Here is a 57,181-nt window from a genome sequence, read left to right as displayed (position 1 = left end):
GCCCACGTCGCGGCCGTCCCGGCGGGCGAAGAGCACCCGCCACGGCTCCTTGTCGCGCAGCCACTCCGGGAACTGCTGGCACATCCGCTGGTAGTAGCCGAGCTCGCCCACGACGGAGCCGGTGTCGACCGCGGCGCGGTGGCAGTCGTGCATCCGCTGCGGGGTGCCGGCGTCGGGCATGGACGCCAGCTGGGTCGTGACGGCGCCGGCGGCCTCGTCCAAGCCCGGAGCGGTGAGGGTCGCGCCGCGTGACAGCGTGACCGGCAGCTCGAGGGAGGCGAGGCCGTAGCCGTACCGCCCGTAGATCGCGGGCTCGCTCGCGTGCAGCGCGGACAGGTGGGTGCCCGGCGTGTCCCGCACCTGCTCGAAGTGGTGCCGGAGCATCGCGGTCAGCACCCCCCTGCGCCGGTGGTCGGGGTGCACGCCGACCCAGGTCAGCCCGGCGCACGGCACCAGCCTCGGGTCGCCGTCGGCGCCGGGCACGGCGAGGTCGAGCGGGTAGACGCCGTAGATGCCGGGGTACGTCGAGCTGTCGGCCCCCTCGACCTCGGCCGCGAACCGCTGGTCGGCCGGCAGGCCGGTCAGCTGGACCTCGACCGGCGCCGCGAGCGCCTCCTGCGACCAGACCAGGACGTCGCTCGCGAGGAACCGCTCGGCGTCGGCGGCCACGTCCACCCGGATGTCGCTCATGGGGACAGCCAACCGTCGGACGCGTCCGGGCTCAACTCCATTCCGAGACGGCCGCGACGTGGCCGTCGGGCCGCACGACGCACGTGCCGCCACCGGTCGCGTGGGTGAGGAACTCGCCGCGGGCCCGCCGGGCCGCGGCTCGCAGGCGGTGGTCGGGGTGCAGGGCGCCGACGGCGGGGTGGCGGTCGGCGCCGTAGCGGAACGGCGCGTACAGCTTCCCGGAGTCGATCTCGGCGCGGGCGGCTGCATCGGTGACCGCGCGCTCGAGGACGTCGCGGCGGTGCGCCCACCCGGCCTCGGACTGCGGGACGAGGAAGTCCATGGTGCGGGTCGTGATCGCGAGGTTGTTCTCCGCGGCTGCCCGCCGCTCGGCGGCGTAGCCGTCCACGGTGCGGGGAGACGCCCAGCCGTGCAGCGCGTACGCGATCCGCCAGGCGGCGTTCTCGGCATCGGCGACGCCGGAGTTGAGGCCGCGCGCGCCGAACGGCGCCATCAGGTGGGCGCAGTCGCCCGCGAGCAGCACCCGGCCGCTGCCCATCGTGGTCGCGAGCCGCGAGTGGAACCGGTAGACCGTGCACCAGAGGACCTCGTGGTCGACGGACCCCACGATCCTGCGGATCCGCCTGTCGAGATCGCCGTTCGCGCGCTCCCGCTCGAGGTCGAAGCCGGGGTCGACCTGCCAGTCGATGCGGTAGGTCGAGTCCGGGCACGGGTGCATCAGCACCTGGCGGCCCGGGTTCCACTCCGGGTCGAAGTAGAAGCGTCGCTCGAGCTCCCGCTCGGGCAGGTCGCAGCGGATGTCGCAGATCAGGAACCGGTCCTCGAAGGTGCGCCCCTCGAAGCCCGCGCCGATCGCCGCCCGGACGATCTCGCCGCGGGCGCCGGCGCACCCCACGACGTACGACGTCTCGATCGTGCCGCGCGTCGTCCCAACCCGGACGGCGCGGTCGTCCTGGCTGATGCCGGTGACGGTCGTGCCCCAGCGGACGTCGACCAGCGGAGCGTCCGCGATCCGCTCGTCGAGGACCTGCTCGACCCGCGCCTGCCCGATGTTCACCCAGGGTGGGAAGGGGCTGTCGCCGCTGTCGGCGAAGGCGACGTGGAACAGCTCGTGCTCGCGGTAGTACGTCCGCGCCACCCGCCAGGTCACGCCCTCGTCCGCGATCGCCCTGCCCGCCCCGACGGTGTCCCAGATGTCCAGGGTCTCGCGCTGCTGGCAGATCGAGCGCGACCCGACCGCCTCGCGACGCTCGTGGGCGTCGAGGACCACGGTCGGGACCTCCCACCGGGCCAGCAGCAGTGCCGTGGTCTGCCCCACCGGACCGTTCCCGACGACCACCACGGGCGGGCCGTCGTACATGGGGGGCAGCGTAGACCTGCCGGCCTGTTGTGGGCGCCCGCGCGTCAGATCGCCGGCGGCTCACGGTCCGTCGGGGTTGCGATCGACAGGCAGCGAAGCGGGTGCGGCGGGCGGTTGGTTGCGGCCGCATCCCGGCTTTCCGGCCGGCGCCGCTCGTGCTGGCCGGAGCATCCGGAATTGCTCGAAGATATTTCGAAAGACTTTGGGAAAGTGTCTCACATGCCGGTCAAAACAAGGGTTCTGGGCCCTCGACTGTCGGTGGCCGGTGGTGGGGTGGAGCTGTGATCGTGACCGACAGCAGCCACCAGCCTCTCGTGGTCGAGGACCTCGACGACGACTGGCTGCTGGCGCTGTGCGAGGACGCCGAGGTCGAGTCCCGGCGTCTGGACCGCGCCAGGCTGCGGCTCGCTCTGGAGTGGGCGCACCGGCACCCCGCGGCCCCCGAGGACGTCGTCAAGGGCCACGTCGACCCGGTCAGCGATCCCGGGACCCCGGAGGTGGAGGAGTTCACCGCGGAGTCCCTCGGCGCCGCGTTCGGGATCACCACCCACGCCGCCCTCCAGCTGATGGCCGACGCCCTGGCCCTGCACCACCGTCTCCCGCGGACCTGGGCGCGGGTCGAGGCCCTCGAGGTGCCCGCCTGGCGGGGCCGCCGGATCGCCCAGGCCACCGGCCAGCTCACCGCCGAGCAGGCCGCGGCGGTCGACGCCGTCCTCGCGCCCCGGGCCGACAGGTGCGGGGTCCGGGCCATCGACCAGGCCGTGGCCGAGGCCACCGACACCGTCGTGCAGGAGCAGACCGAGCGGCTGGACCGGAGCAACTGGAACGTCGAGCTCTTCCACGGCCCGATGGCCGGTGCCGGCCGCTGGGCCGGCACCTCGGTGCTGGTGATCACCGGTGACACCGCCGACCTGACCCACCACTACGAGCAGATCAACGCCCACCTCGAGCCGGGACCGGAGCCGATCGAGGTACGCCGCGCGATCGCGTTCGGTGTCCTGGCCCGCAAGCTCGGCGGCGGGAGGCCGCCCCGGATCAGGCTCTACGTGCACGCCGACCTCACCGACCTCACCGACCTCGGCGACGAGACGATCGGCACCGGATCGGTCGAGCGCCTCGGTCCGCTGACGATGGGCCGGATCAAGGACTGGGTCGGCCACGCCCAGGTGACCGTCCTGCCCGTGCTGCGGATGGACCGGTCCGATTCCGTGGACCGGCACGACCCGCCGCCGTGGATGCGGGAGCTCGTCATCCTCCGCGACCAGCACTGCGTGTTCCCGCACTGCCAGACCGACGCCCGGTCCTGCGACCTCGACCACGTCATCGCCTACCGAGACGGCGGCCCGACCTGCCCGTCGAACCTCGCCCCGCTGTGCCGACGCCACCACCGCGCCAAGACCCGACGACGATGGCGCTACCGACGCGACCCCGACGGCAGCTACACCTGGACCGGACCCCACGACCGGCAGTACCGCGTCACCCACGACGGCACCACCGCGCTCAACTGAGCCGGCCCGAGCGACGGGGTCGCCACGATCGACAGCGGCGGGGACGTGGGCATGCGTGCATCCTCGGTGACCACGACGGGCCGACGGGGCCGTCCTCACGAAGCTCTCAGCCAGGGCCGGGACCATGGACCGGTGACCCACCCCCAGCTCTCCCCGCGCGCCCAGGCCCTCCTCGACCGGATCGACGCCTGGGCCGCTCGCGGACCCGTCCGCAAGGTCCTGGTCCGCGCCGGTGTGACGATCGGGGGACCGGTGGTGGTCGTGGCCGGCGTCGCGATGCTCGTGCTGCCGGGCCCGGGTCTGGTGGTCATCGCTCTCGGCATGGCGCTCCTGGCGCTCGAGTACGACTGGGCGCGCACCGTGCTGGCCGTGGCCGGGCGTGGTGCTGCGTGGGTGCGCCGGACGGTGCTGCCCCGCGACGGGAGCCAGACGCGGCGGCTGGTCGGTGTTGCCGGCGCAGGGGCGTTCCTGGTGGCCAGCACGCTGGCGACGGGCGCCGTCACGACGTACGTCGGGGCACAGACCTTCCTCTGACTCAGCCGCGCGCGGGCTCGACGACGCCGACGACCTCGCCCAGCGAGAGCCGGCCCCCCGCCGTTCCCGGCGCCGAGTAGCGCAGCGTGACCACGTCGCCGTCGGCCAGGAACGCCGACTCGTCGCCCCAGCCGATCTCGAGCAGGGACCCCCGCTGGTCCGGGTCGGGACCGCTGATCGTCCCGGAGGCGAACAGGTCGCCGGTGCGCAGCGACGCCCCGTTGACCGTCAGGTGCGCGAGCATCTGCGCGGGCGACCAGTACATCGTGCGGTACGGCGGCCGGCTGACGACCTCGCCGTTCACCTCGATCTCGACGTCGATGTCGAGCCCGCGGACCTCCCCGGGCCCGAGGTAGGGCAGCGGCTCCGGGTCCTGTCCGGGCAGGTCGACCCACGCGGCGTCGAGCGCCTCGATCGGGGTCACCCAGTGCGAGATCGAGGTCGCGAAAGACTTGCCGAGGAACGGGCCGAGCGGGACGTACTCCCATGCCTGGATGTCGCGCGCCGACCAGTCGTTGAGCCCGACCACGCCGAACACGTGGTCCGCGAACGCGTCGTACGGCACCGGCGTGCCGAGCTCCGAGCCGGTGCCGACCACGAAGCCCAGCTCGGCCTCGATGTCCAGCCGCTTGGAGGTGCCGAAGGTGCCACCGCGCTGCTGACCCCGGGGCCGCACGACGGGCGTGCCGGACGCGACGACGGTGCCGGCGCGGCCGTGGTAGCCGACCGGCAGGTGCTTCCAGTTCGGTAGCAGCGCCTCGCCGTCGGGACGGAAGATCCTGCCCACGTTCGAGGCGTGGTGCTCGGAGGCGTAGAAGTCGACGTAGTCGGCGACCTCGACCGGCAGGTGCATCGTGACCTCGTGGAGCGGCACCAGGTGCGGCTCGACCAGGTCCCGCTCGGGCTCCTCGGTCAGCAGCCCGCTCACCCAGCGGCGCACGGACTCCCGCACGGCCCGGCCCTCGGCCATCAGCGCGTTCAGCGAGCGCTCCTCGAAGACGTGGTGCACGTCGAGCATCTCGGCGGCCGCCACCGGCGCGAGGTCGAGCACGAGGTCACCGATCCGCACGCCGACCCGCGGCTCCTCGCCCGGCAGCGCGAACACGCCGTACGGCAGGTTGTCGACGTCGAAGAGGGAGCCGTCGGCCCCGGGGACCCAGGTCTTCATGGCTTCTCCAGCAGTCCGAGGGCGATCAGGTCGTCGAGCGGCTCGGTGACCGAGCATGAGCCGAACGACGTGAACCACCTGCGTGCCCGTTCGAGCTCGCCGGCATCCGCGACCAGCGCCTCGCCGTCGCGTTGCTCGAGTGTCGCGACCACGTCGTCGACGGCGGCGCCGTCGAAGGCGCGGAGGGTCGCGACCAGCACGTTCAGGAACCCGTGGTGCTCGAAGCGGTCGTCGCCCGTGTGGCGGACCGCGTGGTGCAGCCCGGCCGTGCACTTGAACGGCGTCTCGCGGTCGAGCGCAGCGTCGATCCAGCGCGCGAGCGCGTGGGCAGCGGGGTACGCCGCGGCATCGAGACCGCCGGTCCGGAACTTCAGTCGGTGCTCGGCGGCGGCCACCTCGTCGGCGGCGGCCAGCCAGGCCGGCTCGGGGCACGCGGCCGGGATCTCGACGTAGACCGGCACGTGGTCGTCGAGCAGACCTTCCGATCGGGCGGCATCCACCGCGGTGACCACCCGCCGAGCAGCACCGACGGGGTCGTCGGGGTCGCGCAGGGCGATCTCGATGCCCTCGACCGCGATGTGCAGCTTCCGGGCCAGCGTCGCCAGCCCGGTGACGTTGCCGGCGCCGCCGGTGACCACGACGGACAGCGCGAGCGGCGTCGCCTTCAGCTCGGGGAGGTCGGTGTCACGGACCACGAAGGTGCCGACCAGGTCGGCGTACGGCTCCGCTCGGCGGGCCTGGTGCTCCGCCGCCGCGGCCCCGAGTGGGACGTCGCCGGGCGGGAAGATGGCGGCGTCGTCGACGAGGCCTCGCCACGCGGCGGGGAGGGGTTCCGTGGACACGCTTCTCACTCTAACCTTGAATCACATAGCGGACGAGAACGTCCGACTATCGAACGGAGATGCGCGATGGCCCACTACCGACGCCTCGGCGAGGTCCCGCCGAAGCGGCACACCCAGTTCCGCGACGGCGACGGGAAGCTCTACTACGAGGAGCTGATGGGCGAGGAGGGCTTCTCCTCCGACTCGTCCCTGCTCTACCACCGCGGCGTCCCCTCGGCCATCGTCGCGAGCGAGGTCTGGGAGCTGCCCGACCAGACGCGCACGCCCAACCACCCGCTGAAGCCGCGGCACCTGAGGCTGCACGACCTCGAGACCGGCAGCGACGCGGTCACCGGCCGGCGCCTCGTGCTGGGCAACAACGACGTCCGGATCGGGTACGTCGTGACGGGCACCGACCCCTCGCCGTACTACCGCAACGCGATCGGCGACGAGTGCATGTTCGTCGAGACCGGGACCGGCGTGGTCGAGACGGTGTTCGGCGTCGTCGGCTATCGCGCCGGTGACTACGTCGTCATCCCGCGCGCGACCACCCACCGGTGGCTGCCTGCCGAGCCGAGCCGGCTGTACGCGATCGAGGCGAACAGCCACGTGGCGCCGCCGAAGCGCTACCTGTCCCGCTTCGGCCAGCTGCTCGAGCACGCGCCGTACTGCGAGCGCGACCTGTACGGGCCCGAGCAGCCGTTCACCCAGGAGGGCGCGGACGTCGAGGTGCTGGTCAAGCACCGGACGAGCGCCGGCGTCGTCGGCACCCGGATGACCTACGCGACGCATCCCTTCGACGTCGTCGGCTGGGACGGCTGCCTGTACCCGTACACGTTCAACCTCGAGGACTACATGCCGATCACCGGCAAGATCCACCAGCCGCCGCCGGTGCACCAGGTCTTCGAGGGCCACAACTTCGTCGTCTGCAACTTCCTGCCGCGCAAGGTCGACTACCACCCGCTGTCGGTCCCGGTGCCGTACTACCACTCGAACGTCGACAGCGACGAGGTGATGTTCTACGTCGGCGGCGACTACGAGGCGCGCAAGGGCTCCGGCATCGGCCTCGGCTCGATCTCGCTGCACCCCGGCGGGTACGCCCACGGCCCGCAGCCGTCCGCGATCGAGGCGTCGCTCGGCGCGGAGTACTTCGACGAGTCGGCGGTGATGGTCGACACCTTCGCCCCGCTCGACCTCGGCGAGGGCGGGCTGGCGGTCGAGGACCCGGCGTACGCCTGGACGTGGGCGGGCCGGGGCCCCGACGACCCCGCGGTGTTCTCGAACTCCTAGGCCGCGACCGGCTCGTTGTTGAGCGTCTTGTAGGTGTACGCCGTGCCGATCAGCACGACCGGGACGGCGACGACCAGCCCGATCCCGCAGAGCAGCGCGCCGACGAACCAGGCGGCCACACTCACGAGGAACCAGAGGATCACGTTGCCGGCGTTGTTCTTGGTGAAGTCGAAGCTCGCCCTGATCGCGTCGATGGCCCCGAGCTCGGGCCGGTCCATCAGGAAGTACAGCGTGTACGACGTGAAGAACATGACCAGGAGCCCGGGGATGATGCACAGGATGAATCCCACGAAGGTCAGGATGCCGATCAGCAACGAGGCGATCACGACCTCGCCCAGCTTGTTCGGCCGGAGCAGCGTGCTCGGCTCGAGCTGACGGCCCTCGGTGAGGTCCAGCGCGCCACGGACGATGCCCGCGCCGATGATCATCGAGATGATCCAGCTGACCAGGCTGAACAGCCAGCTCACGACGTTCTGCGCGGTGAAGAGGCCGCCGTTGCAGGTCTCGACCTCGCCGGTGTCCAGGTTGACCGACGGGTCGCACGCGACCGCTCGGCCGATGACGAAGCCGACGATCTGGATGGCGATCAGGACGGCCACCAGGACCACGACCGCGAGCAGGATCTGGCCGAGGTTCTGGGTGAACTTGTTCCAGCCGTAGGAGAACGCGTTGCCGACGCTGTAGCCGCTACCACCGGGCGGCGCGGGCGGCGGTGGCGGGGGCGGCGCGCCGCCGTACCCCGAGGGCGGCGGGACGTCTGAGGGCGGGGGAGGCGGGTCGTACGTGGACATCACAGCTCCTCTGCTGCCGGGTTGCTGCCGGGTTGCTGCCCGGAACCTAACGGCTGGTCGAGGGTGGGGACAGGGGCCGATCGGGCTATTGCGCCGCGGGCGAGAATGGGACCGTGAGCAACCTCGAGGACCGACCCGCGGAGCTGACGGCGGAGTGCGCGGTCACGGCGGGGATCGAGATCATGACGCCGCGCGACGTCCCGCTCGGAGGGCCGCGGGCGATGCGGGTACGCCGGACCCTGCCGCAGCGGCACCGATCGCTGATCGGGGCGTGGTGCTTCGTGGACCACTACGGGCCCGACGACGTCGCCGACTCCGGCGGGATGCGCGTCGCACCGCACCCGCACACCGGCCTGCAGACCGTGAGCTGGCTGTTCACCGGGGAGGTCGAGCACCGCGACAGTGCGGGGCACCACGCGATGGTGCGTCCCGGCGAGGTGAACCTGATGACCGCGGGCCGCGGCATCAGCCACTCCGAGGTCTCGACGCCGTCGACCACGAGCCTCCACGGAGCCCAGCTCTGGGTGGCGCTGCCCGACTCCGACCGCGGCACCGACCCGACGTTCGCCCACCACGCACCGCACCCGGTCGTCGGTGCGGGCTGGGAGGCGCGGGTCTTCCTCGGCTCGCTGCTCGGCGACACCTCGCCGGTCCCGACCTACACCCCCCTCCTCGGTGCGGAGCTGCTGCTCGAGCCCCGCACCAACCTCGGGCTCGACGTCGACGAGGCGTTCGAGCACGGCGTGCTGGTCGACACCGGGATTCTCGGCGTCCACGGCATCGAGGCGAAGCAGCACGACCTCGCCTACGTCCCGCCGGGACGCCGCACCCTGACGCTGACGTCGTACGACGAGCCGGTGCGGCTGCTGCTGCTCGGCGGACCGCCGTTCGGCGAGGCGATCGTCATGTGGTGGAACCTGGTCGCGCGCACCCATGAGGAGGTCGTCGCCTGGCGTGCGGAGTGGCAGGCGCAGATCACCGACGCCGGGCTGGTCGACGGCTGGTTCGGCATCCCCGTCGGGGACGAGTTGCCGCCGATCCCCGCCCCGCCCTTGCCGAACGCCCGGCTCAAGGAGCGGCACTGACCGCTGTCGGAGCCCTGCGACAGGATGGCGCGCATGGAACCGGTCATCGGCGAGGACGGCGTTCCGCGCTGCCCGTGGGCCGGTGGCCCCGGGGTGATGCGCGACTACCACGACACCGAGTGGGGCAACCGCCTCAGCGGGGAGTCGGCGTACCTCGAGCGGCTGACGCTCGAGGCGTTCCAGTCCGGGCTCTCATGGTCGACGATCCTCAACAAGCGGCCGGCGTTCCGCGAGGTCTTCCACGGCTTCGACGCCGAGGCGGTCGCGGCGTTCGGGCCCGGTGACGTCGAGCGGCTGATGCAGGAGCCGCGGATCGTCCGCAACCGGATGAAGATCGAGGCCGCGGTCACGAACGCGCGGGCCACGGTGGCCCTGCGCGAGGCGGGCGGCCTGGAGTCGTTCGTGCTGTCCTTCGCTCCCGACGACCCGCCCGCCTGGGCCGACACCGCCGAGATGACGACGACGTCGGCGGAGTCGGTCGCGCTGTCCAAGGGCCTGAAGAAGCGCGGCTTCGCGTTCGTCGGTCCGACCACGATGTTCGCGCTGATGGAGGCGATCGGGGTCTTCGACCCCCACCTCGTCGGCTGCTTCAGGCGAAGCTGAGGAGCGCCGCGAGTCCTCAGCGAACCAGAGCGGCGGCCTCCGCGGCGAGCATGCTGATCCGGTCCCAGTCCCCGGACGCGACCGCGTCCGCCGGCGTCAGCCAGGAGCCACCGACGCAGCCGACGTTCGGCAGCGCGAGGTAGGCCGGAGCGGTGGCCGCGGTGATCCCGCCGGTCGGGCAGAAGCGGGCGGTCGGCACCGGGCCGGCGACCGCCGTGAGGAATGCCGCGCCCCCGGACGCCTCGGCCGGGAAGAACTTGAGGTCGGTGACGCCCGCCTCGAGGGCGGCCAGCACCTCGGACACGGTGGCCACACCCGGCAGGAACGGCAGCCCGGAGTCCTGCAGCGCGTGCAGCAGCGAGCCGGTGGTGCCGGGGGAGACCAGGAACTGCGCGCCCGCGTCGGCCGCCAGCTTCGCGTGCCTGGGCCGGGTGATGGTGCCGGCGCCGACCAGGATCTCGGGCACCTCGTCGGCGATCGCGCGGATGGCGTCGAGCGCGGCCGGGGTGCGCAGCGTCAGCTCGATGGCGGGCAGGCCCCCGGCGACCAGGGCGCGCGCGATCGCGACGCCCTCCTCGGCCGTCCCGGCCACGACGACCGGCAGCACCGGCACGATCTCAAGCGGGCTGGACAACGGGTACCTCCTGGCCCGGGGCGCTCACGCCCGGGAAGACGCTGGCGCCGGTGTCGGCCGACCCGACGGTGGCGCGGAAGGCCGCGAAGAGCTCCCGGCCGGTGCCCGCCCACTCGGCGCCCTGGGGGGCGCGCCCGGTGGCGGGGCGGCGCTGCAGCTCGTGGTGGTCGACGTGCAGGTCGAGCAGGCCACCGGCGGCGTCGACGGTGACGACGTCGCCGTCCTGCACCCGCGCGAGGGGGCCCCCGAGAGCGGCCTCGGGGGTCACGTGGATCGCGGCCGGGACCTTGCCCGACGCACCGGACATCCGGCCGTCGGTGACGATCGCGACCCGCTGTCCGCGGTCCTGCAGGACACCCAGCGCGGGCGTGAGCTTGTGGAGCTCGGGCATGCCGTTGGCGGCAGGGCCCTGGTAGCGGATGACCGCGACGAAGTCCCGGCCGTCGAGCGAGCCCGTCGCGAATGCGTCGAGGAAGTCGTGCTGGTCGTCGAAGACCACGGCCGGTGCCGAGACGAAGCGGTGCTCGGGCTTCACGGCGGAGGTCTTGATGACGGCGCGCCCGAGCGGCCCGGAGAGCAGCTGGAGGCCGCCGTCGGGGGTGAACGGGTCGGACGCGGGGCGCAGCACCTCGTGGTCGAGCGACTCCTTCGGTCCCTCTTCCCACGTCAGGTCGTCGCCACGCAGGACCGGCTCGCGCGTGTAGAGCGACAGTCCGCGGCCGGCGACGGTCCGCACGTCCTCGTGGAGCAGGCCAGCACGCAGCAGCGTGTGCACCAGGAACGCGATGCCACCGGCGGCGTGGAAGTGGTTCACGTCCGCCTCGCCGTTGGGGTACATCCGGCTGATCAGCGGCACCACGGCCGAGAGGTCGGACAGGTCGTCCCAGGTGAGGGTGATGCCCGCCGCGCGGGCGATCGCCACCAGGTGCATGGTGTGGTTCGTCGAGCCACCGCTGGCGAGCAGCGCCACGCACGCGTTGACGATGGCCTTCTCGTCGACGATCTCGCCGATCGGTGTGGGCTCCATCGTCGAGGAGTGACCGCCCTGCCGGGTCAGTTCGACCACGCGCCGGCCGGCTGCCCGCGTCAGGGCGTCCCGCAGCGGAGTGCCCGGGTTCACGAAGGACGAGCCCGGCAGGTGCAGGCCGAGCACCTCCATCAGCAGCTGGTTCGAGTTCGCGGTGCCGTAGAACGTGCAGGTCCCGGCGGAGTGATACGACGCCGACTCGGCCTCGAGCAGCTCCTCGCGGCCGACCTTGCCCTCGGCGTACAGCTGGCGGATCCTCGCCTTCTCGGAGTTCGGCAGGCCCGAGGTCATCGGGCCGGCGGGCACGAAGACCGTCGGCAGGTGGCCGAACGACAGCGCGCCGATCAGCAGGCCGGGCGTGATCTTGTCGCAGACGCCGAGCATCAGCACGCCGTCGAACATGTCGTGCGAGAGCGCGATCGCCGCCGACATCGCGATCACGTCGCGGCTGTAGAGCGAGAGCTGCATGCCGTCGCGGCCCTGGGTGATGCCGTCGCACATGGCGGGCACGCCGCCGGCGAACTGCGCGATGCCGCCGGCCCGCACGACGGCCTTCTTCAGCGACTCCGGGTAGTCGCGGTAGGGCTGGTGGGCCGAGAGCATGTCGTTGTACGACGAGACGATGGCGACGTTCGGCTTCGCGCTGCCGCGCAGCGCGACCTTGCCCGCGGGCTCGGCGGCGGCGAAGCCGTGCGCGAGGTTGGCGCAGGCGAGGCGTCCGCGGGCCGGGCCGGCGTCCGCCGCCGCCCGGATCCGGGCGAGGTACTCGGTCCGTCCCGCGGTGCTCCGCTCGGCGATGCGGGCGGTCACCTCGGCGACGGTGCGGTGGAGTGCGTTCACTGGTCGGGCTCCTGCCAGGTCCGGCCGTCGCGCTCGAGGAGCGTGGCGGCGGCGGGGGGTCCGTCGGTGCCGGCGGCGTACCGCTTCGGCCGGTCGGGCGAGGTCGCCCAGCGCTGGAGGATCGGCTCGGTCCAGGACCACGCGGCCTCGACCTCGTCGCGGCGCATGAACAGCGTCGGGTTGCCCTTGATGACGTCCATGAGCAGCCGCTCGTAGGCGTCGGGCAGGCGCACGTCGAAGGCGGCCGCATAGCTGAGGTCGAGCGAGACCGGCCGCAGCCGGTAGCCGCCCGGGCCGGGTTCCTTGGCGGTCAGGTGCAGCCGCATGCCCTCGTCGGGCTGGACCAGGATGTGCAGCCGGTTCGGGGCGGTCGCGCCTTCGGCGCCGGGGAACATCGAGTGCGGCGGCTCCTTGAACACCACCACGATCTCCGAGGCGCGGTGGTCCATCCGCTTGCCGGTGCGCAGGTAGAAGGGGACGCCGGCCCAGCGCCAGTTCTGCACCTCGGTCTTCAGGGCGACGAAGGTCTCGGTCCGGGAGCCGCCGTGCCCCAGGTCGTCGGAGTACGACGGGACCGGGGCCCCGTCGACCAGCCCGGCGCCGTACCGGCCGCGGACGGTGTCGTGGTCGACGTCGGCCGGCGACATCGGCTTCAGGGCCTGGAGCACCTTGAGCTTCTCGTCGCGGACTGTCTCGCGCCCGACGTAGGTCGGCGGCTCCATCGCGACCAGGCAGAGCAGCTGGAGCAGGTGGTTCTGGACCATGTCGCGCAGCGCGCCGGCGTTGTCGTAGTACTCGCCGCGGCCGCCGACGCCGACGGTCTCGGAGACGGTGATCTGCACGTGGTCGACCCAGCGGGAGTTCCACAGCGGCTCGAGGAAGGCGTTGGCGAAGCGCGTCACCAGCAGGTTCTGGACGCTCTCCTTGCCGAGATAGTGGTCGATCCGGAAGATCTGCGCCTCGTCGAAGACCCCTCCGACGGCGGCGTTGACCTCGCGGGCCGACGCGAGGTCGTGGCCGATCGGCTTCTCGAGCACCACGCGGGCGCGCTCGTCGACCACCCCGATCTCGTCGAGGCGCCGGCAGATGGCACCGAAGAGCTTCGGGGCGACCGCGAGGTAGAACACCCGGACCGCGTCCTCGGGGTGCGGGCGGTCCTTGAGCAGGGCGTGGAAGCGGTGCCAGTCGTCAGGATTCTCGGCGTCCAGCATCAGGTGGTGCAGCCGGGCCAGGAAGCGGTCGAGCGCACCGTCGTAGAGGTCCGCGGCGTCGACGTACGTCGCGAGCGCGGTGCGCACCACCGAGCGCCAGGCGTCGTCGTCGAGGTCGGTCATGGACACGCCGAGGATCCGGTAGTCGGCGGGGAGCTGCCCCTCGAGGTCGCGGTGGTAGAGCGCCGGCAGCAGCTTGCGGAGGGCGAGGTCGCCGGTCCCGCCGAAGACGGTGAAGTCACACGTCTCGGGGAGCACGTTCGGGGCCGGAGCGGGTTCCATGAGCTCCACGGTAGGGACGAGTTAGGTCCATCGCAAGACGTACATAGGTTTTTTCAGGATCAAAGTAGGGACGTTTATGCTTCCCGCGTGACCCAGGTGGTGGAGACCCGCGAGACCGCGGCGCCGGCGACGGCCGGCGAGCTGCTCGAGCTCGTGCGCACCGGCCGCGCGGCGACCCGTTCCCAGCTCCGCGCCCTCACCGGGCTGTCCCGCACCGCCGTCACGGCGCGCGTGTCGGCCCTGACCAGCGCGGGGCTGCTGCAGATCGGCGAGGAGCTCGCGTCCACCGGGGGCCGCCCCCCGGGCGCGCTGGTCTTCAACCGGCACGCGGGCGTCGTGCTGGCCGTCGCGATCGGCCGGTCCCGGAGCCAGCTCGCGGTGCTCGACCTGGACGGGCAGGAGCTCGCCGCGGACTCCCGCGACCACGAGGTCGGCGTCGGCCCGGACGAGCTGCTGCCCGACGTCGCCGGACGGCTCACGGCGCTGCTCCAGGACGTCGCACCGCCGGTGCTCGGGATCGGCCTCAGCCTCCCCGGCACGCTCGACTCGGTCCGCGGCCTGTCCATCGGCTCCCCGGTGATGTCCGGCTGGGACGGCGTCCAGCTCGCGCCGTACTTCGGCGAGGTCGCGGACGCCCCGCTGTTCGTGGCCAACGACGCCGATGTGCTGGCGCGGTCCGAGCTGCTCGGGGGCGCCGGAGTCCTCGACGACGTGCTGGTGGTGAAGGCGTCCACCGGTCTCGGGCTCGGGATCGTCGCCGACGGCCGGGTGCTCAGCGGCCATCTCGGCGCCGCGGGCGAGATCGGGCACACGACCGTGGACGCCGCCGGCGACCTGCCGTGCCGGTGCGGCGCGACGGGCTGCCTGGAGACCATCGCCGGCGGCTGGGCCCTGGTCGCCCGGCTGGCCTCGGAGACCGATCACCACGAGCAGCCGGTCGATCATGTCCGCGACCTGGTCGCGCTCGCCCTGCAGGGCGACTCCTTCGCCCGGGGGCTCCTGCGCGACAGCGGGAGGGAGCTCGGCGAGGTGCTCGCGGTGGCGATCAACCTGCTCAACCCTGCTGCCGTGGTCATCGGGGGAGACATGGCCGCGGCGTTCGACTTCTACGTCGCGGGCGTGCGCGAGAGCGTCTACCGGCGCTCGGCCCCGCTGGCCACCCGCGACCTCCAGTTCCTCCCGGCCACGCACGGCGACCGCGCCGGCGTCGTGGGCTGCGGGGCGCTCGCGCTCGACCACGTGCTGTCGCCCGTGGCCGTCGACGCGCGACTGGCGACCGGGGGCTGAGGTTAGCCGACGTCGTGCGACAGCGAGTCGACGACCACGGCGATCGCGAGCACCAGCGCCGGGTTCTCGCCCGGGCCGATCTCGACGCCGTACGTGTCGGCGATCCGGAACCACCGCTTGGAGACCTCGGCCACCTTGTCGCGCCCACGGCTGATCTCGAACTCGTGGTCGACGATGTTGCCCTGGACGTCGAGCTCGTCGCCGCCGGCCAGCTTGACGTGGTAGCGCTCCCGCAGCGGCGAGATCATCGCCTTCTTGACCGTGGCGACGTCGTTGCCGTCGGCGTCCTCGATGGCCATCGTGTCGCGGATGCTGAGCTTGCGCTCCTGGATCTTCAGCAGCTCGCGCCCCGAAGCGTCCTCCAGCACGAGGGTCTGCCTGATGCGGAGCGCCTTCCCGTCGACCTTGAAGGCGCGGTCCCCGCCCTCGTCCTCGATCCAGTAGTCGTCGCCGATCGAGAACAGCTTCTCCCGCATCCGGTACGTCGTGCCACCCCCACCCCGGCGGTCCTCGCGGCGGTCCTGGCGTCGGTCCCTCAGTCCCATGCGGCCATCGTCGTCCCGTCCCCGCCCGGTGGCATCACCTGATCCGGGCGACCGCGCACTAGGGTCACGGCCGTGGACGCGAACACCTGGCTGTGGATCCTCGCCGCCTTCCTGGCCGCGATCTTCCTCGGCACCGGAGCCCTCAAGCTGACCCGCTCGCGCGAGGAGATCGTGGCGGCCGGTATGACGTGGGCCGGCGCGTACTCCGACCGGACCCTGCGCCGGCTCGGCTGGGCGGAGGTGATCGGCGCGGTCGGCGTCCTGATCCCGTACGTCGCGCCCTTCGCTGCGGTGTTCCTCGCAGTCGTGGCCCTGGTCGAGCTGGTGACGCACGTGCGGCGGCTCGAGCTCTTCCCCGACGCCCTGCGCACCCTCGCCCTCGTCGTCATGTGCGTCGTCCTGGCGGTCTACCGCTTCGGCCCCGAGGCGTTCTGACTGGGACTAGCCTCACCCCGTGACCCGAGTACACGCCTTCGGCGACGACGCCCTCGGCGACCGCGACGCGGTCGGCCTGGTGACCGCGATCCAGGAGGGCGAGGTGGCGATCCCCGAGGTGATCGAGGCCGCGATCGCCCGCACCGAGCGGCTCCAGCCCGAGCTCAACGGCGTCGCCTACGTCGCCTACGACCGGGCCCGCGCCGAGGCCCGCGACCCGCGCGGCGGCTTCTTCGCCGGTGTCCCGACGTTCCTCAAGGACAACGTCGACGTCGCCGGCATGCCGACCCAGCAGGGCTGCGACGCCTACCGCGCCCGCCCCGCAGCTCAGGACGGTGACTTTGCCCGGATGTTCCTCGCCACCGGTCTGGTCCCGATCGGGAAGACCCAGCTGTCCGAGTTCGGGTTCAGCCCGTCCGCCGAGCACCCGCGGATCGGCCCGGTCCGCTCGCCGTGGGACCCCGCCCACACCGCCGGCGCGTCGTCGGCAGGTACGGCGGCGCTCGTCGCCGCCGGCGCCGTACCCCTCGCGCACGGCAACGACGGCGGCGGCTCCATCCGCATCCCGGCGGCGGTCAACGGCCTGGTCGGGCTCAAGCCGACCCGCGACCGGCTCGCCCAGGACAAGGTCACCCGGCAGATGCCGATCCGGATCGTCTCCGACGGCGTGCTGACCCGCTCGGTGCGCGACACCGCGGCGTTCCTCCGCGAGGCCGAGCAGGTCTACCGTGCGCTGAAGCTGCCGCCGATCGGTGACGTGACCCGTCCCGGCCGCACCCGGCTCCGGGTCGCGGTGCACACCCGCGGCATCGGCCGGGACGCCGACCCGGAGGTGGTCGAGCTCACCCTCAAGACCGCGAAGCTGCTCGAGGAGCTCGGCCACGAGGTCGAGGTCGTCCCGCACCCGGCGCCCTCCTCGGTGCCCGACGACTTCCTGCTCTACTGGTCGATGCTCGCGATGATGATCGTGCGCACCGGGCGGCGCACCCTCGGCCCGTCGTTCGACCGGACCCGCCTGGACAACCTCACGCTGGGCCTCGACCGGCACTGCCGGGCCCGGCTGCACCGGCTGCCCGGCGCGATCGGCCGGCTGCGCCGGCTGCCGCGGCTCTCCGCGGACTTCCACCGGCGGTACGACGTCGCGCTGACGCCCACGCTGGCGCTCACCACCCCGCTGGTCGGCCACCTCGACCCGATGAACGACTTCGAGACCGTGATGGAGCGGATCCTCGAGTGGGTCGCGTTCACGCCGTGGCAGAACGCGACCGGCGATCCGGCGGTCTCGCTGCCGCTGGCGAGCTCGTCGGCGGGACTGCCGCAGGGGATGATGCTGTCGGCCGGTGCGGGCCGGGAATCCACCCTCCTGGAGCTGGCTCTCGAGCTCGAGGAAGCGGCTCCCTGGAGGCCGCTGACAGGCTGAAATCCAGGCTCCCGGCCTCGATTTCTCGTTACCGGAGAGCCTGTGTATCGTTCTCCGTCGTTGCCCCTTTAGCTCAGTCGGCAGAGCGTCTCCATGGTAAGGAGAAGGTCTACGGTTCGATTCCGTAAAGGGGCTCTGGGCAGGACCCTGGACGGACCGGTTAATCTGGTTCGGACAGCCGTGCCCGTGGCGGGGTAGCTCAGGTGGTTAGAGCACACGGCTCATAATCGTGGTGTCGCGGGTTCGAGTCCCGCCCCCGCTACTCACATCCTGCGACACCTGTACCGACAAGCAAGGACTTCCCGTGGCCAGCAAGAGCTCCGACGTTCGCCCCAAGATCACGCTCGCCTGTGTCGAGTGCAAGGAGCGGAACTACATCACCAAGAAGAACCGGCGCAACGACCCCGACCGGCTCGAGATGATGAAGTTCTGCCCGCGCGACCGCAGGCACACCCTGCACCGTGAGACCCGCTGATCGACCCGTCTTCCGACAGCCCGCCAGGTTCGCCCGGCGGGCTGTCCGCATTTCAGATCCGGCACCTCAGACCCGGCACTGCGGCCGGCGCCACGCCCGCAGGTCCGAGACGTCGAGCCGCAGCAGCTGCGGCACGACCGGCCGCCCGCCCAGGTCCTGGTAGTGCCGCGTCCCCGCCTCGCTGACCACCCACAGCGAGCGGCTTCCGACCAGGTCCATCCCCTCCGCGCCCGGCACGAACGCCCTCCGGCGGGTGCCCTCCGGTCCGCCGAGGACTCCGCAGCGGGTGACCGACTGCGCGAACCACGCACCCGCCGGCTGCCCGGCCAGCGCCGCCCACACCCCGCCCTGCGTCGAGCGTGGTGCGTCGGTGTGCCCCGACGACATCTCCGGCGTGATGTCCAGGGCCCCGGACGCCACGATCTCGTCGGTGTCGAACCAGTCGACCTGCGCCGGTCTCGTCGGGTACCACCGGCCGATCCCCAGCCGGCCGCGGTCGTCGGTCAGCGAGAACGACCCGCGCAGCGGCGGCCCCAGCGCCCACACGTGCTCCACGTCGAGGGTCTCCGGGTCGATCAGCCAGAGCCTGCTGGTCTCGACGAGCCACAGTCCGTGGCTGTCGCGCACCAGTCCGCCGCCGTGCCGGCACGTCAGCGGGTCCCGGTCACCGACCTGGCCGGCGACGGGGTCGAGTCGGTCCAGCAGCTCGCCGGTGCGGACGTCGTACCGCTCGACCAGGCAGTACCGCTCGTGCAGCGGTGCGTTGCCGTCGAAGCCGCTGACGAAGGCGGACCGGCCCGCCACCGCCACGCCCTGCGGGACGAAGCCGTGCCCGGTGCGCAGCCACACGCCGGCACAGACCGCGTGGTCGTTCGGGAACCGGTCGAGCTCCTCCTTCTCCAGGTACGTCGGGGGAGTGCCCCGGACGTCGTCGAACGTGATCGGCCCGCACCCGCTCCGGCGGTCCGGTCCTGGACCGGGGTCGGCCGAGGTGCAGCCCGCGACCAGCACGAGTGCGGCCAGCACCCACCCGATAGTTTGGGCGCATGCCAGTCGACCAGTCCCTCGTCGGCCGGGTCTTCCCACCCACCCGACCCTATGCGGTGACCGCGGAGCACATCGGCAGCTTCGTGGCCGCGATCGGCGGCGCGTACGACGGCGGCGCGGCGCCCGCGACGTACCCCATCGTGCTGGCCTTCGACGCGATGAACGCCTTCCTCGAGGCCGAGTCGATCGACCTGTTCCGGATCGTGCACGGCGACCAGAAGTTCGCCTACGAGCGGCCGGTCGTCCCCGGTGACGTCCTCACCGCGTCGCTCACGGTCGCGAGCCTGCGCCAGATCGCGGGCAACGACATCATCGGCACGACCAGCGAGATCACCGACTCCTCCGGCGCCCTGGTCTGCTCGACCAGCGCGACGCTCGTGCACCGGGGCGCGGCATGACGCTCGAGCCGCAGGCCTACACGATCACGCGCGCCGACCTGGTGGCGTACGCCGAGGCCAGCGGCGACCACAACCCGATCCACCAGGACGACGCGGTCGCCGAGAGCGTCGGGCTGCCGGGCGTGATCGCGCACGGGATGTACACGATGGCGCTGGCCGCCCGGGCGGTGTCCACCTGGTTCCCGGGCGGCGAGGTGGCCAGCTTGGGCTGCAAGTTCACCAACCCGGTCGTCGTACCGGCCGAGGGCGGTGTCGACATCGAGGTCGCGGGCGAGGCGTCCGAGGAGGACGGCCTGACGACCGTGCGGCTGACGGTCACCTGCGAGGGCCAGAAGGTGCTCGGCATGCCGAAGGCGGTCGTGCGTGCCCCCGCCCATGACTGAGCTGCTCGCCGACCACACCACCCTGCGGCTCGGCGGCCCGGCCGCGCGCTGGGTGCGCGCGACGACGGAGGCCGAGCTGACCGCCGCGGTGTCGGAGGCGGACGCGGCCGGCCACCCGGTGCTGGTGCTCGGCGGCGGCAGCAACCTGGTCGTCGCCGACGAGGGGTTCCCCGGCACGGTCGTCGAGGTCGCCACCAGCGGCATCAGCCCGGACGTCGAGGACGGGGTGAGCTGCGGCGGGGTGCTGGTCACCGTCGCCGCCGGTGAGAGCTGGGACGACCTGGTCGCGCTCGCGGTCGGGAAGGAGTGGGCCGGCATCGAGGCGCTCTCCGGCATCCCGGGCCGGGTCGGCGCGACGCCGATCCAGAACGTCGGCGCCTACGGCCAGGAGGTCAGCCAGACCGTCGCGTCGGTACGGGTCTGGGACCGTCGGTTGCGCGGCGTCCGCACGTTCGCCAACGCCGACTGCGGCTTCGGCTACCGCACGTCCCGCTTCAAGGCGGACCCGGGCCGGCACGTCGTCCTGTCGGTGACGTTCCAGCTCCGGCAGGGCTCGCTCGGCGGACCGGTGGCGTACGCCGAGCTCGCCCGCACGCTCGGGGTCGAGCCGGGGGAGCGGGCCGCGCTCGCCGACGTACGCCGCGCGGTGCTCGCGCTGCGTGGTGGCAAGGGCATGGTGCTCGACCCGGCCGACCACGACACGTGGAGCGCGGGGTCGTTCTTCACCAACCCGGTCGTCCCGGCGGACGCCGTGCCCGACGGTGCGCCCGCGTGGCCGCAGCCCGACGGCCTCGTGAAGACCAGCGCCGCCTGGCTGATCGAGCACGCCGGCTTCGCCAAGGGGCACGGCAACGGCCGGGTCGCGCTCTCCGGCAAGCACACGCTCGCGCTCACCAACCGCGGTGGTGCGTCCACCGCGGACCTCCTGGCGCTCGCGCTCGAGGTGCGCGACGGCGTGGAGCTGCGGTTCGGCATCCGGCTCGTCAACGAGCCGGTGCTGGTCGGCTGCTCGCTCTAGCTGTTGCTGTTGACCGTGCCGTGGATCGTCGTGGTGTCCGACGACGCCACGGCCAGCGCGATGAGACCGACGATCGCGACGATGCCGACGACGAGCAGGATCGTGCCGATGATGCCCATGATCTTCCCGGCCGAGGCGGATCCGCGGCCGCCGTACACCGCCGGGTTGGCGTCGATCTCGCGGACCGCCTTGGCCCCGGTCGCCCAGGCGAACGGCGAGAGCACCAGCGTGATGCCGCCGCAGGTGGCGATCCCGGCCAGCCCGATGATGCCCAGCACCATCGCGGTGTTCGCCGACGGGTGCGCGGGAGCCGGCGGCGCGTAGTTGTACGGCGCCTGCGCGTACTGCGGCTGTCCGTACGGCTGCTGGTAGGGCTGCTGGTACGGCTGGCCGTACGGCGGCTGCTGTGGCTGCTGGGGGTAGGGCTGCTGCGGCTGGCCCTCGGGGTAGTACGGGTTCTGCGGCGGCGGCGGGGGCTGCTGCGGCTGCTCGTACGGGTTCGGGCCCGGAGGCTCGTGCTCGCTCATGGATGCATCCTCCCAGTCCCTACCGGTTTTGGGGGGAGCCCACCCACCCCTCGATGTCGCCGAGGATCTCGGACTTCACGTCGTCCGGTGCCCGGGACGCCCGCACCGACATCCGCGCGAGCTCGGCGAGCTGGCTGTCGGTCAGTCCGTGTGCGGCGCGCATGGTGGCGTACTGACCGGCGAGGCGGGACCCGAACAGCAGCGGGTCGTCGGCCCCGAGCGCGACCGTGGCGCCGGCCGCCAGCAGGGTCGGGAGCGGCACCGACGTGAGGTCGGAGTAGACCCCGAGCGCGACGTTCGAGACCGGGCAGACCTCCAGGACCACGCCCGCCTCCACGATCCGGTCGAGAAGCGCCGGGTCCTCGGCCGCCCGGACACCGTGCCCGAGCCGCTGCGCGTGCAGCTCGTCGAGGCACAGCCGGATGTGCTCCGGCCCGCGCAGCTCGCCGCCGTGCGGCGCCAGCAGCAGACCGCCACGCTCGGCGATCCGGAACGCCGGCGCGAAGTCGCCCGTGCGCCCGCGCCGCTCGTCGTTCGAGAGGCCGAACCCGACCACGCCGCGCCCGCCGTACTGCACGGCGAGCCGGGCGAGGGTGCGCGCGTCCAGCGGGTGCCGGGTGCGGTTCGCCGCGACGACGACCGCCATCCCCAGGCCGGTGGTGGCCGAGGCGTCGCGGACCGCGTCGAGGACCAGGTCGGTGAACGCCGTGATCCCGCCGAAGCGCGCGCCGTACCCGCTGGGGTCGACCTGGATCTCCAGCCAGCGGCCGCCGTCGCGGACGTCGTCCTCGGCCGCCTCCAGCACCAGCCGGCGAACGTCGGCCTCGGTGCGCAGCACGGACCGAGCGACGTCGTAGAGGCGCTGGAAGCGGAACCAGCCCTTCTCGTCGGCCGCCGACAGCTTCGGCGGCCAGTCCTCGACGAGCTGGTCCGGCAGCGCGATGCCGTCTCGGGCGGCGAGCTCGAGCAGCGTCGAGTGCCGCATCGACCCCGTGAAGTGCAGGTGCAGGTGCGCCTTCGGGAGGTCGTGGAGGTCCCGGCTCTCGCTGCGCTCGCTGCTCGACCAGCGATGCGTCAAGAGAAGAGCTTCTGGAGGCGGGTCACGCCCTCGACCAGGTCGTCGTCACCCAGGGCGTAGGACAGCCGCAGGTAGCCGGGGGAGCCGAACGCCTCGCCCGGCACGACCGCCACCTCGGCCTGGTCGAGGATGTACTCGGAGAGCTCGGCGGACGTCTGGATCAGGCGGCCGTCGTACTCCCTGCCGAGCAGTCCCTTGACCGAGGGGTAGGCGTAGAACGCGCCGAGCGGCATCGGGCAGAGGACGCCGTCGATCTCGTTCAGCATCGCGACGATGGTCTTGCGCCGCCGGTCGAACGCCGACTTCATCTCCTCGACCGCGCTGAGGTCACCCTCCAGGGCGGCGAGCGCGGCGCGCTGGGCGACGTTGGCGACGTTGGACGTGGCGTGCGACTGCAGGTTGGTGGCGGCCTTGACCAGGTCGGCCGGCCCGATCATCCAGCCGACCCGCCAGCCGGTCATCGCGTAGGTCTTGGCGACCCCGTTGACGATCACGGTGTGGTCGGCGAGCGCGGGGCAGAGGACCGGGAGCGAGCCGGTGTCCGCGCCGTCGTAGACCAGGTGCTCGTAGATCTCGTCGGTCAGCACCCAGAGCTCGTGCTCCTCGACCCAGGCGCCGATCTCGCGGATCTCGTCCGAGCTGTAGACGGCGCCGGTGGGGTTCGACGGCGAGACGAACAGCAGCACCTTGGTGCGGTCGGTGCGCGCAGCCTCGAGCTGGGCGACGGTGACCTTGTAGTCCTGCGTCTCGTCGGCGAGCACCTCGACCGGCGTACCGCCGGCGAGCCGGATCGCCTCCGGATAGGTCGTCCAGTACGGCGCCGGCACGATGACCTCGTCACCCGGGTCGAGCATGGTGGCGAACGCCGCGTAGATCGCCTGCTTCCCACCGTTGGTCACCAGCACCTGGCTCGGCTCGACCTCCAGGCCGCTGTCCCGCAGCGTCTTGGCGGCGATCGCCTTCTTGAGCTCGGGGAGCCCTCCGGCCGGGGTGTAGCGGTGGTTCTTCGGGTCACGGGCGGCCTCGACCGCCGCCTCGACGACGTAGCCGGGCGTCGGGAAGTCCGGCTCGCCGGCACCGAAGCCGATCACCGGTCGGCCCTCCGCCTTGAGCGCCTTCGCCTTCGCATCCACCTTGAGCGTCGCGGACTCGGCGATGGCGCCGATCCGGCGGGAGACGCGACGGGAGCGAGGAGAGGTCTCGGGCGAGGTCATGGCTCCATCGTAGGGCGGGGACTCAGGCGGGCCGCCAGCCGGTTTGGACTCCGCATCACCTCACCCCGTAGACTCCACGTTCGGTGGATTCCCACAGGATCAGTCGTGCCCGCAGGCCGGGTGATCGGGGCCTACCGGCGAAGGGCACTAGCTCAACTGGCAGAGCATCGGTCTCCAAAACCGAAGGTTGGGGGTTCAAGTCCCTCGTGCCCTGCAAGGACGAACACAGTCGGTTCGACGACGAGGAGAGGTGAAGGACGTGCCGGACAGCAAGGCGGTCCGTGGTCCGCGCGGAGGGAGCACCCAGAAGCGCACCAGCCTCCCGGTGTTCTACCGGCAGGTGGTCGCGGAGCTCCGGAAGGTCGTCTACCCGACGCAGGAGCAGCTGGTCACGTACTTCATCGTGGTCATGGTGTTCGTCGTCTTCATGATGGTGCTCGTGTCCCTGCTCGACCTGGGCTTCGGCAAGCTCACGTTCGCCGTCTTCAGCGGCTAGCCGGACCGAGCCCACCCCCCGATTCCTTGCCCGATTCTTTGATGGAGCAGTACGTGTCTGAGCAGGAGAACGACTCGGTGCAGTCCGAGGAGACGACCCCCGAGGTCGAGCCGTCCCTCGAGGACCAGTACGGCGAGCCGAACGACGGGCCCGAGGTCGAGGACGACCCGCGCCTGGACGCCGAGGTCACCGACGAGGACAGCGACGCGGCCATGGGCCTCGACGACACCGAGGACGGCGGCGCGAGCAGCCGGGGGATGTCCGGGGCTGAGGGCGACGAGGAGCCCACCGCCGCCGAGGACGGTGACGAGCCCGACGAGAACGACCCGCTCGAGGCCTTCCGGCGCGAGCTCTGGGCGAAGCCGGGCGACTGGTTCGTCGTCCACACCTACTCCGGCATGGAGAACAGGGTGAAGTCGAACCTCGAGAACCGCATCATCTCCCTCAACATGGAGGACTACATCCACGAGATCGTGGTCCCCACCGAGGAGGTCGCCGAGATCAAGAACGGCCAGCGCAAGATGGTCAAGCGCACCGTTCTCCCGGGCTACGTCCTGGTCCGCATGGACCTCACCGACGAGTCCTGGGCGGCCGTCCGCCACACCCCGTCGGTGACGGGCTTCGTCGGCCACAGCCACCAGCCGGTCCCGCTGTCGATGTCCGAGGTCGAGAACATGCTCGCCCCCGCCGTCGTCGCCCGCGCGGAGGCGGAGGCAGTCGCTGCCGGTGCCCCGTCCGGGTCCGGTGGCGGCGCCGCGAAGAAGCCGATCGAGGTCGCCGACTTCGACGTGTCCGACTCGGTCATGGTGGTCGACGGCCCGTTCGCCACGCTGCACGCCACGATCACCGAGATCAACGCGGAGTCCCAGCGGGTCAAGGCACTCGTCGAGATCTTCGGCCGCGAGACCCCGGTCGAGCTCAGCTTCAGCCAGATCCAGAAGGTCTGAGGCTCCCCGAGCCCGTCCGACCGCGATTTCGGGTTCGGCCGGGATCGCAGCACAATGGTTCGGTTGCCCTCGGGCAGCAGCACGGTGGCAGAGGCGTACGACGTACTCCTCGTCATGACCACGAGACAGAAAGAGAAGCAACATGCCTCCGAAGAAGAAGATCGCCGCACTGGTCAAGGTGCAGCTCCAGGCGGGTGCCGCGACTCCCGCTCCGCCGGTCGGTACCGCCCTCGGTCCGCACGGCGTGAACATCATGGAGTTCTGCAAGGCGTACAACGCCCAGACCGAGTCCATGCGCGGCAACGTCATCCCGGTCGAGATCACGATCTACGAGGACCGGTCCTTCACCTTCATCACGAAGACCCCGCCGGCCGCCGAGCTGATCAAGAAGGCCGCCGGTCTCCAGAAGGGCTCCGGCGTCCCGCACAAGGAGAAGGTCGGCAAGCTGACCAAGGACCAGGTGCGCGAGATCGCCCAGACGAAGCTCCCCGACCTCAACGCCAACGACATCGACGCCGCGATGAAGATCGTCGAAGGCACTGCCCGCTCCATGGGCGTCACGACCGACTGACAAACGTGGAAGAGCCGCGCTGGCTCGCTGACCACATCTCCTGGAAGTAGGAACACATCATGCAGCGCAGCAAGACCTATCGCGCGGCGTCGGAGCAGTTCGACAAGGACGAGCTCTACGCCCCGCTGACCGCGATCAAGATCGCGAAGACCACCAGCAAGAAGAAGTTCGACGAGACCGTGGACGTCGTCATGCGCCTCGGCGTCGACCCGCGCAAGGCGGACCAGATGGTCCGCGGCACGGTGAACCTGCCGCACGGCACCGGCAAGACCGCTCGCGTCCTCGTGTTCGCGAACGCCGACAAGGCCGAGGCCGCTCGTGAGGCGGGCGCCGACGTCGTCGGTGGCGACGAGCTCGTCGACAAGGTCGCCGGCGGGTGGCTCGACTTCGACGCCGTCGTCGCGACCCCGGACATGATGGGCAAGGTCGGCCGCCTCGGCCGCGTGCTCGGCCCCCGCGGCCTGATGCCGAACCCGAAGACCGGCACCGTGACGCCGGACGTGGCGAAGGCCGTGTCCGACATCAAGGGCGGCAAGATCGAGTTCCGCGTCGACCGGCACGCGAACCTGCACTTCATCATCGGCAAGGCGTCCTTCTCCGAGGTCCAGCTCGCGGAGAACTACGCCGCCGCGCTGGAGGAGGTGCTCCGTCTGAAGCCGGCCAGCTCCAAGGGCCGCTACATCAAGAAGGTCACCGTCTCCACGACGATGGGCCCCGGTGTCCAGGTCGACCCGAACCGCACCAAGAACGTCGCGGTCGAGGACGAGGCCGCCTCGGCCTGACCCCCAGCAACGCCGAGTCGGCGCAGTCTCAGCTGAGACTGCGCCGACTCGCATTTGAGACTGCGCCGACTCGGCCGTTGCGCCCGATTTGGTGCGCGGCCCGGGAGCGCCGTACTGTTCCTCCTGAAACCAGAGACCGCCGGTTGTCAGGCTGCGCCAGCAGCACGACCGAAGGTTCCGCGGAGACGCGGACGGCCAGCGCAGGTGACAGAGCAGGACCGGCACCACGCCGGACCATCCGCCCTGAGCCTGCGCTCGGGGCGTTCGTCTTTCCTGGGGATCTCCGAGTGGCGGTCGACCACCGGAAGGAGACCCATGGCGCGGGCAGACAAGCAGGCGGCCGTCGCGGAGATCGTTGAGTCCTTCAACGACAGCGCCGGCGCCGTGCTGACCGAGTACCGCGGTCTCACCGTGAAGCAGCTGCAGGACCTGCGGCGCTCACTCGGCGAGAACGCCAACTACGCCGTGGTCAAGAACACGCTGGCCAAGATCGCCGCCACCGAGGTGGGCATCTCGGGCTTCGACGACCTGCTGACCGGTCCGACCGCCATCGCCTTCATCAACGGCGACGTGGTCGAGGCGGCCAAGGGTCTGCGTGACTTTGCCAAGGCGAACCCGTCCCTTGTCATCAAGGGCGGCGTCCTGGACGGCAAGCCCCTCGACGCGGCTGAGGTGGCCAAGCTGGCCGACCTCGAGTCCCGTGAGGTGCTCCTGGGCAAGCTGGCCGGCGCGATGCTCGCGTCGCTCAGCCAGGCCGTCTACCTGCTCAACGCCCCGCTCGCCCAGGCCGCCCGTCTCGCGGGTGCGCTGCAGGCGAAGGCCGAGCAGGACCCCTCGATCCTCGCAGGTGGTGCCGGTACCGCGCCGGTCGCCGCCGAGGAGGCACCGGCCGCCGAGGCGACCGAGGCCCCCGCTGACGAGGCTCCCGCGGCTGAGGAGGCTCCCGCCGAGGAGCCCCCCGCTGCCGAGGCCGAGACCTCCGATGAGGGCGACGCCACCGAGGCCTGAGCCACCGCTCGGACCGACGTAACCAACCACCTGAAACCCGGCTCCGGCGCAATGCGCCAGAGCCACCGAATGGAAGGAACCGCCACCATGGCGAAGCTCAGCACCGACGAGCTCCTCGACGCGTTCAAGGAGATGACGCTGATCGAGCTCAGCGAGTTCGTGAAGCAGTTCGAGGACACCTTCGGCGTCACCGCCGCCGCCCCGGTCGCCGTTGCCGCGGCCCCGGCCGCCGGTGGCGCTGCTGCCGGTGGCGCCGACGAGGCCGCCGCGCAGGACGAGTTCGACGTCGTCCTCGAGGCCGCTGGTGACAAGAAGATCAACGTCATCAAGGAGGTCCGCGCGCTGACCTCCCTCGGCCTGAAGGAGGCCAAGGAGCTCGTGGAGTCGGCCCCGAAGCCGATCCTCGAGAAGGTCGCCAAGGACGCCGCGGAGAAGGCGAAGGAGGCGCTCGAGGGCGCCGGCGCCACCGTCACCCTCAAGTGACCCGCGCCAGCTGATCCGCAGCTGAACCGCCACGAGGGGCGGTCCACCCGATCCGGGTGGACCGTCCCTCGTGTCGTCCCCGCTCCCGCCGAGCCGCAGACGGTCCAGACGGGCCCGCCGGACAGGTGTACGACGGCAGGAAGTGGGAAGGAAACCCGCGCGTAACTTCGCGGCGGTCGTCGCGTTGTTACCGGTCAGTGGGAGACGGGGGAGCGTGTCAGCCACGCCCGGGGAGCCGGTCCGGGCGCGCGCGCTTCACCGGAGAGCACAGGGGCAATGGAGGGACAGGGCGGACATGGGCGTTGAGATCAAGGTCGAACACCTCTCGAAGTCGTTCGGCAAGCAGCTGATCTGGGGTGACGTGACGCTGACCGTCCCCGCGGGTGAGATCTGCGTGATGCTCGGCCCGTCCGGCACCGGCAAGTCCGTCTTCCTCAAGACCCTGATCGGCCTGCTCAAGCCCGACCAGGGCTCGATCGTCATCGAGGGCACCGACATCGCCACCTGCTCCGAGAAGGAGCTCTCACGAGATCCGCAAGCTGTTCGGAGTGCTGTTCCAGGACGGCGCGATGTTCGGCTCGATGAACCTCTACGACAACGTCGCCTTCCCGCTGCGCGAGCACACCAGGAAGTCCGAGTCCGAGATCCGCGACATCGTCATGGAGAAGATGGACCTGGTCGGCCTGATCGGCGCCGAGGACAAGCTGCCGGGCGAGATCTCCGGCGGCATGCGCAAGCGCGCGGGCCTCGCCCGCGCCCTGGTGCTCGATCCCGAGATCGTCCTCTTCGACGAGCCGGACTCCGGTCTGGACCCGGTCCGGACCGCGTTCCTCAACCAGCTGATCGTCGACCTCAACGCCCAGATCGACGCGACCTTCCTGATCGTCACCCACGACATCAACACCGCCCGGACCGTCCCGGACAACATCGGCCTGCTCTACCACCGTCACCTCGCGATGTTCGGCCCCCGGGAGATGCTGCTCTCCTCCGAGGAGCCGGTCGTGCGCCAGTTCCTCAACGCCCAGCGGGTCGGCCCGATCGGCATGTCGGAGGAGAAGGACGCCGACGAGCTCGAGGCGGAGAAGGGCCAGGAGCTCCCCCCGCTCCCGCCCATCCCGCTCCAGATCGACCCGTCCAACGGCATCGCGCGCCGCAGCCAGCGCGAGCCCGGCGAGTGGTGCCGGCAGAACGGCGTCACGCCGCCTCCGGGCTCGTTCGAGGCCAACACGGCCGTGGCGGCGGGGGTCTGAGGCAACCCCATGTCCAACCTCACCGCGAGCCGGGTGCTCGCACCCGTCGGGACCGCGGGGAAGCTGTTCGCGTTCGGCCTCGACGTCGGCCGCGGGCTGTTCCGTCGGCCCTTCCAGCTGCGCGAGTTCCTCCAGCAGGCCTGGTTCATCGCCTCCGTCACGATCATCCCCACGGCGCTGGTCGCGATCCCGTTCGGCGCGGTCATCGCGCTCCAGGTCGGGGGCTTGGTCAAGCAGTTCGGAGCCCAGTCCTTCACCGGCTCCGCGGCCGTGCTCGCCGTGGTCCGCGAGGCCGGGCCGATCGCGACCTCGCTGCTGATCGCCGGCGCCGGCGGATCGGCCATCGCGGCCGACCTCGGCGCTCGGAAGATCCGCGAGGAGCTCGACGCGATGATGGTGCTCGGCATCGACCCGATCCAGCGCCTCGTCGTCCCGCGGGTGCTGGCCTGCATGCTGGTCGCGGTGTTCCTCAACGGCTTGGTCAGCGTCGTCGGCGTCGCCGGCGGCTACGTCTTCAACGTGGTCCTGCAGGACGGCACGCCAGGCGCCTACCTGTCGAGCTTCACAGCCCTCGCCCAGCTGCCCGACCTCTGGCAGGGCATGGTCAAGGCGCTGGTCTTCGGGCTGATCGCCGCGATCGTGGCCTGCTACAAGGGCATGAACGCCGCGGGCGGTCCGAAGGGTGTCGGCGACGCCGTGAACGAGTCCGTCGTCATCACCTTCATGCTCCTGTTCGTCGTCAACTTCGTGATGAGCGCGATCTACTTCCAGCTCGTCCCTCCAAAGACGGGTTAGCGACCATGGCGAACATCCGGGCCGTGTACGTCAGGCCCCTCCGGACCCTCGACAGCCTCGGTGAAGAGCTCGCGTTCTTCATCAAGGCGCTCGCGTGGACCCCGCGCACCCTGCGGCGCTACAAGAAGGAGATCCTCCGCATCCTCGCGGAGGTCACGCTCGGCTCCGGCGCACTCGCCGTCATCGGCGGCACGGTCGGCGTCATCACCGCGATGTGCTTCTTCACCGGCACCGAGGTCGGCCTCCAGGGGTACGCCGCCCTGAACCAGCTGGGCACCGCGGCGTTCTCGGGCTTCGTGTCGGCGTACTTCAACACCCGTGAGATCGCGCCCCTGGTCGCCGGCATCGCCCTGGCCGCGACCGTGGGCTGCGGCTTCACCGCCCAGCTCGGGGCGATGCGGATCTCCGAGGAGGTGGACGCGCTCGAGGTGATGGCGATCCCGTCGCTGCCGTTCCTCGTGACCACCCGCATCATCGGCGGCCTGATCGCGATCATCCCGCTCTACGTGGTCGGCCTGCTGTCGTCGTACTTCGCGACCCGGCTCACGGTCACCCAGTTCTTCGGGCAGAGCACGGGCACCTACGACCACTACTTCAACACGTTCCTGCCGCCCGGCGACGTGGTGTGGTCGTTCGGCAAGGTGCTCGTCTTCGCGGTCACGGTGATCCTGATCCACTGCTACCACGGCTACACGGCCTCCGGCGGTCCCGCGGGTGTCGGCGTCGCGGTCGGCCGGGCCGTGCGCACGAGCATCGTCGCGATCAACGTCATCGACCTGTTCCTGTCGATGGCGATCTGGGGCGCCTCGACGACCGTCCGGCTGGCCGGGTGACGCGGGTGGTGATCCAGTGCGGCTGACGGCCTCCCACAAGCTCCTCGGCATCGTCTTCATCCTGATCCTGCTCGCCGGGGTCTGGTTCACCTATGCCGTGTTCACGAAGAAGTTCACCGACTACGACGAGGTGAAGCTCCAGACGTCCACGATCGGGCTCCAGCTCCCCACCAGGGCGGACGTCAAGATCCGGGGCGTCATCGTCGGCGAGGTCCTCGACTTCCAGTCCGACGCCGAGGGCGCCGAGCTCACCCTCGGCATCTACCCGAGCCAGATCGACACGATCCCGGCCAACGTCACCGGCTCGATCGTGCCCAAGACCCTGTTCGGCGAGAAGTACGTCGCCCTGGACGTGCCCGCGGACCCGGCGCCGGGCCACCTGGAGGCCGGCGACGAGATCACCCGCACCCAGGTCTCGGTCGAGGTCGAGAAGGTCCTCTCCGACCTCTACCCGCTGCTGCGCACGGTCCAGCCCGCCGACCTCAACATGACCCTGAACGCGATGGCCACGGCGCTCGAGGGCCGCGGGGACCAGCTCGGCCAGAACCTCGAGACCGTCGACAGCTACCTGAAGCGGATCAACCCGCAGATCCCGGCGCTGGTCCAGGACCTGAAGATGACCGCACAGGTGTCCGACACCTACGCCCAGGTGATGCCGCAGATCGCCGACATCCTCGACAACACCGTGAAGACCGGCACCACCCTCGAGGGCCGCGAGGTCAAGCTGCACGCGCTGTTCGACAACGTGTCGGCGTTCGCCGACACGGCCAAGGGCTTCTTGGACGAGAACGGCGACAACATGATCCGGCTCAGCCACGTCGGCCAGGAGCAGTTCCGGGTGTTCGCGAAGTACGCCCCGGAGTACTCCTGCCTCACCCGTGGCATCGTCAACGCCGGCAAGCTGCAGGCCGAGGCGTTCCGCGGCTTCGTCCTGCACATCGTGCTCGAGACGCTGCCGAACCAGCCTCGCCCCTACGGTCCGCAGGACAAGCCGCACTACGGCGAGGACCGCGGCGAGAACTGCCTGCACCTGCCCAACCCGCCGTGGTCGCAGTCGAACCCGGTCCGGCACCAGCCCGACTTCAACGACGGCGTCGACGAGCCGACCGGCAAGGGCACCGACCGCGTCGTACCGAACCAGTACTTCCGCACCTCCGTCGGGACGACCCAGGAGGACGAGCTGCTGCGCTCCCTGCTCGGCCCCGCGCTCGGGATGAGCGCCGCCGACGTCCCTGACCTCGGGCTGCTGCTCGTCGGCCCGATGGCACGTGGAGCGGAGGTGTCGCTGCGATGAAGGGCCTGGACCGCCGGACCGCCGGCGACCTCACGAAGCTGCTGATCTTCATCGTGATCACGACGCTCGCGACCTCGGTGCTGGTGATGACGATCGGCAACATCTCGTTCGCGCCGAAGACCGACTACAAGGCGGAGTTCGTCGACGCCACCGGCGTCGTGAAGGGTGACGACGTCCGGATCGCCGGCGTGAAGGTGGGCACCGTCAAGGACGTCCAGATCGTCGACCGCACCCGCGCCCTGGTCACGTTCTCGGTCGAGAACTCGACGCAGCTGAGCCAGGCGACGCACGCCGCGATCCGCTACCGCAACCTGGTCGGGCAGCGCTACATCGCGCTGACCAACGAGATCGGCGACTCCTCGCCGATGGAGGCAGGCGACACGATCCCGGTCGCCCAGACCTCGCCGGCGCTCGACCTGACCGTGCTGTTCAACGGCTTCAAGCCGCTGTTCCAGGCCCTGTCGCCGGCCGACATCAACCAGCTCTCCTACGAGATCGTCCAGGTGTTCCAGGGCGAGGGCGGCAACCTCGAGCAGCTGCTCACCCACACGGCGTCGGTCACCAACACGTTGGCCAGCCGCGACCAGGTGATCGGCTCGCTCATCGACAACCTCAACGAGGTGCTCGACCACATCGGTGACCGCGACGTGCAGCTGAGCCGGCTGATCACGACCTTCCGCACCTTCGTGGGTGGCCTCAAGGACGACCGGGAGGCGATCCTGGGCTCCCTGGACAAGATCTCCCAGCTGTCGGTGCAGACCGCCGACCTGGTGTCCGGCATCCGCCGCCCGTTCGTCGACGACGTCAAGCAGCTGCGGCGCGTCGCCGGCAACCTCGACGCGGGCAAGTCCGAGCTCGACCGGGCCCTGCAGGTGCTCCCGATCAAGCTCAACAAGGTCGGCCGCACCGCGACGTACGGCTCGTGGTTCAACTTCTACCTCTGCCACTTCCAGGGCCGGATCCGCGTGCCCGGAGGCCAGTCCGTCCCGGTGGACTACACCACCGGCAGCCCCAGGTGTGATCTCGGATGACTCACCCCACGAAGTTCTTCTCCCCCGCTGCGTTCCTCCGAACAACTTCGAGGGGGCCCCGAAGATGAGCGTCCCCTTCCGCGAGCGCAACCCCGTCGTGATCGGGGCCGTCAGCCTCGCCGTGATCGCCCTGCTGATCCTGGGTGCCTTCCGCGCGCAGGACCTGCCGCTGATCGGCGGCGGCGACACCTACTACGCCGCGTTCTCCGAGTCCGGCGGCCTCAAGGCGAACGACGAGGTGCGCATCGCCGGCGTCCGGGTCGGGAAGGTCGAGAGCGTCGCGCTCGAGGGCGACCACGTGAAGGTCACGTTCCGCGTGGACACGCCGTCGGAGTTCGGCACCGACACCCGAGCGGCGATCAAGGTCAAGACCCTCCTCGGCGCGATGTACCTCTCGCTCGAGCCCGCCGGCGACGGCCAGCTCGCTGAGGGCGCGGAGATCCCGGTCGACCGCACCAGCTCGCCGTACGACGTGGTCGACGCGTTCTCCGGCCTGGCGCAGACCTCCGAGCGGATCGACACCGACCGGCTCGCGAAGTCGCTGACCACGCTGGCCGACCTGACCCGCAACACCCCCGAGGAGTTCCGCAGCGCGCTGCACGGCGTCTCGGCGCTCTCCTCGAACATCGCCGCGCGCGACGAGCAGATCAACTCGCTGCTGAAGAACCTGAAGCGGGTCTCCAGCGTCCTCGACGAGCGCGACGACGACATCGTCGGCCTGATGAAGGACTCCGACGTGCTCTTCCGCGCCCTGGTGGCCCGTCGGGAGGCCGTGCACAACCTGCTCGTCTCCACCAGCCAGCTGTCGAAGGAGCTGACCGCCCTGGTCCAGCAGAGCCGGGCCGACCTGAAGCCGGCGCTCGAGCACCTCGAGAACGTCGTCCTCGTGCTGAACAAGAACGAGGACAACCTCGACAACAGCCTGCGGCTGATGGCGCCCTTCTACCGGGTGTTCGCCAGCACGTTGGGCGGCGGCCCCTGGTTCGACACCTACATCCAGAACATGCCGCCCGTGCCGGACGTGCAGAACGGCGGTGGTGTGGGATGAGCATCCTGAAGAGGGCCGTGGTCCCCGCGATCATCGTGCTGGCGCTGGTCGCCGGCGCGTTCGCGATGTTCCGCGGCGGCGACACCAGGACCCTGACGGCGCACTTCCCCCGCACGATCTCGATCTACGAGGGCAGCGACGTCCGGGTCCTCGGGGTGCCCGTGGGGCAGGTCGACAAGGTGACGCCGTCCGGCACCGACGTGGTCGTGACCATGTCCTACGACGCGGACGTGAAGATCCCCGCCGACGCCAAGGCCGTGATCATCGCGCCGTCGATCGTCGGCGACCGGTTCGTCCAGCTCACGCCCGTCTACACCGGCGGCGACGTGATGTCCGACGGAGCGACGCTCTCGACGGACCGCACGGCGGTCCCGCTCGAGCTCGACCAGATCTACAGCAGCCTCGACGACCTGACCGTCGCACTCGGGCCGACCGGCGCGAACAAGGACGGTGCGCTGAGCGACCTCCTCGAGACGACGGCCGCGAACTTCGGCGGCGAGGGCGCGAAGTTCCACCAGACCATCCAGGACTTCGGCAAGCTCAGCCAGACCCTCGACGACAACAAGGACGAGCTGTTCGGCTCGGCCCGCGAGCTGGAGGGCTTCATCGGCACCCTCGCCCGGAACGACCAGACCGTGCGCAAGTTCAACCGGTCGCTCAGCGACGCGTCGGGCATGCTCGCCGGCGAGCGCCAGGAGCTGAGCGCGTCGCTCCGCAACCTCGCGACCGCGCTCGGCCAGGTCGGCACGTTCGTCCGGGAGAACCGCGACGTGCTGGGCCGCAACATCTCGGGCCTGAACCGGGTCTCGCAGGTTCTCGTGAAGCGCCGCGACCAGCTCGACGAGATCCTCGGCACCGCCCCGCTGGCGCTGAACAACCTCGCGCTGACGTACAACCCGCAGGCCGGGACGCTCGACACCAACGCCAACCTCGGTGAGCTGGCCAACCAGGTGCAGTCCGACCCGTCCTCGCTGATCTGCGGGTTCCTCAGCCAGGCCGACCACTCCGGCGCGTTGTGCGACCTGGTGCAGCAGGCGTTGAAGCGACCGGCTCCCGGTTCCGGCGGGGCACGCCCGGCGACGACCGGTGACCGGTACGACCCGTCGCTCGGTGGCTTCGTGGGGGTGGACCGATGAGGCCCCTCAGGATGGTCCGGGCACTGGTGGCCCTGCTCGCCGGCGCGCTGCTGCTGACCGGCTGCGACTTCGACGTCTACAAGCTGCCGCTCCCGGGCGGGACCAGCGTGGACGACCCGATCACGGTGAAGGCCGAGTTCGCCGACGTGCTCGACCTGGTGCCCAAGTCGACGGTCAAGGTGAACGACGTGAGCGTCGGCCAGATCACCGACGTCGAGCTGGTCGGCGGGCACGCCGAGGTCACCATGGAGATCCCGCGGGACACCGACCTCCCGGACAACTCGATCGCCGAGATCCGGCAGACCAGCCTCCTCGGCGAGAAGTTCGTGTCGCTCAGCCCGCCGTCGCAGAACCCGTCCGACAACCCGCTCGGCGACGGTGACGTCATCGACCTCGACCACACGGGCCGCAACCCGGAGGTGGAGGAGGTGCTCGGCGCTCTGAGCCTGCTGCTCAACGGCGGCGGCGTGGCCCAGCTCAAGACCATCTCCGACGAGCTGAACAAGGTCTTCGAGGGCCGGGAGGACACCGCCCGGTCGGTGCTCGACGAGATCCGCCAGTTCATGGGCCAGCTCGACGACAACAAGCAGAACATCGTCGACGCCATCGACTCCCTCAACAACCTCGCCGTCTCCGTGCGGCACCAGCAGAGCTCGATCGACGCCGCTCTCGACGAGCTGCCCGGCGCGCTCACCTCGATCGACCAGCAGCGCCAGGACCTGGTCAAGATGCTGACCTCGCTCAACCGGCTGGGCGGCGTCGGTGTCCGGGTGATCGAGGCGTCCAAGGCCGGGACCATCGAGACGCTCCGCCAGCTCAACCCGGTGCTCACCGAGCTCGGCAACGCCGGGTCGGCGTTCGTGAAGTCGTTCAACGTCTTCCTGACGTACCCCTTCGTCGACGAGGTCGTCGGTCGCGACCCCCAGGTGGCCCGCAACCTGCACATGGGCGACTACACGAACCTGTCGATCCAGCTGGATCTCGACGTGACCGGCGGTGCCACCGGGCTGCCGACGGAGCTGCCCACCGTGCTGCCCTCGGACCTCGACCCGACCGTCCTGCTGGACCGGGTCACCCGGTGCATCCGTAGCGGTGACCTCACCAGCAAGCCGTGCACGAAGCTGCTGAGCAGCGTCCAAGGGCTCGCCCAGCTCAAGCAGGCCTGCCTGAAGAAGAAGAACGAGAAGACCGCGGTCTGCCGCGCGCTCAACCAGATCCCGGGCCTGCCGGGCGCACCCGGCGGCGGGGCCGGCGGGCTCCCGAGCAGCCTGCCGTCGCTGCCCGGCATCCTCGGCCTGGGCCGGACCGGTGTCGGCCCGACCCAGCAGGCACACGGTCCGACCATGGGCCAGCTCAGCCGGATGTTCGACCCCGCGCTGGTGCGGCTCCTCGTCCCGGGGATGGTGACCCGTTGATCACTCGACGCACCCGCATCCAGCTGCTCGTGTTCGTCGCGATCACGCTGCTCGGCGTCAGTTACGTCGGCGCCCGGTACGCCCGGCTGGACCGCGTCTTCTTCGACGACCACTACACGGTGACCGCGCACTTCGCGGACTCCGGCGGCATCTTCGCCGGCGGCGAGGTGTCGTACCGCGGCGTGCAGGTCGGGCAGGTGGGCAAGCTGGTGCTCACCGACGCCGGCGTCGACGTGGTCATGGACATCGACAACGGCTACGACGACATCCCGGCCGACGCGCTGGCGGTGGTCGGCAACCGGTCGGCGGTCGGCGAGCAGTACGTCGAGCTGCAGCCGCAGACCGACAACGCGCCGTACCTCACCGACGGCTCCCAGATCGCGCAGGACGACACCCGGACCCCGATCCCGACCCAGAAGCTGCTCAGCGACATCGTGAACACCACCAGCTCGGTGGACCAGCAGGCGCTGGCGACCACGGTCGACGAGCTCGGCCAGGCGTTCGGCGGCACCGGCAAGGACCTGCAGCGGATCATCGACACCGGCAACGCCTTCATCAAGGAGGCGAACGCCAACTTCGACACCACGACGGCGCTGATCCGCGACAGCAACACCGTGCTCCAGGGCCAGCTCGACTCCACGCAGGCCATCAGGTCGTTCGCCCGCGACATGAGCCTGTTCAGCGGCAGCCTGGCCGGCAGTGACGCCGCGCTGCGCCAGGTCATCGACGACGGCTCGGCGACCGCGAACGAGCTGCGGACCTTCCTGGAGGAGAACCAGGTCGACCTCGGGCAGCTGATCAACAACGCGGTGACCACCGGTGACGTGATCGTCAAGCACCTCGACGGCATCGCGCAGATCCTGGTCATCTACCCCTACGTCGTGGAGGGCGGCTTCACGGTCGTCTCCAAGTCCCCGGAGACCGGCCTGTACGACGCGCACTTCGGGATGGTCCTCACCAACAGGCCGGTCTGCCACCACGGCTACGAGGGCACCGACACCCGGCCCCCGCAGGACGGGTCGAACCGGCCGATGAACACGGCGGCGGGCTGCCGGGAGCCGATCGCGATGAGCAACGCGCGCGGTCCGCAGAACCTGCCGCCGGGCGACTCGAAGTACCGCGCCCCGGTCGCGACGTACGACCCGGACACCGCGAAGCTGCACTGGGGGAGCCGGGTGGACCCGGCGTTGGCGCCGACCGGTACCTTGGCACCGCTTGCCTTCGGGAAGGAGTCGTGGAAGTGGCTGTTCCTCCAGCCCCTGCTGCCCTGAGCACCGGGACTGACGAGACGCCGCGTTCTGCCACCTTCCGACTCGTCCTGCTCGTCGTGCTCGTCGTGCTGCTGCTCGTGTCCGCCGGCCTGCTGGTCTGGCTGCTGGCCGACCGCCGTGGCGAGGCCGACGACCTCCAGTCGGAGCGCGAGGCGGTGATGTCCCAGACCGAGCAGTTCGTGCTCCGGCTCAACACCTACGGCCCCGACGACCTCGACGACCAGGGCCACCTCACGACGTACAAGGACAGCGTCGCCGAGGTGATCACCCCGAAGTTCTCCAGCGACTTCGAGCAGTCCGGGCTCCCGATCGCGGAGCAGACCGTCCAGCAGGCCGGCTATGCCCGCACCGCCGACGTGTTCGGCGTGGGCGTGCAGTCCCTCGACGCCGACTCGGCCGTCGCGATCGTGGCCGCCGGCCTCACCAGCACCTACCCCGATCCGAAGCACCCCGACGACGACTCCAAGCGGGTCTCCGGCGGGGAGGACGTGCTGCGCTGGGAGGTCGACCTGGTCAAGACCGACGGCACCTGGCTCGTCGACGACTACTCGCCGGTGACGGGGGAGACCCAGTGAGCGCCCCGACCTGGTACGACGTCCTCGACGTGAGCCCGGCCGCCTCCGCCGAGGAGATCCGGGCGGCGTGGCGCGCCGCGATCGCCGACCTGGACCCGACCGACCGGCGCTTCGGCGCGCTCAACCAGGCGGCCGAGGTGCTGCTCGACCCGGAGCGGCGTGCGGCGTACGACGCGGAGCTGGCACCTGCCGAGCCCGAGCCTGAGCCCGAAGTCGCCTCGCCCGGGGTGGTGCAACCCCTCGGCGAGCGGCGGCGGGTCGTCCCGGCCTGGCTGCTGATCGCGCTCGCGGCCGCGGTGCTGATCGTGGCCGGGGTCGCGACGTACGTCTATGTGACCGAGCCGTCCGACCACTCGGTCGAGGACGCCACCTCGGCCGCCCAGTCGGCCGCCGAGCGCGCGGTCGTGCCGATCCTGTCCTACGACGCGAAGCACCTCGACGAGTCCCGCGCGGCGGCGGAGCAGTACCTCACCGGTGACTACCGCAAGCAGTACGACCAGCTGTTCGACGGCATCATCAAGGAGAACGCGCCGTCCACCGGCACCGTGCTCAAGGCCGACCTGGTCCGCTCGAGCATCGTGCGCGCCGGCGAGGATCGGGTCCAGGTGTTCGCGCTGGTCAACCAGACCCGCACCAACGACAAGGTGAAGACGCCGCAGGTCTACAAGAACTGGGTCACGATCACCATGGAGAAGGTCGGCGGGGACTGGCTGGTCTCCGGCATGGACACCTGATCATCCAGCCGGGGTGCCGCGCAGGCCGGCCGCTGGAGGGCCGGCCGACACGCCCTCCTCCACACGCCCGGCCGCGCTGCTTGACCGGAACGGGATCGGCGTTCATGATCGTCGGCAGCGGATTTGTCGCCGTTTGTGAGGCGCGCCCGCGTGCGGTAGGGTGAGAACTTGCGTCTGCCCTCAAATGCTCGTCAGCCTGCCCGGTGGCTGATCTTGTGGTGGGTCGACGCTGTTCGAAGAGCGAATCGTCGAAGGACACCTCTTGGCCGCGCGCACCACCTCTGGTAACTCCCGCCGCATCTCTTTCGCAAAGATCACCGAGCCTCTCGAGCTCCCGCAGCTCCTCTCCCTCCAGACCGACAGCTTCGACTGGCTGATCGGCAACGAGAAGTGGCAGAGCGCCGTCGAGCGTCGCCGCGGCGAGGGCGAAGACGTCTCCAGCAAGTCCGGCCTCCAGGAGATCTTCGAGGAGATCTCCCCGATCGAGGACTTCTCCGAGACGATGTCGCTGTCGTTCGAGAACCCGGTCTTCTACGACCCGAAGTACACCGTGGACGAGTGCAAGGAGAAGGACTTCACCTACTCCGCTCCGCTCTACGTCTCCGCGGAGTTCACCAACAACGACACCGGTGAGATCAAGGGCCAGACGGTCTTCATGGGCGACTTCCCGCTCATGACCGACAAGGGCACCTTCATCATCAACGGCACCGAGCGTGTCGTCGTGTCCCAGCTGGTCCGGTCCCCGGGCGTGTACTTCGAGCGCACCGCCGACAAGACCTCCGACAAGGACATCTACACCGCCAAGCTGATCCCGAGCCGGGGCGCCTGGCTGGAGTTCGAGATCGACAAGCGCGACATGGTCGGTGTCCGCCTCGACCGCAAGCGCAAGCAGAACGTCACCGTGCTGCTCAAGGCCCTCGGCTGGACCAACGAGCAGATCCGCGAGGAGTTCGGCGAGTTCGAGTCGATGATGCTCACCCTGGAGAAGGACCACACCCAGAACCAGGACGAGGCGCTGCTCGACATCTACCGCAAGCTCCGCCCGGGCGAGCCGCCGACGCGTGAGGCCGCGCAGACGCTGCTGAACAACTACTACTTCAACCCGAAGCGGTACGACCTCGCCAAGGTCGGTCGCTACAAGATCAACAAGAAGCTCGGCCTGGTCGAGGCGTTCGACCAGCAGACGCTGACGATCGACGACATCGTCGCCGCGATCAAGTACATCGTCGCGCTGCACGACGGCCGCGAGCAGGTCGAGTCGCCGCAGGGTGCGCTCGACATCACCGCCGACGACATCGACCACTTCGGCAACCGCCGCATGCGCACCGTCGGGGAGCTGATCCAGAACCAGCTCCGCACCGGCCTGGCGCGCATGGAGCGCGTGGTCCGCGAGCGGATGACGACCCAGGACGTCGAGGCGATCACGCCGCAGTCCCTGATCAACATCCGCCCGGTCGTCGCGGCGCTGAAGGAGTTCTTCGGCACCTCGCAGCTGTCGCAGTTCATGGACCAGACCAACCCGATCGCCGGCCTGACGCACAAGCGTCGCCTCTCGGCGCTCGGCCCCGGTGGTCTGTCCCGCGACCGCGCCGGCATGGAGGTCCGTGACGTCCACCCGTCGCACTACGGCCGGATGTGCCCGATCGAGACCCCGGAAGGCCCGAACATCGGCCTGATCGGCTCGCTCGCGTCGTTCGGGCGGATCAACCCGTTCGGCTTCGTCGAGACGCCGTACCGACGCGTCCAGAAGGGCCGGGTCACCGATCAGGTCGACTACCTCACCGCGGACGACGAGGACCGCTACGTCATCGCCCAGGCCAACGCGCCGCTCGACGAGAAGTTCAAGTTCGTCGAGGAGCGGGTGCTGGTCCGCCAGCGCGACGGCGAGGTCTCCGAGGTCCTGGCCGAGGAGGTGGACTACATGGACGTCTCCCCGCGCCAGATGGTGTCGGTGGCGACGGCCCTGATCCCCTTCCTCGAGCACGACGACGCCAACCGCGCGCTCATGGGCGCGAACATGCAGCGCCAGGCCGTGCCGCTGATCCGCAGCGACGCGCCGCTGGTCGGCACCGGCATCGAGTACCGCGCCGCGGTCGACGCCGGTGACGTGGTGGTCGCCACCGCTGCCGGTGTGGTCAAGGAGGTGTCCGCCGAGGTCGTCGAGACCATGAACGACGACGGCACCTACTCGACGTACAAGCTGGCGAAGTTCCGCCGCTCGAACCAGGGCACCTGCATCAACCAGCGCCCGCTGGTCGCCGAGGGTGACCGGGTCGAGGTCGGCTCGCCGATCGCCGACGGTCCGTGCACCGACGAGGCCGAGATGGCGCTGGGCACCAACCTGCTCGTGGCGTTCATGCCGTGGCAGGGCCACAACTACGAGGACGCGATCATCCTCAGCCAGCGCCTGGTGCAGGAGGACATCCTCACCTCGATCCACATCGAGGAGCACGAGGTCGACGCCCGCGACACCAAGCTCGGCCCCGAGGAGATCACCCGGGACATCCCGAACGTCTCCGAGGAGATGCTCGCCGACCTCGACGAGCGCGGCATCATCCGCATCGGCGCCGAGGTCAGCACGGGCGACGTGCTGGTCGGCAAGGTGACGCCGAAGGGCGAGACCGAGCTGACCCCGGAGGAGCGCCTGCTCCGCGCGATCTTCGGCGAGAAGGCGCGCGAGGTGCGCGACACCTCGATGAAGGTCCCGCACGGCGAGTCCGGCACGGTCATCGGCGTCCGCGTGTTCGACCGCGAGGACGGCGACGAGCTGCCGCCGGGCGTGAACCAGCTGGTCCGCGTCTACGTGGCGCAGAAGCGCAAGATCTCCGTGGGCGACAAGCTCGCCGGCCGCCACGGCAACAAGGGCGTCATCGCGAAGATCCTGCCGATCGAGGACATGCCGTTCATGGAGGACGGCACGCCCGTCGACGTCGTGCTCAACCCGCTGGGTGTGCCGCGACGGATGAACATCGGCCAGATCCTCGAGCTGCACCTCGGCTGGCTCGCGAAGCAGGGCTGGGACGTCAACCTCCACGACGACCCGAAGGCCGCGGACTGGAAGCAGCGCCTGATCAAGATCCACGCCGACAAGGCGGAGCCCGGCACCAAGGTCGCGACCCCGGTCTTCGACGGTGCCCGCGAGGACGAGATCACCGGCCTGCTCGGCTCGACGATCCCGAACCGGGACGGCGTGCGGATGATCGACAACACCGGCAAGGCGGACCTCTTCGACGGCCGCTCCGGTGAGCCGTTCCCCGAGCCCGTCGCGGTCGGCTACATGTACATCCTCAAGCTGCACCACCTCGTGGACGACAAGATCCACGCGCGCAGCACCGGCCCCTACTCGATGATCACGCAGCAGCCCCTGGGCGGTAAGGCCCAGTTCGGCGGCCAGCGGTTCGGCGAGATGGAGGTCTGGGCGATGGAGGCGTACGGCGCCGCCTACGCCCTGCAGGAGCTGCTCACGATCAAGTCGGACGACGTGCCTGGTCGCGTCAAGGTCTACGAGGCCATCGTGAAGGGCGAGAACATCCCCGACTCGGGCATCCCCGAGTCGTTCAAGGTGCTCGTCAAGGAGATGCAGTCGCTCTGCCTGAACGTCGAGGTGCTCAGCCAGGACGGCTCGCAGATCGAGCTCCGTGACGCGGAGGAGGACGTCTTCCGCGCCGCCGAGGAGCTCGGCATCGACCTCTCCCGTCGCGAGCCCAGCAGCGTCGAAGAAGTCTGAGTCACGCGGGGGCGTCCACGTGACGCCCCCGCCCCTCAGTCCTCAGCCACACACAGAATTTCTAACGAAGGACAGCAGCCATCGTGCTCGACGTTAACTTCTTCGACCAGCTTCGGATCGGCCTGGCCACTGCGGAGGACATCCGCACCTGGAGCCACGGCGAGGTCAAGAAGCCGGAGACCATCAACTACCGCACGCTCAAGCCCGAGCGTGACGGCCTCTTCTGCGAGAAGATCTTCGGTCCCACCCGGGACTGGGAGTGCTACTGCGGCAAGTACAAGCGCGTGCGCTTCAAGGGCATCATCTGCGAGCGCTGCGGCGTCGAGGTGACCCGGTCCAAGGTGCGCCGTGAGCGCATGGGCCACATCGAGCTCGCCGCCCCGGTCACCCACATCTGGTACTTCAAGGGTGTCCCGAGCCGGCTCGGCTACCTGCTCGACCTCGCGCCGAAGGACCTCGAGAAGGTCATCTACTTCGCGGCCTACATGATCACCGCCGTCGACGAGGACGCTCGCCACCGCGACCTGTCCTCGCTCGAGGGCAAGGTCCAGCTCGAGCGCGAGCGCCTCGAGAAGCGCCGCGACGGTGCGCTCGAGGACCGGGCCAAGAAGCTCGAGGAGGACCTCGCGGCCCTCGAGGCCGAGGGTGCAAAGGCCGACCAGCGCCGCAAGGTGAAGGACGGCGCCGAGCGCGAGATGAAGCAGATCCGCGACCGTTCGCAGCGCGAGATCGACCGTCTCGACGAGGTGTGGAACACCTTCAAGTCCCTCAAGGTCCAGGACCTGATGGGCGACGAGATGCTCTACCGCGAGATGAAGAACTGGTTCGGCAAGTACTTCGAGGGCCACATGGGCGCCACGGCGATCCAGAAGCGCCTCGAGTCCTTCGACATCGAGGCCGAGGTCGAGTCGCTGCGCGACACCATCGCCAACGGCAAGGGCCAGCGCAAGGTCCGCGCCCTCAAGCGCCTCAAGGTCGTCGACGCCTTCCGCAAGACCGGCAACAAGCCCCAGGGCATGGTGCTGGACGCGGTCCCGGTCATCCCGCCGGACCTGCGCCCGATGGTGCAGCTCGACGGTGGCCGCTTCGCGACCTCCGACCTCAACGACCTGTACCGCCGCGTCATCAACCGGAACAACCGCCTCAAGCGGCTGCTCGACCTCGGTGCGCCCGAGATCATCGTCAACAACGAGAAGCGGATGCTCCAGGAGGCCGTCGACTCGCTGTTCGACAACGGCCGCCGCGGTCGTCCGGTCACCGGCCCGGGCAACCGGCCGCTGAAGTCGCTGTCCGACATGCTCAAGGGCAAGCAGGGTCGCTTCCGGCAGAACCTGCTCGGCAAGCGCGTGGACTACTCGGGCCGTTCGGTCATCGTGTCCGGTCCGCAGCTGAAGCTGCACCAGTGCGGTCTGCCGAAGCAGATGGCGCTGGAGCTGTTCAAGCCGTTCGTGATGAAGCGCCTGGTCGACCTGTCGCACGCTCAGAACATCAAGTCCGCGAAGCGGATGGTCGAGCGTGCCCGCCCGGTCGTGTGGGACGTCCTCGAAGAGGTCATCACCGAGCACCCGGTGCTGCTCAACCGCGCACCCACGCTGCACCGCCTCGGCATCCAGGCCTTCGAGCCGCAGCTGATCGAGGGCAAGGCCATCCAGATCCACCCGCTCGTCTGCTCGGCGTTCAACGCCGACTTCGACGGTGACCAGATGGCCGTGCACCTCCCGCTGTCCGCGGAGGCCCAGGCCGAGGCCCGGATCCTGATGCTGTCGACGAACAACATCCTGAAGCCGTCGGACGGTCGCCCCGTGACCATGCCGACCCAGGACATGATCATCGGTCTGTTCTTCCTGACGACCGACCGTCCGAACCAGCCCGGCGAGGGTCGTGCCTTCGCCTCGGTCGGCGAGGCGATCATGGCGTTCGACCGTGCCGAGATCTCGCTCCAGAGCCCGGTCAAGATCCGGTTCGAGGACGTCGTCCCGCCGCTGGAGCTCGCCGGCGACCTCGAGGGCCCGCAGCGGCTGACCCTCGAGACCACCCTCGGTCGCGCGCTCTTCAACGAGACCCTGCCCGTCGACTACCCGTACGTGAACTACGAGGTCGGCAAGAAGGCTCTCGGCGCGATCGTGAACGACCTGGCCGAGCGCTACACCAAGGTCGAGGTCGCGGCGTCGCTGGACGCCCTCAAGGACACCGGCTTCCACTGGGCGACCCGCTCGGGTGTCACGGTCTCCATCGACGACGTCACCACGCCGCCGGAGAAGGCCCAGATCCTGTCGGGCTTCGAGGCGCAGGCCGCGAAGGTCCAGACCCAGTTCGAGCGTGGTCTGGTCACCGACGAGGAGCGTCGCCAGGAGCTCATCGAGATCTGGACCCAGGCGGCCAACGAGGTCGGCAAGGCCATGGAGACCACGTTCGACCGCGCCAACCCGATCTACATGATGGTCGAGTCGGGTGCCTCCGGAAACATGAACCAGATCCGGCAGGTCGCCGCCATGCGAGGCCTCGTGGCGAACCCGAAGGGCGAGATCATCCCGCGGCCGATCAAGTCGAACTTCCGCGAGGGCCTGACGGTTCTCGAGTACTTCATCGCGACCCACGGTGCCCGCAAGGGCCTGGCCGACACCGCGCTGCGTACCGCCGACTCGGGCTACCTGACCCGTCGCCTGGTGGACGTCTCGCAGGACGTCATCATCCGTGAGGACGACTGCGGCACCGAGCGCGGCCTGCCCAAGCGGATCGGCGAGCGTCGCGAGGACGGCACCGTGGTCAAGGCGGAGAACGCCGAGACCGCGGCGTACGCCCGCTCCGCGGCCACCGAGATCACCCACCCGGAGACCGGCGAGGTGCTCGCCGGTGCCGGTGAGGACCTCGGCGACGTCAAGATCGGCGAGCTCGTCGCGGCCGGCATCGAGGAGGTCAAGGTCCGCTCCGTGCTGACCTGTGACGCCAAGACCGGTACCTGCGCGAAGTGCTACGGCCGTTCGCTGGCGACCGGCAAGCTCGTCGACATCGGCGAGGCCGTCGGCATCATCGCGGCCCAGTCGATCGGTGAGCCCGGCACGCAGCTGACGATGCGTACCTTCCACACCGGTGGTGTGGCGTCGGCCGACGACATCACGCAGGGTCTGCCCCGCGTGGTCGAGCTCTTCGAGGCGCGGTCCCCGAAGGGTCGCTCGCCGATCGCCGAGGCCTCCGGGCGGGTGGAGATCGACGAGTCCGACAAGGCTCGCAAGATCCTCATCACGCCGGACGACGGCTCCGAGGTCCAGGAGTACCCGGTCTCGAAGCGCTCGCGCCTGCTGGTCGCCGACGGCGACCACATCGAGGTCGGCCAGATGCTCACGCTCGGTACGCCGGACCCGCAGGACGTCCTGCGGATCCTCGGCGTGCGCCGGGCGCAGGAGCACCTGGTGGACGAGGTCCAGGCCGTGTACCGGTCGCAGGGCGTGTCGATCCACGACAAGCACATCGAGATCATCGTGCGGCAGATGCTGCGCCGGGTCACGGTGATCGAGTCCGGTGACACGAACCTGCTCCCGTCCGACCTGGTCGACCGGGTGCGGTTCGAGGAGGAGAACCGGCGCGTGGTCTCCGAGGGCGGCAAGCCGGCCTCGGGTCGCCCGGTCCTCATGGGCATCACCAAGGCCTCGCTGGCGACCGAGTCGTGGCTCTCGGCGGCCTCCTTCCAGGAGACCACCCGCGTCCTCACCGACGCTGCCATCCACGGCCGCTCGGACTCGCTGCGCGGTCTGAAGGAGAACGTGATCATCGGCAAGCTGATCCCGGCGGGTACCGGCCTCGAGCGGTACCGCAACATCCGGGTGGAGCCCACCGAGGAGGCCCGCGCCGCGGCGTACTCCGTCACGGGCTACGACTCCTACGACTACGAGTTCGGCAACGGCTCGGGTCAGGCTGTCGCGCTGGACGATTTCGACTTCGGGTCGTACCAGAACTGACGTAGGTCCCACCGAGGCCCCATCTCCGCTGTGCGGGGGTGGGGCCTTCGGCATTCTCTGCGCCGCTGTCGCGGCGCGGGGGTCGTTGTCTCCCTCGTCGTCTTGCGGCGTGCTGTGCCGGGCGCCTGCGGGGCTCCTTCGGGCCCGGCTCGTCGCTACCTCGCCGTGTCCTCGCTTCGCTCCGCCACGCCTCGGTCTCACGCTCCTTCGCAGGGCCCGGGGCCCGCCGGCGCCCAGCGTGCGCGCCCGGTCCTCGGTCGTGCCTCCTTGGTGGGGGCGGGTGTGGTGCTGCCGTCTGCGGCGGTTTTCGTCGCCGCCTCCTCGCTACCTCGCCGTGTCCTCGCTTCGCTCCGCCACGCCTCGGTTCGACGCTCGTGCGGCGGCGCCGACCGCCTCCGACGGCAGCCTGGACCGTCAGGTCCATCGGCGTGCTGCGTCCGAGGCCCTCCGACGCCCGCGCGCACGCCTGCTGCCTGGTCCTGCCTCGGGTGGTTGTTATGGTGTTTTTGTTCGAGGAACGTGTTGCGCAGTTCGTCTCCGACGGCATCCGCCACTCGACGACCACCGTCTCGGGTGCTCGTGCGCGCGTTGCCTGTGGGTGCGACGAAGGGGTGGGGTGTGAGCTCGACGTTCTGGACTGTGCTGCTGACGCTCGCGCTGGCGGGCTCGCTGCTGGCAGGGCCGGCCGACGCGGGGGCCTCGGCGGCCGCGGGGAAGAAGAAGTGGGCGCCGGCGGCGGGCGGGTTCTTCAACGACCCGTGGGGCGACATCGACGCGAAGTACCGGATCGAGCGGCAGATCGTGGCGGCGATCCGGCACGCACACAAGGGGTCCTACATCCGGATCGCGGTGTACTCCTTCGACCGGACGAACGTCGCGCAGGCGCTGATCGACGCGCACAAGCGGGGCGTGCACGTGCAGGTGCTGCACAACGACCACCAGTACACGAAGGCCATGAAGATGCTGAAGCACGCGCTCGGCACGAACCGTGGCAAGAAGAGCTGGGACTACACCTGCAAGACCGGGTGCCGGAGCGTGCAGGGAGTGCTGCACGACAAGATCTACCTGTTCGACCACACCGGGTCGGCGCGGGACGTGGTGATGACCGGGTCGGCGAACCTGACGAAGAACGCGACGGCCCACCAGTTCAACGACCTGCTGATCCAGAAGGGCGTGCCGGACCTGGCCAGGACGATGCTCGAGCTGTTCCGGCACCTGAAGAAGGACAAGACCGACAAGCCGCTCTACTGGCACCGGGTCATCAACAAGTCCTACCGGCTGTGGGTCATGCCGCACCCGCACACCAACGTGAGGAACGACCCGATCATGGACATCCTGCGGCCGGTCCAGTGCCGGGGCGTGGGCCGCGGCGTCGGCATCAACGGACGCACCAAGATCCGCGTCTCGATGCACGCGTGGAACGGCGACCGCGGCGTCTACATCGCGCGGCGGCTGCGCCACCTGTACGCGCAGGGCTGCAACGTGAAGGTGATGTGGGCGCTCGCGGGGTCCGGCATGAAGAAGGTGATCGGCATGGACACCAGGCGCGGGAAGGTGCGCCGGCACGCCAACGGCTACAACACCGACTGCGACCCGGAGCACACGGTCGACATGTACAGCCACCAGAAGTACATGACGATCTCGGGCCACTACGGCAAGGACCGCACGGCGTCCTTGGTGTTCACCGGGTCGAGCAACTGGACGCACTCCGGGATCAGTGGCGACGAGCTGATCCTCCGGGCCCGCGGGCCGCACCTGGTGAAGAGCTGGAACCGCAACTTCGACCACATCTGGACCAAGCGGTCCCGGCCGGTGGGCGCCGGCGGCGGCTTCCGTCCGGACCCGCCGGACTGCCAATGGCCCACCGGCGCGGAACGGCGCGCGACCGCGCAGGGGCTGACCTTCGGCGGTGCACACTGGGAGGACGACTGACGCAACCGGAGGGGCTCCCCGTGCATCCCATCGGTGGCGACCCGGTTGGCGGGTCCGGAGAAGGAGCAACACCGATGAGGACGATGTGGGGAGCCGCGCTGGCGGCTGTGGTGCTCGGAGTGACGGGCGTACCGGCGGTGGCGACGGGCGCGCAGGGTGTGCCGGAGTGCACGAACGCCGAGCTGGTGGCGTCGTACCACCAGACCGGGGCGGGGATGAGCCACGAGTACGGACGGATCGTCCTGACGAACCGGTCCGACCACGCCTGCACCGTGCGGGGGTACGGCGGCCTCTCGTACGTCGGGGGCGGCGACGGGACCCAGATCGGGGCGGCCGCGGACCGGGCGAAGAGCCGGGTGCGCACGGTGGTCATGCACGCCGGGGGCAAGGTGGTCAGCGCGGTGACCGCGACCGACACCTCGCCGTTCCCGCGGCACCGGTGCCGGCCGGCGCACGTGGACGGCTTCCGGGTGTACCTGCCCGACGAGACCCGGTCGCAGTACGTCGCGCACCCCACGACGGGCTGCCGCAACACGCGGGTTCACTTGCTCAGCCACAAGGCTTACCGTCGAGCATGACCCAAGCGCAGGACCGACCCGACGACGCGGCGACCGACGAGGAGGTCGAGCAGGAGCGCCAGGAGCGGCTGGACCCCGAGAACCGGCCCGGCGAGGCCGAGGTCGACAACACCGACCGGGAGTTCGACGAGGAGAAGGGGATGTTCACCGACTCCGAGGGCTACCAGGAGGCCGAGGAGCGGTTCCCGCCGATGGGGGAGCAGGGAGCCTGATTCCCGTCGCCGGCCCGTCGCCTGAGACAATCGACGGGTGAGCACTCCCGCGCGGACCGACGTCCTGGTCGTCGGCGCCGGCCCCGCCGGGTCGGCGGCCGCGGCGTGGGCGGCGCGCTCGGGCGCGGACGTGGTGCTCGCGGACGCGGCGTCGTTCCCGCGCGACAAGACGTGCGGCGACGGCCTCACGCCTCGGGCGATCGGCGAGCTCCAGCGACTCGGACTCGAGGACTGGCTGCGGGCGCACACGGTCAACCGGGGGCTGCGTGCGCACGGCTTCGGGCAGACCCTGCTGCTGCCCTGGCCCGGCCCTGGAGAGGCAGGTACCGGGCTGCCGGACTGGGGCTCCGCGGTGGCGCGCACCGAGCTCGACGACCACCTGCGCACGACCGCCATCAAGTCCGGCGCGACCGCGATCGACGGGCACCGCGCCGTCGACGTCCGGCGCGACGGCGACCGCGTCTCCGCGGTCGTGTTCCGCACGGCGGACGGCCCGGTCGAGATCGGCTGCCGCCGGCTCGTGGTGGCGGACGGCGTCCGCAGCCCGCTCGGCAAGGTGCTCGGCCGCGAGTGGCACCGCGAGACCGTGTACGGCGTGGCCGGCCGGTCCTACGTGGCGTCCGCGATGTCCGACGACCCGTGGATCAGCTCGCACCTGGAGCTGCGCGGTCCGGATGGCCCCCAGGGAAAGGGCAGGGTCCTGTCCGGCTACGGCTGGATCTTCCCGCTCGGCACCGGCGAGGTGAACATCGGCGTCGGCACGCTGGCCACCGCGAAGCGCCCGGCCGACGTCGCGATCAAGCCGCTGATGGCCTACTACGCCGACGAGCGCCGCGAGGACTTCCAGCTCAGCGGCGACCTGCGGATGCCGACCTCAGCGCTGCTGCCGATGGGCGGGGCGGTGTCGAACGTCGCGGGCCCCAACTGGGCGCTGATCGGCGACGCCGCCGCGTGCGTCAACCCGCTGAACGGCGAGGGCATCGACTACGGGCTCGAGACCGGCCGTCTGCTGGCCGAGGTCCTCGACGGGCACGCCGACCTCTCGGCGGTGTGGCCGGCGCTGCTGCGCGACCACTACGGCGAGTCGTTCTCGATCGCGCGCCGGCTGGCCGGACTCGTCACGGTCCCGCGCCTGCTGCCGACGCTCGGACCGGCCGGGATGCGGTCGGACTGGCTGATGACGCTCGCGCTGCGCTGGATGGGCAACCTGGTGACCGACGAGGACCGCGACCGCGCCGCGCGGATCTGGCGCTGGGCCGGTCGCCGCTCGATCGCCCGCGACCACCGCCCTCCCTTCAGCTGATGGCGGGTCTTCCCCAGCGGCAGCGGGTGGCGGCGTACGCGGTGATCCTGCGCGACGGCCAGATCCTGCTGAGCCGGCTCTCCGAGGCGGTGACGTCCGACGAGCTCTGGACGCTGCCCGGCGGCGGGCTCGACCACGGCGAGGACCCGCGCGACGCGGTGATCCGCGAGGTGCACGAGGAGACGGGCCTCGACGTCATGGTCGGCGAGACCGCGCGGGTCTACTCCGCGCACCTGCCGGGGGTGTGGCGCGAGGGACGGCGAGTCGACGCGCACGCGCTGCGGATCGTGTACGACGGCTGGGTGCCGCTCGACGCGCCCGCCCCGCACGTGGTGGAGGTGGGCGGCTCGACGGTGGAGGCCGGCTGGAAGGCGCTCGCGGACGTGGTCGACGGCACCGTGCCGGTCGCGCCGATGGTGCTCGAGGCGCTGGCCGACCACCAGCCGTTCCGCCACCAGCGCCTCGGCGCCTACGGGCTGGTCGTCCGGGACGGCTCCGTGCTGCTGGTGCGGATCTCGGGGAAGGGCTTCCACACCGGGTCCTGGACGCTGCCGGGCGGTGGCGTCGACCACGGGGAGTCGCCGCGGACCGCGCTGGTGCGCGAGATGCGCGAGGAGTGCGGCGTCGAGGCGGCGGTGGGCGAGCTGCTGACCGTGCACGACGAGCACTTCAGCGGCACCGCGCCGAACGGCCGGTTCGAGGACTTCCACGCCGTGGGCCTGGTCTTCGAGGTGGCGCTCGCGGACCACGTCGAGCCGGTGCTCGCCGAGGCGGACGGGACGACGGACGCCGTCGAGTGGGTCCCCCTCGCCGAGGTCGGTGCGGGCGGCCGACCGGTGCTGCCCCTCGTGACCGAGGCGCTCAGGACACCGGCGCCGCGGCCACCTCGCACACGTTGAGCCACGGCTTCACGTCGTTGTTCGTGACCATGTAGGACGACAGCACCCACAGCTTCTTCACGCCGCCGACCGACCACCAGATCCGCATCATCCCGTTGGTCGGCAGGTCGACGGGCCCGAGCAGACCGGTCACCGGGTCCCAGGCGAGGTCGGAGTAGTGGTCGACGTGCTCGCCGACCTGCCCCTCGCCGCGGACGTACTCGTAGTCCATGTACGAGTCGGGGTCGTTCGTCTGCAGCGCGACCGTCTGCTCGCCGTACCTCCCGGTCTCGCAGCGGAGCCGGGCCTCACCGAAGCCGGGGAGCGTGGTGGCGCTGGTGGTCTGCCGGGCGGCCTCGTCGTCGCCGTGCCAGCTCAACCCGAACTGCTGGTGGGTGTCGGTGTTCAAGGCCAGCGTCATCTTGCAGTACTGGCTGCCCGGGAAGGCGAACCGCTCCCAGTACCAGGTCAGCTTGAACGACGTCGCGGGCAGCGCCAGCGTGCCGCCGCCGGGCTGGTTGCGACCCGGGCGCTGGCTGATCACGCCGTACGCCGAGCCCTTCTCGTAGTCCTCGATCGGGGTCCTCTGGTTGAGCCCCTCGTGGGCCTGCGAGCCGGTGCCGCCCTTGCCGTCGTCGGCCGCGGTCGCGTAGGTGAAGATCCGGACATTTTTGACCGCGACCCGGTCGCTGCCGTCCTTGGTCTCGAACTTCGCCATCCACATCTGGGTCTCGGCGCGGCGGTCGTTCGCGTGCAGGCGGATCATCGTGTTGTTGGGCTGGCAGACCAGGTCCACCTGGCCGATGCCGGGGACGTCCGCGGTCTTCTGGTACCTCGACCTCTTCTGGTAGCCCTGCCACTTCACCACGATCCGGCTCTGCTGCTGGACCGCGCGCTCCTTCGCGGTCCGGCCGCCGGCGTACGTCGGTCCGACGCCGAGCGACGCGAGGACGAGCGCCAGGGACGCAGCCAGCGCGCCGAGGCGGGTACGGGTCATCGGGCAGGCTTCTCGCTCTGTACGGGTTCGGCGGGCGTGGTCGTGTCGTCGCTCGGCGCGTACAGCAGCGGCGCCTTCTCGCCCGTCAACCACTGGTCCTCCAGGGTCACGGTCTCGTCCGGCAGCGACACCAGGCGCGCGTCCCGGGCCAGCGACTGGGCGTTGCGCAGGTAGTGCGTCATGAAGTCCTTGACCTCACCGCGGGCGAGCGACCGGGTGGTCGTCGTGATCAGCAGCTGCCGGGCCAGCGGGTACTCGCCGCTGGTGATGGTCCGCTGGCTCGGGAAGATGCAGTTCATCCGTCCGTCCGGACGGGTGATCTCGAAGGGCCGCAGCTGGTCCTCGAACAGCTCGTAGTAGCTGAACCGGAAGTAGGCCACGTGGCCGCGGTAGGCGTTGTAGAGCTGACGGGCGTGGTTGATCCCGCCGTACCGGTTGTCGACCTTGCCGTAGTGGTCGAGCGCGGCGTTCAGCCGGTCCCGGGCGTGCGAACGGCGCACGAACGCCTTGTCCACGCGCTCCTGGTCCTTCTGCTTGTCCGCCACGCTCCGCTCGTCGCGGATGCCCTTCGCGCGCTCGGCGAGCGCGGTCTCGAGCTCGGTGCGGGCGGCCTCCATCTCGGTGCGGGCGTCCTGAACCGCCTGGTCGGCCTGGGCGCGGAGCCGGGCGGCGTCGTCGAACCGCGCCGCCTTGACCTGCATCCACGGCTTGCCGACGACGAACAGGCGGGCCTGCTCGTCGCTGTTCGCGAGGTGGTAGTCCGAGCGCAGGTCGACCCGTGACGGCTCCGGCGCGTCCAGCACATAGCGGCCGAAGAAGCCGAACCCGCTGTTGTCCGGGTCGGGGCCACCGACGCGCAGCGGCACGTCGTCGTAGCCGAGCGGCTCCTGGCTCCAGTTGGTGAGCGGCGAGCCGGCGCGGTAGAGGTCGCGCACCTGGTCGACGCCGAGGCAGTCGGCGCCCACGTCGGTCTCGGACTTGATCGCGATCACGATCGCCTCGGCGGCGACCTGGAACTGGACCACGTCGAGCCCGACGGCCTGGCAGGCCTCCCACTCGGCGCGGCTGATCGGACGCGCCGAGTCGACCAGGTCGATCTGGCCGGCGCACAGCTCCTGGTAGGCCTGGTCCTCACCGTTGTCGGCGACGTTGACCTGGACGGCGTTCGCGGTCGCCTCGTAGGAGTCGACCTCCCGGGCGGTGAGCGAGCCGGTGGTCGTGCCGTCGACGTCCACGACGCCCGACGGGCGCTGCGGCAGCGCGGCGTACGCCTTGTCGATGTCGCGCAACCGGGCCTGCTCGGCCCGGAAGTCGTCCGCCTGGCCCCGGCTGACCTGGTCGGTCGCCTGGTGGGACGGGTCCGAGCAGGCGGCCAGCAGCGTCAGCGAGACCGCTGCCGCGGCCACACCGGCCAGCAGGCGGGTACGTCGGTCGCTCGTCATCGTGCGCATCACTGGGCCCCCTGGTCAGGCGTGCTCGTGGGCGAGCTGCTCGGCGAGGAGGTCGGCGAAGCGCTGGGGCTGACCAGCGACGCGATCTCGTTCTCCTCCGGGGGGTAGTGGTAGCGCTGACCGAGCGGCAGGACCTCGAAGTCCTGGATCGTGAGGCCCTGGAGCTCGTTGCCGTGGATCAGGTTGTCGGTGACGTCGCGCTGGGCGTACAGGGTCGGCACGGCCGCGCGGTCGACGACGATCGCGCCGTACGTGCGCAGGCAGGCGACGATGGCGTCCGCGAGCCGCTGCTGCTGCTTGGTCAGCTTGATCAGCTTGCCCGTGATCGGGTCCCGCGGCTGCGGCAGCACCACGTCGCGCTTCAGGCGGATCCGGGCGCCCTCGGGGATCGAGGTCACCCGGCCGGTGCCGTCGGTCGAGGACGCGGGCTGCACGAAGACGTTGGCCGCCGGGCCCGGCAGGCTGATCGCCAGGGCGTGGTTGATCTCCCCGGACTCCAGCTCGCCGGGGCGGATCAGGCCGGCGAACAGCGGCAGGCCCGAGCCGCGCGCGCCCTCGGTCCACGGGGGGCTGTAGCCGGGGCCGTTGAGGTCCCACTTGCGCATGTAGTTGTAGGAGATCGTGTCGTCGTCCTCGCGGCGCGCACGCCACAGGTCGTAGGCGACCGAGGCGGAGGTGTCGAACACGGTGTACCAGCCGTCGTAGCGCGGGTCCGGGTCGACGTCGTCGGGGATGTTCAGCGTCGTCGTGTCGGACCCGTCGCCGCAGACCAGCTGGCGGCAGACCAGCGAGGTCGGCCGGCCGCCGGCGACGACCGGCACGGTCCAGCGGGTGGTGTTGATGTAGAGGCCGTCGTCGACCAGGATCCGCTGGTCGAAGAACGACCCGTCGGGGCGCTCCACCACGCCGACCCGCTCCTGCGAGAGGTCGATCATGTGCTGGGACGCCGGGTCGGTCCGGACGGAGTCGATCCGCCTGTTCCACGGCGAGGCGTCGTTGAAGAACCGGCGCTCGGGCACCACGACGCTCTTCGAGTCAGCCTGGTTGACGTTCACGACGACGTTGCCGCCCCTGCTGCCCGCGTCGTCGTCGTTGCCGCCGCAGCCGGCCAGCACCAGGGCCGAGGCCACGGCGACGACGGCGAGGACACGGGTACGGCGGCGGTGCATCGGGTTCCTGTTCGGCATGGTGGTCATCGGGCTCCCTCGTCCCCGCGGCTGCGGTTGAGGGAGGCGTCGGTCGCGTCGGCGACCCGGGAGACCGCGTCGCTGAAGACCGAGAGCCGGTGGCCCTCGTCGCCCGGGTCGTCGTCGAGGTCGTCGATGTCGCCGGCACGCAGCCGCGCGGCCGACACGATCGCGTGCGCCTCGCGGCGCGACTGCAGCCGGATCAGCTCGGCGTCCAGCTCGGCCTGGGCGGTCACCAGCTCGTAGCGACGGGTCGCCTCCAGCTCCATCGAGTCGAGGTGGCGCAGGGTGGCCTCCTCCGCGGAGCGGATCCGGCCGATCACCTCGGCGGCGATCTCCTCGACCGCCCGCGCGACCTCGACGCCGCGCTCGTCCGGGGCCGGAGGCCCCAGGACCACGACCGGGGCCGGCTCGGACTCCGGCTCGGGCTCCGGCTCGGGCTCGGGCACGGCCATGACGACGGGCTCGGGCGTCAGCGTCTTCGGGCTGCGGACCTTCTTCGGATTCTCCGCGGCCGGCTCCGGCTCCGGCTCGGGCTCGACCTCGGCGGCCGGCTCGGGCTCGGGCTCGGGCTCGGGCGCCGGTTCCGGTTCCGGTTCGGGTTCCGGCTCGTGGACCACCGGGTCGACGTACGTCGAGCGGCGCTGGACCGCCGGCGCCTGCTCCGGGTCCGGGGCCAGGGCGGCGCTGAAGTCGACCTTCCCGATCCGGGCGTCGTCGGTGAGCGCGGACAGCACGTCGTCGACCGAGGGCGGCGGCGCGATCCGGGCGTCCCGGTCGCCGGTCACGACGACTGCCCGAGCTGGTCGATCTGGCTGCTCTGCTGGTCCGGGGAGAAGCCGGCGGGCACGCCGACCAGCACGTACCGCGGCGTGCTGTAGACGACCTGGAGCTGCGCGTCGTTGCCGGCGGCGGCATCCGGGTAGAGCTTGGTCAGCAGGTCCCCGTTGTCCGCGGTCGACATCAGCAGGTAGTCGACGTACTCGGCCGGGTTGCGCGCCGCTTCCTTCCAGGGGCCGTCGGACCTGTCGACCCGGTCGAAGAACAGCTCGGGGTGGCCGGTCAGCATCATCACGGCGTACGTCTGGGCGTTGTCGGTCAGGATCGAGTTGTCCACCGAGACGTTGTTGCGGATGTACTCCGCCATCGCCTGCTCCGACACGATGCCGACCTTCTCGCCGTTGAGCGTCTCGGCGCCCTCCTGCGATTCGCCGGTCGTGAGCGCCGCCGCGAACGGTGCCTCGAGGTTCTGGTACCGGTAGGTCTTCATCTCGTTCAGCGTCCAGGGGATGCTGACCAGCAGGCCCACGATGACCACGGCGGCCACCAGCGTGCTGCCCTCCTCGGCCGACCGGGCGAGCCAGATCGCGCCGACCACCGAGAGCAGCAGGATCGGGAGCGCGTTGCGCATCAGCATCGGCGAGTCGGTCAGCCGGAGCGCGACCGCGAGCGCGGGCGTCAGGATCGCGGCACCGAGCAGCACACCGAGCCAGAGCGCGAACGGGTTGCCCCGGGCGAAGCCGGAGAAGATCAGTGCGGGCAGCACGATGATCGCGATCGGTGCGCCGTACAGGACCAGCTCGCCGGTGGCGCGGAGCAGATCGACGGCCGAGAACATCT

At 70.6% G+C, this 57,181-nt stretch carries 53 protein-coding genes, 3 tRNA genes and 1 pseudogene (2 of these 57 only partly in view); 39 read left to right on the top strand and 18 right to left on the bottom strand.

What is annotated here, in order from left to right; translation table 11 throughout:
* Window positions 1-690, bottom strand: the 5' portion of a protein-coding gene (locus ACVW2K_RS00570) for a GNAT family N-acetyltransferase (RefSeq protein WP_457201154.1). The gene continues 570 nt to the left of window position 1, outside the view; the window shows 690 of its 1,260 coding nt (coding positions 1-690); its start codon is at window positions 688-690; its stop codon lies off the left edge, out of view.
* A gap of 31 nt (window positions 691-721) precedes the next feature.
* Window positions 722-2,050: an FAD-dependent monooxygenase gene (locus ACVW2K_RS00565; protein ID WP_457201153.1), complete on the bottom strand. Its 1,329-nt coding sequence runs from the start codon at window positions 2,048-2,050 to the stop codon at window positions 722-724.
* Between the two features lie 287 nt (window positions 2,051-2,337).
* On the opposite strand from ACVW2K_RS00565, the gene ACVW2K_RS00560 reads away from it, so the two are divergent.
* Window positions 2,338-3,558 (top strand): HNH endonuclease signature motif containing protein, encoded by a 1,221-nt coding sequence (locus tag ACVW2K_RS00560; protein WP_457201152.1) that lies wholly within the window; start codon window positions 2,338-2,340, stop codon window positions 3,556-3,558.
* Between the two features lie 132 nt (window positions 3,559-3,690).
* Window positions 3,691-4,092: a PGPGW domain-containing protein gene (locus ACVW2K_RS00555; protein WP_457201151.1), complete on the top strand. Its 402-nt coding sequence runs from the start codon at window positions 3,691-3,693 to the stop codon at window positions 4,090-4,092.
* Between the two features lies 1 nt (window position 4,093).
* On the opposite strand, the gene fahA is transcribed toward ACVW2K_RS00555, so the two are convergent.
* Both fahA and ACVW2K_RS00545 read right to left on the bottom strand, forming a co-directional pair.
* A complete protein-coding gene (fahA, locus tag ACVW2K_RS00550; protein WP_457201150.1) occupies window positions 4,094-5,260 on the bottom strand; it encodes a fumarylacetoacetase in 1,167 nt (388 codons plus the stop codon).
* Window positions 5,257-6,102, bottom strand: coding sequence for a hypothetical protein (locus tag ACVW2K_RS00545; protein WP_028637285.1), 846 nt, complete (start codon window positions 6,100-6,102; stop codon window positions 5,257-5,259). The genes fahA and ACVW2K_RS00545 overlap by 4 nt, the downstream gene beginning before the upstream one ends.
* A gap of 66 nt (window positions 6,103-6,168) precedes the next feature.
* Between ACVW2K_RS00545 and ACVW2K_RS00540 the strand changes: the two genes are divergently transcribed.
* The gene (locus tag ACVW2K_RS00540; RefSeq protein WP_457201149.1) at window positions 6,169-7,371 is read left to right on the top strand and encodes a homogentisate 1,2-dioxygenase domain-containing protein; all 1,203 of its coding nucleotides are present in this window, start codon (window positions 6,169-6,171) and stop codon (window positions 7,369-7,371) included.
* On the opposite strand, the gene ACVW2K_RS00535 is transcribed toward ACVW2K_RS00540, so the two are convergent.
* Window positions 7,368-8,162, bottom strand: coding sequence for a hypothetical protein (locus ACVW2K_RS00535; protein ID WP_457201148.1), 795 nt, complete (start codon window positions 8,160-8,162; stop codon window positions 7,368-7,370). The two genes, ACVW2K_RS00540 and ACVW2K_RS00535, sit on opposite strands and share 4 nt — an antisense overlap.
* Before the next feature lie 113 nt (window positions 8,163-8,275).
* On the opposite strand from ACVW2K_RS00535, the gene ACVW2K_RS00530 reads away from it, so the two are divergent.
* Window positions 8,276-9,247 (top strand): pirin family protein, encoded by a 972-nt coding sequence (locus ACVW2K_RS00530; protein ID WP_457201147.1) that lies wholly within the window; start codon window positions 8,276-8,278, stop codon window positions 9,245-9,247.
* 33 nt (window positions 9,248-9,280) lie between these two features.
* Complete coding sequence (locus ACVW2K_RS00525; RefSeq protein WP_457201146.1) at window positions 9,281-9,850, top strand: DNA-3-methyladenine glycosylase I; 570 nt, start codon at window positions 9,281-9,283, stop codon at window positions 9,848-9,850.
* 16 nt (window positions 9,851-9,866) lie between these two features.
* Here the strand turns inward: ACVW2K_RS00525 and eda are convergent, their stop codons facing one another.
* The 3 genes from eda to zwf are packed head-to-tail and all read right to left on the bottom strand — an operon-like array spanning window position 9,867 to window position 13,844.
* Complete coding sequence (gene eda / locus ACVW2K_RS00520) at window positions 9,867-10,484, bottom strand: bifunctional 4-hydroxy-2-oxoglutarate aldolase/2-dehydro-3-deoxy-phosphogluconate aldolase (RefSeq protein ID WP_457201145.1); 618 nt, start codon at window positions 10,482-10,484, stop codon at window positions 9,867-9,869.
* Window positions 10,468-12,351 carry a phosphogluconate dehydratase gene (gene edd / locus ACVW2K_RS00515; RefSeq protein WP_457201144.1) on the bottom strand — a complete coding sequence of 628 codons (1,884 nt, stop codon included), beginning with the start codon at window positions 12,349-12,351 and terminating at the stop codon, window positions 10,468-10,470. The genes eda and edd overlap by 17 nt, the downstream gene beginning before the upstream one ends.
* Complete coding sequence (gene zwf / locus ACVW2K_RS00510) at window positions 12,348-13,844, bottom strand: glucose-6-phosphate dehydrogenase (RefSeq protein ID WP_457201143.1); 1,497 nt, start codon at window positions 13,842-13,844, stop codon at window positions 12,348-12,350. The genes edd and zwf overlap by 4 nt, the downstream gene beginning before the upstream one ends.
* Before the next feature lie 87 nt (window positions 13,845-13,931).
* On the opposite strand from zwf, the gene ACVW2K_RS00505 reads away from it, so the two are divergent.
* Complete coding sequence (locus tag ACVW2K_RS00505; RefSeq protein WP_231496196.1) at window positions 13,932-15,131, top strand: ROK family transcriptional regulator; 1,200 nt, start codon at window positions 13,932-13,934, stop codon at window positions 15,129-15,131.
* 2 nt (window positions 15,132-15,133) lie between these two features.
* Here the strand turns inward: ACVW2K_RS00505 and ACVW2K_RS00500 are convergent, their stop codons facing one another.
* Window positions 15,134-15,676 (bottom strand): LURP-one-related/scramblase family protein, encoded by a 543-nt coding sequence (locus ACVW2K_RS00500; protein ID WP_457201142.1) that lies wholly within the window; start codon window positions 15,674-15,676, stop codon window positions 15,134-15,136.
* A 72-nt stretch (window positions 15,677-15,748) separates the two neighbouring features.
* Here ACVW2K_RS00500 and ACVW2K_RS00495 point away from each other — a divergent pair, with 72 nt between their 5' ends.
* From ACVW2K_RS00495 to rpmG, 5 genes are all read left to right on the top strand, one after another.
* Window positions 15,749-16,111 (top strand): DoxX family protein, encoded by a 363-nt coding sequence (locus tag ACVW2K_RS00495; RefSeq protein ID WP_457201141.1) that lies wholly within the window; start codon window positions 15,749-15,751, stop codon window positions 16,109-16,111.
* 19 nt (window positions 16,112-16,130) lie between these two features.
* Window positions 16,131-17,531, top strand: a complete 1,401-nt coding sequence (locus ACVW2K_RS00490; RefSeq protein WP_457201140.1) for an amidase — start codon at window positions 16,131-16,133, stop codon at window positions 17,529-17,531.
* Window positions 17,532-17,593: 62 nt separating this feature from the next.
* Window positions 17,594-17,666, top strand: a tRNA-Thr gene (locus tag ACVW2K_RS00485).
* 53 nt (window positions 17,667-17,719) lie between these two features.
* Window positions 17,720-17,793 (top strand) — tRNA-Met (locus ACVW2K_RS00480).
* Between the two features lie 42 nt (window positions 17,794-17,835).
* Complete coding sequence (gene rpmG, locus ACVW2K_RS00475; protein WP_028637296.1) at window positions 17,836-18,006, top strand: 50S ribosomal protein L33; 171 nt, start codon at window positions 17,836-17,838, stop codon at window positions 18,004-18,006.
* A gap of 66 nt (window positions 18,007-18,072) precedes the next feature.
* On the opposite strand, the gene ACVW2K_RS00470 is transcribed toward rpmG, so the two are convergent.
* On the bottom strand, window positions 18,073-19,032 hold the full coding sequence (locus tag ACVW2K_RS00470) for a hypothetical protein (RefSeq protein ID WP_457201139.1): 960 nt from the start codon (window positions 19,030-19,032) through the stop codon (window positions 18,073-18,075).
* A 20-nt stretch (window positions 19,033-19,052) separates the two neighbouring features.
* Between ACVW2K_RS00470 and ACVW2K_RS00465 the strand changes: the two genes are divergently transcribed.
* The 3 genes from ACVW2K_RS00465 to ACVW2K_RS00455 are packed head-to-tail and all read left to right on the top strand — an operon-like array spanning window position 19,053 to window position 20,852.
* Window positions 19,053-19,451 carry an FAS1-like dehydratase domain-containing protein gene (locus ACVW2K_RS00465; RefSeq protein ID WP_457201138.1) on the top strand — a complete coding sequence of 133 codons (399 nt, stop codon included), beginning with the start codon at window positions 19,053-19,055 and terminating at the stop codon, window positions 19,449-19,451.
* Window positions 19,448-19,834: a MaoC/PaaZ C-terminal domain-containing protein gene (locus tag ACVW2K_RS00460; RefSeq protein WP_457201137.1), complete on the top strand. Its 387-nt coding sequence runs from the start codon at window positions 19,448-19,450 to the stop codon at window positions 19,832-19,834. Before ACVW2K_RS00465 ends, ACVW2K_RS00460 begins: the two co-directional genes overlap by 4 nt.
* A complete protein-coding gene (locus ACVW2K_RS00455) occupies window positions 19,827-20,852 on the top strand; it encodes a UDP-N-acetylmuramate dehydrogenase (RefSeq protein ID WP_457201136.1) in 1,026 nt (341 codons plus the stop codon). Before ACVW2K_RS00460 ends, ACVW2K_RS00455 begins: the two co-directional genes overlap by 8 nt.
* Here ACVW2K_RS00455 and ACVW2K_RS00450 read toward each other — a convergent pair.
* The 3 genes from ACVW2K_RS00450 to ACVW2K_RS00440 are packed head-to-tail and all read right to left on the bottom strand — an operon-like array spanning window position 20,849 to window position 23,671.
* Window positions 20,849-21,379 carry a hypothetical protein gene (locus ACVW2K_RS00450; protein ID WP_457201135.1) on the bottom strand — a complete coding sequence of 177 codons (531 nt, stop codon included), beginning with the start codon at window positions 21,377-21,379 and terminating at the stop codon, window positions 20,849-20,851. The two genes, ACVW2K_RS00455 and ACVW2K_RS00450, sit on opposite strands and share 4 nt — an antisense overlap.
* 19 nt (window positions 21,380-21,398) lie before the next feature.
* Window positions 21,399-22,457, bottom strand: coding sequence for an adenosine deaminase (locus tag ACVW2K_RS00445; RefSeq protein WP_457201134.1), 1,059 nt, complete (start codon window positions 22,455-22,457; stop codon window positions 21,399-21,401).
* A complete protein-coding gene (locus ACVW2K_RS00440; RefSeq protein WP_028637302.1) occupies window positions 22,454-23,671 on the bottom strand; it encodes a pyridoxal phosphate-dependent aminotransferase in 1,218 nt (405 codons plus the stop codon). Before ACVW2K_RS00440 ends, ACVW2K_RS00445 begins: the two co-directional genes overlap by 4 nt.
* Window positions 23,672-23,812: 141 nt before the next feature.
* Between ACVW2K_RS00440 and ACVW2K_RS00435 the strand changes: the two genes are divergently transcribed.
* The 25 genes and pseudogenes from ACVW2K_RS00435 (at window position 23,813) to ACVW2K_RS00315 (ending at window position 51,947) form a co-directional block, all read left to right on the top strand.
* Window positions 23,813-23,885, top strand: a tRNA-Trp gene (locus tag ACVW2K_RS00435).
* Between the two features lie 36 nt (window positions 23,886-23,921).
* On the top strand, window positions 23,922-24,167 hold the full coding sequence (secE, locus tag ACVW2K_RS00430; protein WP_442937164.1) for a preprotein translocase subunit SecE: 246 nt from the start codon (window positions 23,922-23,924) through the stop codon (window positions 24,165-24,167).
* A gap of 53 nt (window positions 24,168-24,220) precedes the next feature.
* Entirely contained in the window at window positions 24,221-25,114 is an 894-nt protein-coding gene (nusG, locus tag ACVW2K_RS00425; RefSeq protein WP_457201133.1) for a transcription termination/antitermination protein NusG, read from the top strand.
* A gap of 142 nt (window positions 25,115-25,256) precedes the next feature.
* On the top strand, window positions 25,257-25,685 hold the full coding sequence (gene rplK, locus ACVW2K_RS00420; protein ID WP_028637305.1) for a 50S ribosomal protein L11: 429 nt from the start codon (window positions 25,257-25,259) through the stop codon (window positions 25,683-25,685).
* Between the two features lie 59 nt (window positions 25,686-25,744).
* Window positions 25,745-26,467, top strand: coding sequence for a 50S ribosomal protein L1 (gene rplA / locus ACVW2K_RS00415; protein WP_036570147.1), 723 nt, complete (start codon window positions 25,745-25,747; stop codon window positions 26,465-26,467).
* Between the two features lie 315 nt (window positions 26,468-26,782).
* A complete protein-coding gene (gene rplJ / locus ACVW2K_RS00410; protein ID WP_457201132.1) occupies window positions 26,783-27,475 on the top strand; it encodes a 50S ribosomal protein L10 in 693 nt (230 codons plus the stop codon).
* An 87-nt stretch (window positions 27,476-27,562) separates the two neighbouring features.
* Window positions 27,563-27,958 (top strand): 50S ribosomal protein L7/L12, encoded by a 396-nt coding sequence (rplL, locus tag ACVW2K_RS00405; protein ID WP_457201131.1) that lies wholly within the window; start codon window positions 27,563-27,565, stop codon window positions 27,956-27,958.
* Between the two features lie 295 nt (window positions 27,959-28,253).
* Window positions 28,254-29,208: pseudogene (locus tag ACVW2K_RS00400) on the top strand (ABC transporter ATP-binding protein).
* Window positions 29,209-29,217: 9 nt separating this feature from the next.
* Complete coding sequence (locus ACVW2K_RS00395) at window positions 29,218-30,003, top strand: MlaE family ABC transporter permease (protein WP_028637310.1); 786 nt, start codon at window positions 29,218-29,220, stop codon at window positions 30,001-30,003.
* A gap of 5 nt (window positions 30,004-30,008) precedes the next feature.
* Window positions 30,009-30,836, top strand: a complete 828-nt coding sequence (locus ACVW2K_RS00390; RefSeq protein ID WP_028637311.1) for an MlaE family ABC transporter permease — start codon at window positions 30,009-30,011, stop codon at window positions 30,834-30,836.
* 16 nt (window positions 30,837-30,852) lie between these two features.
* Entirely contained in the window at window positions 30,853-32,130 is a 1,278-nt protein-coding gene (locus ACVW2K_RS00385; protein WP_028637312.1) for an MCE family protein, read from the top strand.
* On the top strand, window positions 32,127-33,161 hold the full coding sequence (locus ACVW2K_RS00380) for an MCE family protein (RefSeq protein ID WP_028637313.1): 1,035 nt from the start codon (window positions 32,127-32,129) through the stop codon (window positions 33,159-33,161). Before ACVW2K_RS00385 ends, ACVW2K_RS00380 begins: the two co-directional genes overlap by 4 nt.
* Before the next feature lie 64 nt (window positions 33,162-33,225).
* Window positions 33,226-34,209, top strand: a complete 984-nt coding sequence (locus ACVW2K_RS00375) for an MCE family protein (RefSeq protein WP_028637314.1) — start codon at window positions 33,226-33,228, stop codon at window positions 34,207-34,209.
* Window positions 34,206-35,345 carry an MCE family protein gene (locus ACVW2K_RS00370; protein ID WP_457201130.1) on the top strand — a complete coding sequence of 380 codons (1,140 nt, stop codon included), beginning with the start codon at window positions 34,206-34,208 and terminating at the stop codon, window positions 35,343-35,345. Before ACVW2K_RS00375 ends, ACVW2K_RS00370 begins: the two co-directional genes overlap by 4 nt.
* Window positions 35,342-36,760, top strand: coding sequence for an MCE family protein (locus ACVW2K_RS00365; protein ID WP_457201129.1), 1,419 nt, complete (start codon window positions 35,342-35,344; stop codon window positions 36,758-36,760). Before ACVW2K_RS00370 ends, ACVW2K_RS00365 begins: the two co-directional genes overlap by 4 nt.
* Window positions 36,757-38,031: an MCE family protein gene (locus ACVW2K_RS00360; protein WP_028637315.1), complete on the top strand. Its 1,275-nt coding sequence runs from the start codon at window positions 36,757-36,759 to the stop codon at window positions 38,029-38,031. The genes ACVW2K_RS00365 and ACVW2K_RS00360 overlap by 4 nt, the downstream gene beginning before the upstream one ends.
* A gap of 56 nt (window positions 38,032-38,087) precedes the next feature.
* Window positions 38,088-38,606: a hypothetical protein gene (locus tag ACVW2K_RS00355; protein ID WP_028637316.1), complete on the top strand. Its 519-nt coding sequence runs from the start codon at window positions 38,088-38,090 to the stop codon at window positions 38,604-38,606.
* The gene (locus tag ACVW2K_RS00350) at window positions 38,603-39,340 is read left to right on the top strand and encodes a DnaJ domain-containing protein (RefSeq protein ID WP_457201128.1); all 738 of its coding nucleotides are present in this window, start codon (window positions 38,603-38,605) and stop codon (window positions 39,338-39,340) included. The genes ACVW2K_RS00355 and ACVW2K_RS00350 overlap by 4 nt, the downstream gene beginning before the upstream one ends.
* 262 nt (window positions 39,341-39,602) lie before the next feature.
* Window positions 39,603-43,067: a DNA-directed RNA polymerase subunit beta gene (gene rpoB, locus ACVW2K_RS00345; protein WP_051549168.1), complete on the top strand. Its 3,465-nt coding sequence runs from the start codon at window positions 39,603-39,605 to the stop codon at window positions 43,065-43,067.
* Window positions 43,068-43,150: 83 nt separating this feature from the next.
* The gene (locus ACVW2K_RS00340; protein ID WP_028637319.1) at window positions 43,151-47,023 is read left to right on the top strand and encodes a DNA-directed RNA polymerase subunit beta'; all 3,873 of its coding nucleotides are present in this window, start codon (window positions 43,151-43,153) and stop codon (window positions 47,021-47,023) included.
* Window positions 47,024-47,641: 618 nt separating this feature from the next.
* Complete coding sequence (locus ACVW2K_RS00335; protein ID WP_457201127.1) at window positions 47,642-48,955, top strand: phospholipase D-like domain-containing protein; 1,314 nt, start codon at window positions 47,642-47,644, stop codon at window positions 48,953-48,955.
* Window positions 48,956-49,029: 74 nt separating this feature from the next.
* Entirely contained in the window at window positions 49,030-49,533 is a 504-nt protein-coding gene (locus ACVW2K_RS00330) for a DUF4232 domain-containing protein (protein WP_457201126.1), read from the top strand.
* Entirely contained in the window at window positions 49,530-49,745 is a 216-nt protein-coding gene (locus ACVW2K_RS00325) for a hypothetical protein (protein WP_457201125.1), read from the top strand. Before ACVW2K_RS00330 ends, ACVW2K_RS00325 begins: the two co-directional genes overlap by 4 nt.
* A 37-nt stretch (window positions 49,746-49,782) precedes the next feature.
* A complete protein-coding gene (locus tag ACVW2K_RS00320; RefSeq protein WP_457201124.1) occupies window positions 49,783-51,048 on the top strand; it encodes a geranylgeranyl reductase family protein in 1,266 nt (421 codons plus the stop codon).
* On the top strand, window positions 51,048-51,947 hold the full coding sequence (locus ACVW2K_RS00315) for an NUDIX domain-containing protein (protein WP_036570152.1): 900 nt from the start codon (window positions 51,048-51,050) through the stop codon (window positions 51,945-51,947). The genes ACVW2K_RS00320 and ACVW2K_RS00315 overlap by 1 nt, the downstream gene beginning before the upstream one ends.
* Here the strand turns inward: ACVW2K_RS00315 and ACVW2K_RS00310 are convergent.
* The 5 genes in view from ACVW2K_RS00310 to ACVW2K_RS00290 are tightly spaced (each overlapping or abutting the next) and all read right to left on the bottom strand, a layout consistent with a single transcriptional unit that may run on beyond the window.
* Entirely contained in the window at window positions 51,910-52,923 is a 1,014-nt protein-coding gene (locus ACVW2K_RS00310) for a hypothetical protein (protein WP_457201123.1), read from the bottom strand. The genes ACVW2K_RS00315 and ACVW2K_RS00310 overlap by 38 nt on opposite strands.
* Complete coding sequence (locus tag ACVW2K_RS00305) at window positions 52,920-54,374, bottom strand: substrate-binding domain-containing protein (protein ID WP_457201122.1); 1,455 nt, start codon at window positions 54,372-54,374, stop codon at window positions 52,920-52,922. Before ACVW2K_RS00305 ends, ACVW2K_RS00310 begins: the two co-directional genes overlap by 4 nt.
* Complete coding sequence (locus ACVW2K_RS00300) at window positions 54,374-55,570, bottom strand: hypothetical protein (RefSeq protein ID WP_457201121.1); 1,197 nt, start codon at window positions 55,568-55,570, stop codon at window positions 54,374-54,376. Before ACVW2K_RS00300 ends, ACVW2K_RS00305 begins: the two co-directional genes overlap by 1 nt.
* Window positions 55,567-56,349, bottom strand: coding sequence for a hypothetical protein (locus ACVW2K_RS00295; protein ID WP_457201120.1), 783 nt, complete (start codon window positions 56,347-56,349; stop codon window positions 55,567-55,569). Before ACVW2K_RS00295 ends, ACVW2K_RS00300 begins: the two co-directional genes overlap by 4 nt.
* A protein-coding gene (locus tag ACVW2K_RS00290) for a hypothetical protein (protein WP_457201119.1) crosses the window boundary here: on the bottom strand, window positions 56,346-57,181 show its 3' portion. It continues 832 nt past the right edge of the window; the window shows 836 of its 1,668 coding nt (coding positions 833-1,668); the start codon falls outside the window, past its right edge — the gene reads right to left on this strand; the stop codon is at window positions 56,346-56,348. Before ACVW2K_RS00290 ends, ACVW2K_RS00295 begins: the two co-directional genes overlap by 4 nt.

The sequence above is a fragment of the Nocardioides sp. HB32 genome (genome assembly GCF_054058995.1).
The sequence above is the reverse complement of the archived record's forward strand: the minus strand, read 5'-3'. Positions and strand labels throughout refer to the sequence as shown.

Bases quoted from the DNA above. Each gene is read 5' to 3' on its own strand.
- ACVW2K_RS00565 (WP_457201153.1), bottom strand. From the start codon at position 2,050: ATGTACGACGGCCCGCCCGTGGTGGTCGTCGGGAACGGTCCGGTGGGG.
- fahA (WP_457201150.1), bottom strand. From the start codon at position 5,260: ATGAAGACCTGGGTCCCCGGGGCCGACGGCTCCCTCTTCGACGTCGAC.
- ACVW2K_RS00540 (WP_457201149.1), top strand. From the start codon at position 6,169: ATGGCCCACTACCGACGCCTCGGCGAGGTCCCGCCGAAGCGGCACACC.
- ACVW2K_RS00535 (WP_457201148.1), bottom strand. From the start codon at position 8,162: ATGTCCACGTACGACCCGCCTCCCCCGCCCTCAGACGTCCCGCCGCCC.
- ACVW2K_RS00525 (WP_457201146.1), top strand. From the start codon at position 9,281: ATGGAACCGGTCATCGGCGAGGACGGCGTTCCGCGCTGCCCGTGGGCC.
- zwf (WP_457201143.1), bottom strand. From the start codon at position 13,844: ATGGAACCCGCTCCGGCCCCGAACGTGCTCCCCGAGACGTGTGACTTC.
- ACVW2K_RS00500 (WP_457201142.1), bottom strand. From the start codon at position 15,676: ATGGGACTGAGGGACCGACGCCAGGACCGCCGCGAGGACCGCCGGGGT.
- ACVW2K_RS00465 (WP_457201138.1), top strand. From the start codon at position 19,053: ATGCCAGTCGACCAGTCCCTCGTCGGCCGGGTCTTCCCACCCACCCGA.
- ACVW2K_RS00460 (WP_457201137.1), top strand. From the start codon at position 19,448: ATGACGCTCGAGCCGCAGGCCTACACGATCACGCGCGCCGACCTGGTG.
- ACVW2K_RS00455 (WP_457201136.1), top strand. From the start codon at position 19,827: ATGACTGAGCTGCTCGCCGACCACACCACCCTGCGGCTCGGCGGCCCG.
- ACVW2K_RS00450 (WP_457201135.1), bottom strand. From the start codon at position 21,379: ATGAGCGAGCACGAGCCTCCGGGCCCGAACCCGTACGAGCAGCCGCAG.
- ACVW2K_RS00440 (WP_028637302.1), bottom strand. From the start codon at position 23,671: ATGACCTCGCCCGAGACCTCTCCTCGCTCCCGTCGCGTCTCCCGCCGG.
- rplK (WP_028637305.1), top strand. From the start codon at position 25,257: ATGCCTCCGAAGAAGAAGATCGCCGCACTGGTCAAGGTGCAGCTCCAG.
- rplA (WP_036570147.1), top strand. From the start codon at position 25,745: ATGCAGCGCAGCAAGACCTATCGCGCGGCGTCGGAGCAGTTCGACAAG.
- rplJ (WP_457201132.1), top strand. From the start codon at position 26,783: ATGGCGCGGGCAGACAAGCAGGCGGCCGTCGCGGAGATCGTTGAGTCC.
- rplL (WP_457201131.1), top strand. From the start codon at position 27,563: ATGGCGAAGCTCAGCACCGACGAGCTCCTCGACGCGTTCAAGGAGATG.
- ACVW2K_RS00395 (WP_028637310.1), top strand. From the start codon at position 29,218: ATGTCCAACCTCACCGCGAGCCGGGTGCTCGCACCCGTCGGGACCGCG.
- ACVW2K_RS00390 (WP_028637311.1), top strand. From the start codon at position 30,009: ATGGCGAACATCCGGGCCGTGTACGTCAGGCCCCTCCGGACCCTCGAC.
- ACVW2K_RS00380 (WP_028637313.1), top strand. From the start codon at position 32,127: ATGAAGGGCCTGGACCGCCGGACCGCCGGCGACCTCACGAAGCTGCTG.
- ACVW2K_RS00375 (WP_028637314.1), top strand. From the start codon at position 33,226: ATGAGCGTCCCCTTCCGCGAGCGCAACCCCGTCGTGATCGGGGCCGTC.
- ACVW2K_RS00370 (WP_457201130.1), top strand. From the start codon at position 34,206: ATGAGCATCCTGAAGAGGGCCGTGGTCCCCGCGATCATCGTGCTGGCG.
- ACVW2K_RS00365 (WP_457201129.1), top strand. From the start codon at position 35,342: ATGAGGCCCCTCAGGATGGTCCGGGCACTGGTGGCCCTGCTCGCCGGC.
- ACVW2K_RS00330 (WP_457201126.1), top strand. From the start codon at position 49,030: ATGAGGACGATGTGGGGAGCCGCGCTGGCGGCTGTGGTGCTCGGAGTG.
- ACVW2K_RS00325 (WP_457201125.1), top strand. From the start codon at position 49,530: ATGACCCAAGCGCAGGACCGACCCGACGACGCGGCGACCGACGAGGAG.
- ACVW2K_RS00315 (WP_036570152.1), top strand. From the start codon at position 51,048: ATGGCGGGTCTTCCCCAGCGGCAGCGGGTGGCGGCGTACGCGGTGATC.
- ACVW2K_RS00310 (WP_457201123.1), bottom strand. From the start codon at position 52,923: ATGACCCGTACCCGCCTCGGCGCGCTGGCTGCGTCCCTGGCGCTCGTC.
- ACVW2K_RS00305 (WP_457201122.1), bottom strand. From the start codon at position 54,374: ATGCGCACGATGACGAGCGACCGACGTACCCGCCTGCTGGCCGGTGTG.
- ACVW2K_RS00300 (WP_457201121.1), bottom strand. From the start codon at position 55,570: ATGACCACCATGCCGAACAGGAACCCGATGCACCGCCGCCGTACCCGT.